We start from the raw sequence: 52,150 nt of genomic DNA on the forward strand, positions 1-52,150 counted from the left end.
ACAGCTGCCATTTCCATTGGCTGTCAACGTTAATGTTGCTGTTCCATTTGTAATATCTGTGGCTCCTGGGGTATAAACCGGCTCCAAAATACTTGTATCATCAAAAGTTCCATCTCCTGAGCTACTCCACGAAAGACTGCTGAAATTACTCGCACTTACTGTTCCTGATACTGATAAATTCAACACATCGCCTGCACATACTGATAAATCATCTCCAGCCTCGGCTATCGCAGCCTCATAAACATTAACCGTAACATCTTCTTCATCCGGAGTACAAGAACCAGCAGTAACAGTATATTTAAAGGTAAAAACACCTTCTGTAGCCCCACTAAAATCAACTGCTCCGGTGGATGTATTTAAAGTTCCTCCAGTTCCTGTTGACTGAGACCATGTTCCACCAGAATCCTGACCAGTTAGTAAACTAAATAAATCAAATACATCAGTAGTACAAGCTTCACCAGCAGTACCGACATACGATCCAGCATCGGGTCCCTCATTAACAACAATTCCTGTTAAATCAAAAGTACAACCATTATCATCTGTCACCAGTACATCGTAACTTCCTGCTGCTACATCTGTAACATCCTGAGTAGTTTGTCCACTACTCCATAAATAAGTATAAGGGGAAGTTCCTCCTGCCACATCAATATCAATGGTTCCTGAACCTAAATTGTCACAGTCGTCAGTTACCGCTACTACAGAAGCTACTAATTCATCTGGTTCATTTATAACCAAACCAGTTATGAGTCGAGAATTAAAACCCGCATCATCTGAAGTAACTCTTACCCTATATGTTGTATTACCTAAAAAAGCTACTAAATCGGGATTATCATTAGCTTTTATGCCAAAACCAGGGAAGGGAGGCGTATAACTGACTGATCCATCGGTAGTGTTAATATTATCACTTAATACAATCACATTATCTGTTGTGTTTGTGATTGTTGCAATAGGTATCTCGCTCCCATCCCATAAGAAAAACTCTACTGTAAAAGGAGCTGTACCAGAAATGATATTCAAGGTAATTTCACCATCCCCACCGTTAAAGCAACTAACATTTTGAGTTACTGAAGCATTAATATTTAGTTGAGCAAACACATTTGCTCCTCCAAATAAAATAAAGCTTAAAACTAAAGGAAGAGTATAAAAAAGTCTTTTGTAATATTTTCCCATATAATTATAATTTTAAGCCTGAGATTTGCCTTGTTTTACACAATTTTTCAGAAGCTGAAAACTCCACAACAAGTTTGTATATGTCATCTTTCTCTATAGAGTTAAAAGTAAGATTTGTATTCCCTTTTCCTGATTTTCTTTGTACTTCAACATAAACACCATTTAGTACTTTAAATAAAGTAGCTTCAAAGTTTTCAGATGTTGCGATTTTAAACACAAAACTATTATCCATGCTTGATAAGCGGGTAATTTCATTTCCGCATTGCAGTGGAAATGCCCCATCTTTAGCACTTAATTTGACTGCAGCTATTATAACTAATGTAATAATTATGCAATATATCTTCTTCATAGGTCAAAAATAATTCATTTTTAATTCAATAAAATGCAAATCTAAAGGGTTTTAGTACATTTAAGATTATTTCATCGAAAGCTTTACTATTTTACCGGAATTTAGCTACAAAAGACCGTATTCAAGTCGCCTAATTACCATAATCCATTCAAATATAAGTGATTCAATATTCTAAACAATAAAAAACAAGTAAAACTTTAAGTATACAATGATAAAACACTAAAAAACAAATAGTTATATCAATCAAATTAACTTAAGAACCCTGGGATTTATAGCATAAAAACACTTAGGAAAAAAAATCTGCTTTTCGTATCTTTGCCTGCATTATAAGCGTTCATTAAATTTAAAGAGTAATTATATGGCATTTGATTTAGACATGATTAAGGCAGTTTATGCCGGCATGAGTGAAAAAATAGAGGCTGCAAGGAAAGTGGTGAACAAACCTCTCACCTTGTCAGAGAAAATTTTATATTCTCACCTATGGAATGGAAAGGCTACAAAAGCGTTTGTTAGAGGAAAATCTTACGTGGACTTTGCACCGGACAGAGTAGCAATGCAAGACGCCACAGCCCAAATGGCACTACTTCAGTTCATGCAAGCAGGAAAAGACAAAGCAGCCGTTCCTTCAACAGTACATTGCGATCACTTAATATTAGCTAAAGAAGGTGCTAAAGAGGATTTAAGAAGTTCTCTTACAGCAAGCGGAGAAGTATTTAACTTCCTTGAATCAGTATCCAATAAATATGGCATCGGATTCTGGAAGCCGGGTGCTGGTATCATACACCAGGTAGTACTAGAAAATTATGCCTTCCCTGGTGGAATGATGATAGGTACTGACTCCCACACGGTAAATGCGGGTGGCTTAGGAATGGTGGCTATTGGCGTAGGGGGTGCTGATGCTGTAGACGTGATGGCGGGCATGGCATGGGAGTTAAAATTCCCTAAACTAATCGGTGTAAAATTAACAGGTAAATTAAATGGCTGGACTTCTGCTAAAGATGTTATTCTTAAAGTAGCAGGCATTTTAACCGTGAAAGGCGGTACAGGTTGTATAGTTGAATATTTTGGCCCCGGAGCACAATCTTTATCTGCAACAGGTAAAGGCACCATTTGCAACATGGGTGCTGAAATCGGTGCAACTACCTCTACTTTCGGTTACGATGAAGCAATGGAAAGATATCTGCGCTCAACTGACAGAAATGAAATAGCTGATGAAGCTAATAAAATAAAAGCACACCTCACAGGTGATGATGAGGTTTACGCTAACCCTGAGCAGTATTTTGATCAGGTCATAGAAATTGACCTCTCTACATTAGAACCCCATGTTAATGGACCATTCACTCCTGATAAAGCAACTCCAATTTCACAATTGCGAGCAGAAGCTGAAAAAAATGGATGGCCTACAAAAGTAGAATGGGGATTGATAGGATCTTGCACAAACTCATCTTATGAAGATTTGTCAAGAGCTTCTTCAATTGCTAAGCAAGCAGTTGAAAAAGGATTGAAAACCAAATCTGATTTTGGCATTAATCCAGGCTCTGAGCAAGTGAGATATACAGCAGACAGAGATGGCTTACTCCAAATTTTTGAAGACCTGGATGCCACAATATTCACAAATGCCTGTGGACCTTGCATTGGTCAGTGGTCACGAACAGGAGCTGACAAAGGTGAAAAGAACACTATTGTCCACTCATTTAACAGAAACTTCTCTAAACGTGCTGACGGAAATCCTAATACCCATGCATTTGTAACCTCTCCTGAGATGGTTGCTGCAATTGCAATTAGTGGTGATTTAGGTTTCAACCCTCTTACCGACACCCTTACTAATGAAAAAGGGGAACAGGTTAAATTAGACCCACCATTTGGAGCTGAGTTACCTGACAAAGGTTTTGCTGTAGAGGACAATGGTTATCAGGCCCCGGCAACCGATGGAAAGCAAGTAGATGTAAAAGTTGCCCCTGACTCCAAAAGACTTCAATTATTAGAACCTTTTGATGCCTGGGATGGAAAAAACATTGTAAATGCGCAAATCCTCATAAAAGCACAAGGAAAATGTACAACTGACCACATTTCTATGGCTGGCCCTTGGTTGAGATTTAGAGGTCACTTAGATAACATCTCTGACAACTGCTTAATTGGAGCAGTAAATGCATTTAATGGCGAGACCAATAAAGTAAAAAATCAATTAACCGGTGAATATGGTCCTGTACCCGCAACTCAAAGAGCTTATAAAGCTAAAGGTATTCCAACCATTGTAGTAGGCGATCATAATTACGGGGAAGGTTCTTCCCGGGAGCATGCAGCTATGGAGCCGAGGCATTTAGGAGTTAAGGCAGTTCTAGTGAAGTCATTTGCCAGAATTCACGAAACAAACCTGAAAAAGCAAGGAATGTTAGCACTTACTTTCGCTAACGAAGCTGATTATGATAAAGTACAGGAAAATGATAAGATCAATTTCCTTGATTTAGATCAGTTTGCTCCTGAGAAACCTTTAAAGCTGGAATTTGTGCACGAAGATGGAAGCAAAGACATTATTGTAGCTAACCATACTTATAACGATGCACAAATCGGATGGTACAAAGCTGGTTCTGCATTGAATAAAATTAAAGAACTTGAAGCTCAAGGTTAAGATCAATATATTATTTTCCGATCATTTATTGGTCTAGAAAAAATTTTGAAATCATTTTAAAAGCTCTTGCGGACTGTAAGAGCTTTTTTATTAACTAATTTTACTTAAAAAAAGCTTCTTTATACCCAATCTATATTTGGAGCTGATCTAATTTCATATTAATAAATTACTACAACATCTACTCCTAAAATGAGTATATTAGAATACGAAAATTTTTAAATCAATGAAAAACGTAATTACTTCAAAAAGATCCCTTACAGAAGAAACCGAGAAGATGCTTAATCAACAGATAGTAATGGAAGGCAAATCTTCTGCCTATTACTTATCAATGGCCTCATGGTGCGAAACGAAAGGTTATATAAATTCCTCAAAGTTTCTTTATGAGCATGCAACAGAAGAAAGAGATCACATGCTAAAACTTTTCAGCTATATTAATGAGGCTGGTGGTCATGCACTACAGCCTGCTATTTCCGAAATTCGCCATGACTTTAATAGCTTAAGAGAAGTTTTTGAGCTAATCCTGGAGCACGAAATTAAAGTAACTCAATCAATACATTCACTGGTTGACCACTGTTTTAGCACAAAAGATTTTACCACTTTTAATTTCCTTCAGTGGTTTGTTACAGAACAACGCGAAGAAGAAACAATGGCAAGAAGAGCACTTGAAATATTCGATATTATAGGTGAAGATGGAATGGGCTTATGGTATATTGATATTGAATTAGGAAAATTGCATGGACTTGACCCAAAAAATACTGATGCAACTGCACTTTAAAATTCAACAATACATAAAAAAAGCAGTGAAATTCACTGCTTTTTTTATGCTCTAAAACTCAAGTGGATCGTAATGTCTGAAATGGCCATTCATCTTTATCAATTCTTTACTTTTCTGAATATCTCTCAACTGCGGCAATATTACCTTTAAGTGATCTAACAAAAACCTTTGTCGCTGTCTTTCTTCTCTTAATTGCAAAAGATCATATTCAGCATCTTTGGAAAGCCCAATTTGATGTGCGATATCAAACACCCTAAAATCTGTATTTAGAGGTACTTTCTGTATTTCTACAAGTTTATAAAGCTCTGTTAATGATTCAAATAACGCTTCTTTTAATATAATGTCTCCATTATCAACATTAGTCAGTATCTCCACGTCTCCGGCAGCGTATAATTTCTCCTTATAAGGATTTTGCATATTAAGTACGTGAAGCACATTAATTGCTTTTGTCTCAATATCAAAACGACCATCACTATATTCTTTAGCAATATTTACTAATTTCATTTCTGTACCGTATTCAATCTTATTTTTAACATAAGATGGAATAGCAAAATTACTCTCATTGGCTACACAATCTCTCACCAATTCCTTATAACGAGGTTCAAATACATGTAAATTCAACTCCTGCCCAGGAAAAGCCACCAGATTGAGAGGAAAAAAAGGCAAAATAGTTTTCATATCCTATCAAAAGATTTGTTTAACGATCATGTTTCATTTTCCATAAAAAAAAGCCCACATTCTTTGTGGACTTTAATTTATTATTCGAAAATTTAAATTCTATTAAAACAACTTCCGCTTAGAGATATTTAATTAATTTGTTGAAGCCTTAATAGAAGCCAATATCTCGTTCAACGTTTTACTAGGTCTCATTGCTTTATTTACTAAATCCTCGTTAGGCTTAAAGTAACCTCCTATTTCAATTCGCTTACCTTGCGCATTAATCAGCTCTTCATTAATCACACCTTCCTTTATTGACATGCTTTCTACAACCCTCTGGAAGATTTTCTTTAGATCTGCATCTTTAGATTGGTTTGCTAAGGCTTCAGCCCAATACATGGCAAGGTAAAAATGACTCCCTCTGGTATCAATTTCATTAACCTTTCTTGAAGGAGACTTATCATTTTCCAGAAACTTACCCGTTGCCAAATCCAATGCCTCTCCTAAAACAATCGCCTTCTCATTATCAAAAGTCTTACCCAAGTGGTCAAGAGACACTGCTAATGCAAGGAATTCACCTAAAGAATCCCATCTCAAATGGCCTTCTTCAATAAACTGTTCTACATGTTTAGGAGCTGAGCCACCTGCACCTGTTTCAAACAAGCCTCCACCATTCATTAAAGGTACAATGGAAAGCATTTTTGCACTTGTTCCCACTTCCAAAATTGGAAATAAATCTGTTAGATAATCCCTTAATACGTTTCCAGTAACGGAAATTGTATCTTTTCCAGCCTTAATTTTTTTACAAGAGAAGATCGTAGCCTCCTCAGGTGCCATTATCATAATTTCAAGTCCTGCAGTATCGTAATCTTTCAGATAAGTGTTAACCTTCTTAATTAATTCGCTGTCATGCGCTCTGTTGGCATCAAGCCAAAAAACAGTAGGGACTTTAGTATCTTTAGCTCTGTTAACAGCTAATTTTACCCAGTCCTGAATAGGCGCGTCCTTCACCTGGCACATTCTCCATATATCCCCTTCCTCCACTTTATGAGATAATAATGTATTTCCTTCAGCATCTATAATACTCACTTCTCCCGATGAAGGAATTTCAAAAGTTTTATCATGGGAACCATATTCCTCAGCCTTCTGAGCCATTAAACCTACATTGGAAACGCTTCCCATTGTGGCAGGGTCGAAAGCTCCATTTTCCTTACAGAAATTGATGGTTGCCTGATATACTCCAGCATAAGATCTGTCTGGAATAACAGCAATGGCATCTTGAAGTTTATTGTTTTTGTTCCACATTTGGCCTGATGTACGGATCATGGCAGGCATAGAAGCATCAATAATCACATCACTTGGCACATGAAGATTGGTGATGCCTTTATCGGAATTTACCATCGCTAAATCCGGCCCTTCATTGTAACAAGCTTCAATGTCTTTCTCTATCTCTTTTCTCTTTTCTTCAGGTAATTCTTTAAGCTGAGATATAAGGTCAGCGAACCCATTGTTCGGATCAACACCTATCTCCTCAAGTGTTTTTTGGTGCTTCTCAAATACAGGCGCAAAATATACTTTTACTGCATGACCAAAAATGATAGGGTCTGAAACCTTCATCATGGTGGCTTTCAGATGAATGGAAAAGAGTATCCCTTGCTTTTTAGCTTCCTCTTTTTGTACTTCTAAAAATTTACGCAAAGCATTTCTACTAAGTACAGCTGCGTCAATAATTTCACCTTTTTGCAGCTTTAATCCGGATTTCAATACCTTGGTTGAGCCATCATTACTCTTTAATTCAATTTTCACCTCAGTAGCCTCTTCCACAGTGAGCGATTTCTCACTTCCATAAAAGTCTCCTTCCTGCATACTTGCCACATGCGTTTTAGAATCGGACGACCACTTGCCCATGGAATGCGGATGCTTTTGCGCATAATCTTTTACCGCTTTAGGTGCCCTTCTGTCGGAATTTCCTTCTCTTAAAACCGGATTTACAGCACTTCCTTTTACTGAATCATATTTGGCTCTTATCTGCTTTTCCTCCTCTGTTGAAGGTTCGTCCGGATAGTTAGGTAAGTCATAACCCAAAGCCTGCAATTCCTTTATAGCTCCTTTCAATTGAGGAATTGAAGCGCTGATATTAGGCAATTTCACTATGTTGGCCTCTGGTGTTTTAGCTATTTCTCCTAATTCTGCCAAATCATCTTTCATTTGCTGCTCAGGCTTTAACCTGTCCGAAAAAACGGCAATAATTCGTCCGGCCAATGAAATATCTCTTGTTTCTACCACCACTCCAGCAGAGTCAGTATAAGCTTTTACAATTGGGAGAAAAGAATAGGTAGCTAAAGCCGGAGCCTCATCTGTTTTAGTATATAATATCTTTTGGGAATTAGTTGCCATAGTTTTTAAGTTGATTTTGTGACTTATATTTATAAATGATAAAACGATTTTAACTTACCCTACAAGCTTTGCTCTTTATATGGCAGAGACTTTGGTGATAGCTAAAGTCGCATGCGAATTTAATAAAAAACGGTATGGGAGAAAGCTTGTTTAGCAATTATCTGATTTAAGGGAAGTATTTTTTATTTAATAAAATCAATACAGTTGCACTTTTATTATTATCAATCATTATGTTGAAAACATTACCTCCTACCAATTGTTATTTAATCTTAAATGGAGCTACTATGGAATTTGTAATTGCAGGGGGTACCATCGCCATTGCTATATTGATTGTAAGAACAGTGATGAAAAGAGTATTTAAAGATTAACTACCTTTGTTCTTCTTTAGATAATTGAGTGATGAAAGCCTCGGATAAAATAAAAAATAAAAGTTTTGAGCCTGAGATGGATTTCTCCGCCACAAAAAGCAGTGGACCAGGAGGGCAAAATGTTAATAAGGTCAATACCAGGATTGCACTTCGTTTTAATATCCCGGAATCAGCATTACTCTCTGATGAAGAGAAAGCACTGTTGATGAAAAAATTAAAATCGAAAATAACACAGGAAGGAGTTCTAATTATTGAAGCACAGGAAAAGAGGTCACAACTTCAGAACAAAACAATTGCCATTCAGAAATTTTACGAACTCCTGACTAAAGCATTTACTAAAAAGAAGAAAAGAATAGCAACAAAACCTTCCAAAACTGCTGACAAAAAAAGGCTGGAAAGCAAAAAACAGCATGCTGAGAAAAAAGCAAATCGTAAAAAACTACTTTAGATTTATAGATTTGCCGGTATCCAACAGCTGTTCAATTTAGAAAATGATCAATTTGTCCCTCCACTTTTAAAGAGGCTCATCATCAGTAGCTTTCTTCTTCATTGGGGAAATCAGTGCTCTTTACATCCTGGACATATTTACCAATTGCATCAGTTATTATTCCATCCAGTTTGGCATAGTGCCTCAAGAAACGAGGTTTAAATTCAGTCGTGATGCCCAGTAAATCGTGAATTACGAGTACCTGACCATCCACATCCGGACCTGCACCTATTCCTATTATGGGAATGCTTACTTCTTCTGCAACTCTTTTAGCCAGTTTAGCAGGAATCTTCTCCAACACAATACTAAAACATCCACACTCTTCCAAAACCTTAGCATCACTAATTAATTTTTCTGCCTCCGCTTCTTCCTTAGCCCTCACTGTATAAGTGCCAAACTTATAGATAGATTGTGGTGTTAGACCTAAATGCCCCATCACAGGAATACCGGCACTTAGTATTCTTATAATGGATTCTTTAATTTCCGCTCCACCTTCAAGCTTTACAGCATGCCCGCCTGACTCCTTCATTATTCTTATAGAAGACCGAAGAGCTTCAGATGAATTACCCTGATAGGATCCGAAAGGAATATCCACTACTACTAAAGCTCTTTGAACCGCCCTTACCACTGAAGAGGCATGATAAATCATTTGATCAAGTGTGATTGGCAATGTGGTCTCATGTCCCGCCATAACATTAGAAGCGGAATCACCCACTAAAATCACATCTACACCAGCAGCGTCCACGAGCTTAGCCATTGAAAAATCGTAAGCAGTTAGCATAGAGATTTTCTCTCCACGAGTTTTCATTTCCTGTAATTGATGTGTAGTGATTTTTTTAATTGACTTCTTGTGCACTGACATAAAAAATTCTCTTTTATTTAAGTTTTACTGATCGTTCGGAACTGTAACTGTAAATGTAGTACCTTTTCTTTCTTCAGACTCAACTTTTATGTCTGCATTTAACTTTTTAATCACATTTTTTACAATATACATTCCCAAACCACTTCCTTCACTGTTTTCAGAGGCACGATAAAACATATCAAAAATTTTCTCAAGTTTATCCTGAGAAATCCCTTCTCCGTTGTCTTCAATTATGATTTTCGCCTCTTCTTCTGTGGTTGTAACGTAAATATTAATAAAAGATATTAATCCTTCAGAAGTCTTTCTGTACTTAATCGCATTTGAAATTAAGTTATTTAGAATAATCCTTATTTTTGTGAGATCAGAGTAGAATGGTTCCTTTTGAAGAATTTTTACTCTAATTTCTAAATTTTTGGTTGTATAAACATGATGAAAATTTGTAACACTATTGTTAATTTCCACCATAAAATTTATTGGTACTGTAGGTTCAGTTAGCCTGTTATTTCGCGACATAGCCAATAAGTCCACCACAAATTTATCAAGGCGGTTTACACTGCCCGATATCATTTCAATAATTTTTCTAATCTCGGCAGGATTTCTCTCTGTCTTCAAAATTTCTATTAACCCCATCATGGATCTGAGAGGAGATCTAATATCGTGAGAGGCATGATAAACAAAATTATCTAACTCAAAATTTAAGCGTTGCAACTCCAGCAAGTTCTCTTTAAATTCAGAAATATCACGAAAGGTGATATCCAGAAAGTTTCCAAGCTCAGTATCATTTACAATAGCCGAAAGTGAAATCCATGTCTCTGATTCATCCCACCGGCTTACCTTTACTTCGAACTCTTCAATTGAACCCTGATATTTAAGCATTTCCTTTAAATCATGAATCTGATCTATATCAACAAAAACATCACTTAGCATAAGATGCTCTTGGGAATTAGGAAAAGCCAGAATTTGAAGCCCTTTTTGATTGATCTCTACGATATCAAGGTTCTCACTATTGACTCTCATTATACCTACCAGAGAATTGTCAAACAAATGTTTATATTTTTTTTCACTCGTTTTTAATCTTTCTGCCGATTCTTTTTTATCTGAAATATCAGTGTGTGAGCCCGAAATAAAAATGGGGTTTCCTTTAGAATCTCTTGTAACTCTGGCCTTGGAGCTAATCCAAATATATTTCCCACTTTTAGCACGTAACCTAAATTCAACTTTGTATTCAGGTATTTCACCCTTGAGATAACTGATAAAGTTGGAAATGGTCCTTTCTTTGTCTTCAGGATGGATTAAGCTCTCCCAAACACCTAATTTCTCCACTTCGTCTACTTTGTAGCCTAACATATTGGCCCACGGGGGAGATATAAAAATTTCATCTGTCAGCAAATTCCTCTCCCATAATCCCTCGCTAGCACCCTCAGATGCATTTTCATATTGCAAAAGCCTACGTTCAACTTTTGCTAATTTATCTAACAACTGTCGATTTTGAAGTTTTTCTTGCGCCAGTTCAAGCTTTAGTTCTTCGGATATATCTTTTAATTTCTTGTCCATAGAGGGGAGTAAAATTCTTTCAAAAATTTACTATGAAGTGGAGTTCTTGCTGTATATATCATCTTTGCTAATACGATAATCCTCTGAAATAAAGGATAAGTTGGCAAAAACCATTTTAAGCTACAACTCTTTTTAAATTAACTCGACCAACCAGAAGAATCTTTCGAGAAAAAAGGCAACCTTTTAAATAATTGTTTTTATTTAATCATTCTAAAGGTTTTCAATATATTTCAGAAACAGCGAACGTTTAGTAGAAATGAAGCTCTGATTAGAATACTTATTTTGAAAAAGGTTTAGAAAAAAAGGTATCAATTCTTGTAAAAGTATAGAACAACTTTATAAATAGGTATGGGTTAAGGCTTCTTAAAACTATTGCTTTAAGGTATCTACTTTTTCTCTTCTGTTTTTAAAATAAATATTGGAGATAACACCTGTTAAAATTAGTGCAATTCCGCTATAAACCCAAACATTAAAAGTTTCCCCAAAAAACACATAGCCAAAGCTAAGCGCATAGATTATGCTGAGATAATTAAGGCTCGCCACTTTAGAAAGATTCTCAGACTGATAAGACTTAGTCATAAAATATTGAGCAATTTGAGTTAAAACACCAATCAGAATTAAGACATACCACTCATTTCCTTGAGGCATTACCCAATTAAACACCGAATAAACACCTGCTAAGGGTAAAGTAATGAGTGGAAAGTAAAATATAATAACAAGAGGATGCTCTCTATCATTTATTTTCCTGATTATGTTGTATGCTAAACCTGCAAAAGCAGCCGAAGTAATACCTATTAAAAACATTTCGAAAGATATGCGAGGATCAAAACCCTGAATGATTAAAATGCCTCCAAAAGCCATTAAATAAAATATCCATTGAATGGGCTTTACTTTTTCCTTTACAATATAAATTCCTAATACAGAAGTAAAAATAGGTGAAAGAAACTGCATGGTTACGGCACTAGCAAGTGGAATATTTTGAAGTGTATAAAAAAACATACTCAAAGCAATGGCTCCTGCAAGCCCCCTGGCTATCAACAATTTCCTGTTACTCCCAAAAACGGAAACCCTTACAGACTTTAAGTATACATAGCTCATGATAAAGGAAATTAAAGAGCGGAAAAAGACAATTTCAACAGCAGGTATGTTGGGCAATAACTTTACCAGCACATTCATGACAGCAAAAAACAAGCCTGCAATTAGCATATACAAAACGCCTCTATTCATTCGGATAACTACTTAAGGTGTGTAAATCATTGCAAAGCTAGAGTGGTTTTTTTTTAAAAATCAGGAATTAACTAAATAAAAATCTACTATTCTCCAATTTCTACTAGTATCATCAGAGAGACATGCTATTTTTATAATACTAGAGATAGCTTTTATGCTAACTTTTCCCTCTTTAACTGGTCTGTAGAATTTTTTTGCTGCGAAAGCGGAATACTTAATACTACATTAATTCCCTTACCTGGTTTGGAATTAACATATACAGCTCCTTTAACAGCATTCATACGCGCATAGATACTACGTAGTCCCATTCCTGAATCGGCAAACTGCTGGGGATCAAAACCTATACCGTTGTCTTCATAGAACACGTTAATCTCATCATCCACACAGCTGATTTGTACCATTAAATGGCTTGCTTGCGCGTGCTTTAAAGTGTTATTAATCAACTCCAGTGCCACGTGATAAATATTTCTCTCAATTTCCAGAGGCAATCTTTCCTGCATTCCGTAGCTTTCAAAATCTGCCTGAATTTGTCCGGCATCATTGATACTCCTTACTATATCCTTAATAGCTGTATCAATTCCAAACCGAGTTAACATGTCCGTAGAAAGGTTATGAGAGATTTCCCTTGTTTCTTTTATAGCCTCATTAATAGAGTCTAGTACTTTGAGTTTCATTTCCTGGGAATCATCACTTTGAAAAAGCAATTTTATAGAAGAAAGCCTGGCTCCCAGCCTGTCATGCAAATCACTTGCAATCCTGTTTCGCTCTTCTTCCTGACCATGCATCATCGCATTCAGCTCCTTGAGTTCCTGCTCTGTTTTCATTGTCGCTATTTCTTCATTTTTCAACTTTTTAACATACTCCTGTTTTTGCAGAAAAAAGAAAATAGTGCTGAGCATTAAAATGACCAGTAAAATTGAAAGACCTAAAAAAATATTACTCTGAAAAGTTTTTTCGCGAATGGCCATCTCCTGTCGTCTGATTTCCTCCTCTTTCCTTTCTGTTTCATATTTAGTCTCCAGGTCCTTTATCTCCTGCATTTTTTCCTTATCGAAAAGAGAATCTCTCAATTGATTATACTTTAAGAATAGAGCGGAAGCCTCCTCTACTTTTCCTACACCCATTTTAGCCTTTACTAAGTTGGAGAGAACATGGAGGTCATGGTTTGGGTCACCAACATACTCTTTTAGTGCTAAGCTTTTTTCGTAAAATTCGATGCTCTTTTCAAAGTTCTCCAATTTTAAATAAGCATTCCCTACGTTTAAATAAGATACGGCTAAACCATTGCTATCTGCAATTGCTACTTTAGTTTCAATTGATTTATAGTAGCTAGTTAATGCGGCTTTAAGATTATTGTTTTTCTCATATAGAAATCCTAAATTATTGTATAAAAAAGATATAGATAAAGAATCTCTTAGTTCTTTAGACAATTCCAATGATTTAAGATTATATATAATAGCTGAATCATAATTTGTTAAACCACTATCTTTATAAGAAAACAATATGGCTAAATTCAATTGGATACTCATTAACTTCTTTTTGTCAGAGGTATCTTCTAAAATCTGCTCAGCCAATTTATAATATTCATATGCTAGTTGATAGGAACTTTCAACACTATAATAATTAGCCAAATTATTATAATTGGCAACTAATCCATCAAAATTATTTAATACTTTATTTATTCTTATAGATTCGTAGAATGATTGTAGAGCTTTTCTCTTTTGATTATTTCTTCTATAAGTTGTGCCTAAAAGATTATATGTATTGGCAATATTAAAAGAATCATCTTCATCTATATAATATGACAAAGCCAATTCGAATAAATTCAAAGCCTCATCAATTTTACTTTCATTTCTCAACTGTCTTCCTGCAGCAATTAGAGAATCACTCCTATCATTACCATATATATTGATATAATTGAGAAAAAACAGAGTTAAAAACAAAAAAAAATGCCTCATCATTTGTTAAAGATACAAAAGATGAGACATTTTACTAAATAGTATGAAATTTTCAGTCTATATCAGAATGCTGTGGCTGGCTGCTCCCTGTTTCAGTATCAAAATCAGGCTCCTCAACTAGCTCACAAGCGGAGAATGAGAAAATAGCTACTACTAATAATGCGTACTTTAATGTTTTAAGAGTTTTCATAACTTTATATTTATTTAAAATAGTTTTTTCCTTTATTAATATGGTACAATATTAGGGAGTTGCTAAAAGATAGAAAATACCCAAAACAGTAGATTTAAAACTATTTACAGTAGTAATACTCAACCACAACTAGTAATAAAAAACCGATAAATTAGTATTTTTTGCGCATTACAGTAATTATTGCTCCTATTTTCGCAAATGATTAATACACTAATTAAAATAGTGGGCAACTTGTCCAAATCATGCTTTCATACCATTTAAATGCATATTTCGCCAATAGTAAGCAGGGAGGCTATACGAAAATCCGCATCTCATGCAATACCTACTTTTAGGTATTATTTTACTAGTCTCTTAGCAAAAACTTACTAGTTCCTCGGTGAAAACACCCTAAAAAAAGTTTTTTTCTTACTGTTTTAGGTAATTTTTTTTCAAAACCTTTATCCTAATTTTGAATCATCGCATAGAGAAATGTCGGAAGCGGCATCAACCAAGACTTTAGTTATATAATGCGATGTCACCCGTAGGGCCGGGATGTAATAATGAGTATTAATAGATCCCCTATACTGTTAATCATCATTTTCCCGTCCCGAAGGGTTTTTTTTAATTAAAAAATTTAAGGGGATACTTATTTTATAACTTTTTGTGAAAGAATATATCCAGAATATAAAAAATGAATCTCCCAGTTCGATATAGCCAAAATGACTTTAAGCCGCTGCATGCTTTAATGCACAGCTTATATGATAATGTACTGGCGCTAAGTACCGGGTTATGCGAAAGCAAAATGTCATTTATTATTTTTTGGGATGATGAATTTCATGCAGTGCATCATTACTCTCATGGAATTAAAAACTTTCATTCAACTGATTTCGCACTTTATAAAGAGCGATTTGGGAAATTAAAAGCTTCATGCTTTTATGCACCTAATACTAAGTATCACACTTTATTTCAAGATCTCTACTTTTTTAAACATTACGAACAATACGCCAAAACCTTAATTTTCCCTATTCTTGATGATAAAAATCAAGTTTGCGGTTTAATAGGTGTACTACACCCGGAGAACCCTTCTGCAATTGAACAGAATAAGCATGCTTTAAAACAATTGAGTCAGCACGTAGGTAAACTGCATTCTGAACATAAAATTAAACGAAGAAACAACCAACCAAAACCTATACTTTTACAATCCCTAAACCAGTTGCCCGGAGCGCATTATGAGTTCATCATAAGCCCTGAAGGGCAACTGGGTTTTCCTAATGTAAGCGATGAGTTAATCAATCTGCATCCTCACTTTTGGAGTATTCCACACCTATCATGTCCTGACAGCATCTTTAGATTATTACATAGAATGGATTTTCATGATTTCAGGACTTTCCTTTTAGAAAAGGAAGAGGGAAGATCTGTAGAATTTTCTTATGCATTGAAAAATGAAGGGGGCAGTACTAAATATTATATGGTAAGAATTAATACTTATCTGAATGATGCTGGGGAAACTCTCTGTTTTGGTATAGTAAAAGACATTAGTCTTCAGAAATCCTATGAGAATGTATTGGAACAAATCATTTTTGACATTTCTCATGTAATGCGAAGACCTGTAGCTACTATGCAAGGACTTACTCAGCTTATAGAACTGGATAAAATGAATCGTGAAACGGTGAAAGAAGTAGCTTATAAGCTTCAACTAGTTTCCAACGAAATGGATTCCTTTATTAAAAAGCTTTATAATAATTACCAGCAGCGTTGGGAAGAGTTAGAGGAAAGTGAGAAAAAGTGAATTTAAATACAACCTTAGAAAAGAAGAAAATGACTTTAATCTATTGATAAAGAAATTTTCAACTGCAAGAAATACCATTAGCTGGAAAATTACTATCAAAAGGGGCTTTATAGCTCATAAAGAAACTTAATCATTTCCTGTTATACCATATTTCGAAAATAGTAGCTTTAGCCTGTTCTATAGACTTATAACCATCATTATAAATAAGTCCTGCTTTTAAAGCTTTAAAGAAAGATTCAGCTGCGGATTTATCACAACAATTGTTTTCCAATGACAGATCGTGTTATCAAAGGTTGGGTCTGAATATAAGTAATGTAGCTGACTCAAGCTTTATTTAACCTGCTGGGGGGGGGGTAAAGTTTCTGCCTGAGTAAATTTCTGTAGACCGGATATTTATGATTTGAAGCTTTTTTTTCTTTAAATCTCATTTTGTTTTGCGCTTACTGACTCAATTGACCGCTTTCATAATTTTAGCCACCCTAAATCTTTATATTATATATAAAGTAGTATTTACGTTTTAGCTGTTCTGCTAGTAGTGTATGGCCACCACTGTTTACTTAGATCTAATTCCTTTTTTATTAAAGCTGTAAGCAGGCTATGTTTCCGTACCCATTTGGAATGACCAGTGATGTATCATCTATAAAAGCTGACTCTACTTATTTTAGAAACCTTGCAAATCCCCTCAATCGGATAAAAATGTTTAAGACTGGCTGTAAATCCCCTGGGATTCCATGCCCGGTTCGTCTGATAATTCTTTTGCTCCCCCGCTGATAACTTAAACGAACTGCCTGCTCCTTTAATAAGGGACTGTAAACTGTAATAGTATTTTTATGTTTCCAAAATAGTTGTTTGGTAACAAACTGTCTTGAATTCTCTCCACGAATAAAAATAGCAACTTCAAACCTCAACTTGTTTTAAATTAGAAGCAAGTTTCAATAGGACTATTAAAACTGAATAAATTTACTTTTTCTTGTAAAAATGGTAAAAAGTAAGATATTTACGGTTTATGGGCACCGCCAAAAGGGTATAATATAGCCCGAAGCTTGCCCAGAGGTTCTTGATTAATTGTTAAAAATTGGAAGATTATATAGTTGGTATTGGTAAACGTATTCGAGAAATCAGAAAAGAGAAAGGACTTACAATAAGTACTGTGGCCAAGAATGCTGAAGTAAGTAATGGATTGATTTCCAGAATAGAAAATGGAAGAACGATACCTTCGTTACCTGTGCTCTTAAATATTATCAGTGCTATAGAAACCGAAGTAGCTTCTTTTTTTAACAGTCTTCCCCAGCAGGGAAAAACGGCATTTATTGTATCCCGTAAGGCTGAATATTCTGTCATTCAAAAAGAGGTTGATGCTAAAGGCTTTCAGTATAAATCCATTTTTGGTAAATCCTTATCATCTATTGCTTTTGAAGCTGTTTTACTTGAAATCCAGCCAGGATCTGAGCGCGGTAAAGTAGAAACCGATGCTTATGAATTTAAATATATACTTAGTGGAAGCTGTATTTATAATATTAGAGATGAAGAAGTGACTTTAAACGAAGGAGATTCCATATTCTTTGACGGAAGGATACCTCACGTGCCAATTAATCGGGCAGATGTGCCTACATGTATGCTGGTGATCTATTTTTTCTTAAAAGATGCCGACAACCTTTAAAAGCTATCAGCATCTTGTGTAAAGAATTAGTCAATCAAAATATCTTCCAATTCGGTTATCACATTTAAAATATAATCAGGTTTGGTAGCTTCAAGCTGGTTTCGGGTTTGAGCTCCGCTAAGCACACCAACAGTTATGCCGCAATTTGCATTTTTACCTTCTATGATGTCAATTTCAGAGTCGCCTGCCTTTAAAACCTTTGCAACATCGGTTATATTAAAGTGTTGCATTGCTTTGTAGATCATATTGGGGGCAGGCCTTCCTTTGGTAACATCATCTGCTGTAATAAGCAGATCTATCTCTTTACCGATTTTCCAGTCTAATTTGGCCAATAATTTAGTTGCTATTTCAGCATTGTACCCTGTATTTAAAACAATATAGATTTCATTTTCTCTAAGCTTTTTAAAGAAAGACAACATCCCGTCAAAAGTACTTATTTCTAACTTATCGTAAGCTTCCCGCAAGGCATGCTTAAAGGCTTCAAAGGCAGTTTCCGCTTCTCTGGGGACGCTGACGGAGTTAGTGCAATTAATCAAAACATCTGTAATGGCCTGGTATTTCTCTTTCCCAGCCCCGAATTTCAATACGTTCTCCAAACTTACCTGGTAGCCCAGATCGTTAATTACCTTTTGTACAGTTTTATAAACGATATTATTTTCATTAATGGTGGTTCCTGCCATATCAAAAATGGCAAGTTTGATCATGCTCATATGGTATTAATTTAATATTGAATTTATATTTTCTTTGGAAAATCCAGCACTGCCAGTCATTCCTTTTCCGCCAATTCCGGTGGCAATATGAATGCGTTGCCCAATTTGTTCTAAAAAGATATCTCCTGTTTTGAATTGTGAATAAATACCAAACCATCGATCCTGTATTTCATAAGTAGGAAGATTGAAAATTTTTCTGGCTTCTTTAATCATAAAATTGTCAATGTCCATATTAAGACCATAACCTAAATCATCAATGGCTGAAGCTTCGGCATATTCATGAGAATCACCCAGGATAACAGAACCATCAGCAGCTTGTTTAAATAAAATGTGTACACCCCATTTTTTTTCTAAACTGTCCTGTTTTTCTTTCGCTTTAATTGTTTCAAAAGAAGGACATTCATAAAAAGCTTCATAACGCCTAATGGTCCATCCCGTTAAAATAGAGCCCTGCAGCTTGTAGTTTTGTTGTGGTTTGGTTTGCATCATCTGTAATTTAGAGAGTTGCAAATCGCTCTTCGCAAACAAGTCGGGATATAGAGTTTTAAAATCGCTCCCATTGCATATTAAAACTTTATCAGCCTTCCAGATTTCTCCATTAGCCGTGATAATGCTTGCTTCTGCACTGTTTTCGTAAATCTGGATTACTTTGGTATTGGTAAATAACTGAAGTTTTTTTTGTTCTATCAGATACTGCTGTAATCTAAGAATCATTGTGCGTGGCTCCACCGTCACTTCTTCCGGAAAGAACAAGCCGGCTTTGACATAATCTGCCCTTAAGCCCGGATATTTGGCAAGGCATTCTGCTTTCGTAAGTAATGATGAAGAATAATTATTCTTTTTATTTATTGCAGCGAGTTCTTCAATAAGCTGTATTTCCTCCTCATTGGAAGCCAAATATACCGATCCGTTCTGTCGAATTGTAATATCAAAAGTTTTTTGGATTTCCTTATAAATACCCAGGCTTTCCCTACCGTAATTTTGCCATTTTGTATTCATCCCAGAAGGAACAACCTGACCAAAATTACGCGTAGTAGCTCCTTGCGGCATTTTAGTTTGTTCAAAAATGGCGACTTTTAGTCCTCGTTGTAGTGCGTGATAGGCGTGAAATGTTCCTAAAATACCACCGCCTACAATAACGAGATCATATTTAGTTATCATAAAGTATTAATTTTAGTACGATCGTGCTTTTTTTTAAGATTGAAAAATGAAATAATAACACTAAGTATCCCCAATATCGAAAGCAGATAAGCACCGTTGATAAAAAACTGCAACCAGGATATTTTATGTATTCCAAAGTTTTTGTAGAGCAACACCCCCATACTTCCCAGATATCCGAATGCATCTGCCACGTAAATGAGAAAACCCGCATTACCTTTAATACGAAATGCGGCTATAAACCTGTCAAAAAATAACGCGTTGAAGGGAACGTAACAGATATATAACCCAAAACCGGAAATGACCATCCAGGAGAAGGGATCAATAATTTGGGTTTGCAATAAAAAAGTGGCAATACCTATGGAAAATGTACCAATAAGTAGAATTCCGTGGTAGGTAAGTAAAGCTTTTAGATTATCTTTAATTTTATAGACCAAAGCCAGGATTAGCAAAACCAGGAGGGCTACCGCAATTTCAGAAGTACTGTATACAAAAATATCATCTGCATACCCTAAACCATCCCAAATTTCCCTTGCGTAATTATCCCGCAGATCCCTAAATGAAGTTAAAACTATATAAAACGAAATAAGAATAAACAGTGGAAGGGCAAATTGCTTCAATACTTTTCTACGTTCTTTTCTTCGCATTGGTACCCGCTCTATTCGCAATTCCCTGTCTGCCTGATCTGGAGGCGGAATGGTTTCCAGGAGTTTAGCGAAAAAAATTAACGGAAGAATAAATAAGGCTCCGGTAACAGCAGGCATCCAAAATTGAGAAACGCCCCAGGAAATCATTATCCATAATCCAACAGACTTTACCACTCCGCTTGAAATAATAAAACTTGTAGAAAGAATAACTCCAAGGATCTCAGTATATTTCCGTCCTTCCAGATAAGAGAAGACAATACCCCAGATCATTCCAAGTGGCAGGCCATTAAAAAATATGCAGAGTATATGATAAGGTGTGGTAACTAAACCAAAAAATAGTAAAGCAATTTCAGAGATTCCTATTAGCCCTAATAGATACAAGAGGCGCTGTTTTGGCTTTAATTCAGAGATCACCTTTATACCTATAAATTTTGAGATCATATACCCCAAAACCTGACTAATAATAAGTAGTATTTTATAATCAACTCCAAAAGCCTGAATCCCTTCAAAAGTGGCAACAGAAAAAGGCTTTCTAAAAGCATACATACAGAAATATGCCCCAAAAGCTGCTAAAGAGGCTTTGCTAATAAATAAAAGGTCCTTTTTTTTGATATCCATAATAAATCCTTGATTAACAGATAAAATAGCACATGCTTTGCGACCGGAGTTTAAAATTTATAAAAGCAGCTCAAAAATAGAAAAAGTTCACATATAGTAAAATAATTAAACTTTTATATTTCTAAATTTTAACAAAAGTAAATTAATGTAAAATCTTTTTAATTTTAGATACAATTTGTGTTGGATACAATTGTTCATTTCTCTTCACCTCACCTAAGTTTTCGGCTGTATTGCCCAGAACAATCATCCAGGTTTGATCTGCGCCAGAAATGTTGCTTCCGTGACCTCTCCAGGTATCCAAAGGCTCTGTACCGCGCCCATGATCTGTGGTAATGATAAGGGTAGTCTGGTCTTTATAAAAGGGATCTGTCTGTACATAGTTCCACAATTCCCGGATCATCGCGTCTGTGTTGTGCGCAGCCGTTAAATAGGCATCGTATTCGCCTTCATGGGCAAAATCATCGGTTTCTCCATAGGCGATATACACCAGGCTGGGATGCTTTCTTTTTAGATACTCCAGGGCATAATTGTGGGTAAATGCGTCAAGACGTACACTTCCCCATGGGCTGGGAATTTCCTGTTGTAATTTATTTAAGAAGCGTTCTTTTTCGGTGATAGCGTCACCGGTAGCAGGATCAAAAGCTGCATTTACCGGGATACCGCTGCGCTTGTCGTTTATGATGTAGGGAAAAACATCCCAACTGGTAAAAGCAGCAACCTGACCTTTATATTTTGGAATGTTATTGATTTCTTCTAAAATGCTAACATTAGGGTTGTAGATTTTGGCATTACTGGTGATGTTTTTATCATCGGATTTTCCGGTCAGGATTTCATTATAGCCGGGATACGAAAACCACATGGTATTGGTCAGGTTTACCTTGCTGCCTGCTTCCCGGTTTCCGTGAATTTCCCCCAGATCACGCACCTCATTCCAGATAAAAGGCAATAAAGCTTCGCGGCGTTCTGTGGGAGTATCCCGCCAGAACTTAGATTTCAAGCCGGTAGTGTCATCAACGTATTGGGTATTGCTGATGAGTTTAGAATCGGCACCGGTAAAAAGCTCTTGCCAGCGAAAACCATCTAAGGTAATCAAGATGACTTTAGGGTCTTCCTGATCTTGAGCCTCAAGGTTACAAAAGCTCAAACTGGCCAAGAGTACTGTGAACGTAAGGGTTTTAATCTGCATAAGGTATGGTTATTTTGTTGTAAAAGAGGTGGTTTTTGACCAGTCGCTCCATCCCAGGTATTGATCCCGGTAGCGTACCCGCCAGTAATAGGTAGTCTCTGGTTGTAAACGGGCGATTGACTCATCGGTGAGGTCATCGTCTTTTTGCCTGTTTTCTTTGTAATACCAGTTTTCGTCCTGTTTCCAGCTGTCAAGGATGGGCTTTTCAAATTCAGGGGAAGTAGCAACCTGCCAGTGTGAAGCCGCGTGTCTGCTTGAAGGTCTTCCCCCTTCAAAAGGAGTGGCTTTCAATACAATATCGGTTATTGCAATCGTTTCATTTTTAGGGGAAAGCGCAACAGGAGCATCGGGCCTTTGATTTATTTTATACACCGTAATACTGTCTGTAACTTCATTGTCGCGTTTTTGAAGGGTATTGCCACGACTGATGCGTTTAATACTGATTTTAGGATCTGCAGGGTTGGGGTCTACATTGACCATAACAAAGCCATACTCGTCCTGGGTTACGGTAAACTCGTCATAGTCCCGGCCTTCAAACTCCCCCCAATTGTCAATCGCACCTCCTGCAGAGGCTACATTGATCCACAGGTGATTGTGGTCACGCGACTGCCCGCGCGAATACCCGTGGGTATGGCCAAAAAAATGAATGCTGGGTTTTCCGGTTTTGTCTGAAAAAGCTTCAAGCATTTTAACCACTTTTCCTGTGGTTTCCTCTTCTCCCGGAATCCATAATTCTGATTTAAAAGGATGGTGCAGTTGCGCAAAAACAAAATCAATATCTTCAGCTTTTTCGGTATCTTTTAATACCTGTTCAAGCCATTCGTATTGCTGTCTCATATCGCGATAGCCTTTATTGGAGTCGAGCCCAATGATGCGTACGTTGCCATAATCTTTATACCACCAGTGTTCTGCGTATGCAGCATCTCCATTTTCGGGAAGGCTGAAGTATTTGAAGAAAAACTGGGAGTTTTGCTCGTGATTCCCGGGAACGGGATACACGGGAACTTGAGCAAAAAGTTTTTCTGAAGGGCTAAAGAAATCGGTTTGCCACTGCTCATAATCACTTCCTTGGGCCACGAGATCACCGGGGATCAACACCAGGGCCAGGTTATCGGGCACCTTGCCTTCAAACTCCTGGTCTAAATACGCCAGGATCCCCTCATTGACCACTTCGTTAAATTTATTGGGTTGGCTACGGTCAATCTGCATATCGCTCATAGCGATGAGGTTAAACGGTTCTTCCTCGCCTGAAAAGGGAGGGGTTTTAAACTGAAAAATATCAGAGGTCAGCTTACCGGTTTTGACCCGGTAGTAATATTCGGTAAACCGCTTGAGGCCGTTGAGTTTTACCTCGTGCAGGCGGGAAGGCCCAAAAGTTACCTTAAAGGATGATCCGCTGGTTTTTTTGCCCAGTTTGGGAGTGGTTCCCCATTCTACGATGCTCTCTCCGGCTTGTGCGGTTTCCCACATGATTTTAATGGAATTGGGTTCGGCATCTTGTAAATACGGTCGTACCAGAAAGCTGTTTTCTTGGGCAATAACCACATTTAAAAATCCTGAAAAGACCGTAAAAAAGACTAGTATCGTTTTCATAACTTCTGAGTTTTTATAATTTTTTGAAAAGCCTGGGCCAGGATGCTTAGGGCCTGGCGAAGTTCTGCAGCTGTTATGGTAAGGGCCGGGCAGAGTTGCAACACATTCCCTTTAGAAACTTTAAAGCTGAGTCCGTTTCTAAGGCATTCATACATGATAGCTTCAGCTTCTTCATCTGCCTTTTCTTTAAAAACAGGATCTTTTACAAGTTCAAGGCCCCATAACAGACCCAGGCCTCGAATGTCGCCAATAATCGAAAATTGGTCTTGCAAGACATGCAGTTCGGCCCTCATAATTTTTTCCAGTTGCAGTACATGATCCAAAATATGTTCTTCCTCAAGTACTTGTAGGGTCGTCAACGCTGCGACAGCTCCCATGGGACTTTTTTCAAAGGTGTAGTGGCCCAGGGAGATGTGGTTAAAGCGGTCGTAACCGCTTTTGGTCACAATGGCTGCCTGCGAGATAATGCCACCACCAAGTCCTTTCCCCAAACAGAGTATATCGGGGATAATATCAAAATGCTCATAGGCAAAAAGCTTTCCGGTGCGGCCAAGAGCTATGGGGATTTCATCAAGAATGAGCAAAATGCCATACCGGTCACAGAGTTCCCGTGCCGCTTTCCAGAATTTTTTAGACGGAATTTGCGCATCGGTATTGCGTACGGTTTCGGCCAAGAAAGCCCCTATTTGATTGTCTTTTTCTAAAACGTATTCTAAATACTCTATCGCTTTATCTTCGTTACCTTCATAGATACCGCGGTAGGTAATGGGTGGAGGAATGCGCTCCACGCCGGGCATCATAGGCCCCATATGTTCCCTAAAAACCGATTCCCCGCTTACGCTCACCACATCCAGGGATGCCCCGTGAAACGAATCCCAAAACGACAGGACTTTGTACTTTCCGGTTACCGCGCGGGCCAGTTTGAGGGCAATCCCTACTGCAGAGCTGCCGTTAGGGGTCATTAATATTTTATCTAAACCCGGAGTAAGGCTGGTGAGTTTTTCGGCAAAATCAATTGCAGGTTCATTGGTATATCTGCGCGTAGAAAAGGTAAGGCTATCTAACTGTTTTTTTAAAGCTTCAACAAGTTTGGGATGTGCAAACCCCAGTTGATGTACATTGTTGCCGTGGAAGTCAAAATACGTTTTTCCGTTTCGATTAGTGATATAAGGGCCTTGGGCATTAGTGAGCACATCAAGACAAGGTGTGGACAGCGCCTGATGCAAAAAGTAACGGGCGTCTTTTTCCAAAAGCATTTGGGTATGGGCATCAACGTCTTCTGCCAGCCATTTTTTTCGACCTTCAGAGCGGTTGATATCCCCCTCTACGATACGTTCATTTTTAGAAAGTTGCGGTTTCATAATCACTATTCCTTAAGGCTGAATCAATTTATTTGCGGGGATGATTTGTTTGCCTAATCCGGGACCTTGGTATTTGGCATCCAGATAATAGCCTCCACCACCGTTAAAATATTCAATTTTAAGCGTATGTGAGCCTTTTTTTAGATTTATACGGCCACTGCGTTCCTGAACCCCGTGATCTCCGTCATTATCTACTACCAGTTGTTCATCTACAAAAAGTTTGCTGCCATCATCACTGTTGGTATAGAAGGTATAGTCTCCGGGGGCATCTATTTTTAAGGGAGCAGTATATACAATCCCGGTATTTTCAGAAGCATCAAGGCTGTCAAGAATACTCGTGTTGATTTCCATCATTTTCCCGGTTTGCGTTGCTGGTAAAGCACTAAAATCAGGGAGTGTATGTGGTGCTTCAAGGCTATAGATGCGGTATAAAACGGCCGGTTTTTTTGTCGCGGAAATCAGGCGGTAGCTACCTGCTGCACTGGTACTGGGCTCATTTTGACCTGCTATAACAACAGCACGAACGAGCGTGGTGCTGTCTACTGTGAACGGAGCGGTATATTCCCGGCCATTTGCTGCGGAAGGATCAGAGCCGTCAAGCGTATACATAATGGTCCCTGAAGTGTTGGGATTGGTGATCGTAACTTGTGTATTTTCGGCTGTAAACAATCCGCCTGCAGGTGCATAGGGGCCGTTGTCCGGAAGCAAAACTGGCGCAATCAGCTGTTGTTGTTTTTTATAGGTCAAAACCGGTTTTTCATACCCGATGAACGCACTTTTAACGGGTCTTCCTATCCAAGCCTGGGGTGTTTTTAAACCGGCAGCAAATGCCACTGTGGCCGCATTGTCGTATTGATAAACGCTTTCTTCAATCGTATAGCCTTTTTTGATTCCGGCACCATAAAGTATAAAAGGGATCTGCACTTCTGCCAGGGATTCCCCTCCATGCCCTTTTCCCAGGCCGCCATGATCTGAAGCGATTATAAAAAGGCTTTGGTCAAACATTCCGGCTTCCCGGGTTGCTTCTATGATCGTGCCGATGAGGCTATCTGCTTTTTCTACAGATTTATAGTAAGCCGGAGTGCCGTGCCCTGCACTATGCCCCGCATGATCTACGTGATCCAGATGGATAAACATAAAATCGGGTTTGTACTCTTTAAGGTAGGCAATCGCATCCCGGGTAGTCCCATCTTCGTGGTCCCCATTGATATCAAAGTCTACGTCTTCGGGATTATAGAGCCGGCCAAAGCCATCCCAATCGTAAACGGTACCCACCAATGCATCGGGTTTTTGATCGTGAAAAAGCGTAAAAATACTCGGAAACCGGCTGTCATTTCCTGAAACCACTGCCGGAAGCGTATAATTGTTAGGCTCCCATCCGTTTGAGGTGATACCGTGTTGCTCGGTATCTGCACCCATAATCATACTGGCCCAGTTAGAGCTGGAGCTAGATGGGAGTACTGCGCGTGCTTCAAATGTGGCGGCACCGTTTTTTACCAGACTGTCCAGTACAGGAGTCTTGGCATGTGTGATTCCATTTGGGCTCATGCCGTCAACACCAATAACCACAATGTGCTCAATGCCGGGCTTTGGTTGTTCATCATGCGAGCACGAGCAGAAAAATACTACAGGTGCTATAAGACTGAATAGGCTTTTAAAAAAAGCGTTGAATTGATTTTTCATAGTAAAAAGTGTAACTAGTTGAGGTTGCTCATTACTGAGCAACCTCAGTTGGTTTAGTATTAGTAACGATTGCCGGTTTCCCACCATCCTTTTACATTGATGTTGTCGCCTCCCATGGCATCCACAGCAGCCTTATAATTATTGGTGTTAAGGGTTTGCTCTGAAGATGGATATAAAAAGCGTACAGGATACAACGAGCCGTTAAGCGTATTTGGGCCCGGTTTTAAAGCCGGTAGACCTGTTCTTCTGTAATTGAACCATCCCTGATAATCAACATTCCAGAGTGCGATGGTCTTTTGAGTTAACAATAACTCCAGTGAGCCGTCATAGGCAACTTCAGGCTGCGCCAAGTACGTATCTATGTCTGTGTCAGCAACGCCCCAATAGGATAAACTGGCACGTATTCCTGCATTGTAGTAGGTTGCTGCATCTCCGGCAATAATGCCACGTTCTGCAGCTTCAGCAAGAATAAACTGTACTTCAGAGTTTTTTATAATGTAAGCTTGGGCATCAGTAGCAGAATAGTAAAACAGGTTTACATCCAGGCGACTTGGGCTATTTGCATCATCATACGCACGTGCGCTATCCTGATTTAAACCGATAGGAATCCCTTCCCATTTACCATCACTGTTGCGATCAAACCAAACATCAAGACGCGGATCGTTAAAGGTGCTAAAATATCCTAAGGCTGTGGTGCATAAACTTTTTTCGTCAAAACCTCCTATACGTCCAGTACTTTCTGGCCAAGAATCGGTGTTAGATGTTCCGCTGTAGATGAGTACCGCATTATCTGCATTTGTTTGTATGAAGTTACCGGCACTTAGTACTGCCTGCATTTCTGCAGAAACATCGCGTTGTTTTGAAATGCGCAACAGGTAACGCAGGCGTAAGGAATTTGCAAGTTTTCTCCATTGCTCAGGATTTCCGTCATAGATTACATCTCCGGTAACACCCGTTATATTCATACCTTTTGCTAAGGCTGCATCTGCATCAGCCAAGTCCTGAAGTACCCCATTGTAAATCAACTCCTGATCATCATAAACCGGGGTGAATATGCCTTCCGCTTTTCCTGCTAATGCTTCTGAATACGGAACATTTCCGTATAAATCTGTGAGATTTGCAAAACACAGCGCCCGCATTGTAAGTGCTATTCCTTCGTAGGTGCTGTTTTTGGTTTCTTCAGCACGGGAAATCTCAAGAATATCACTTATTTCGGGCAGGATTCCGTAGAAGAAATTCCACATTCCCTGATCGCCCCAGTCAAACTGACCAAAACCCGGAAAGTTATTTTTTGCCATAAGCTGGGTGATTGTGTTTCCATCACTATATCCCTCATAGGTAAGTTTACGTGTAATTTCTGAAGTTACTGTAGAGGTCAGTAGATTTGCACTAACCGCTTCTGGAGCATTCGGGTTTGTATTAATCTCTTCAAAATTGTCTGTGCAACTTGTAAGAAGCAGACCTATAATTACAAGACTCTGAATTATATTAATTTTTTTCATCGTTTTTATTCTTAGAATTCTAGATTAAGATTTACACCAAAACTACGTGTGCTGGGGAGTGCCATATCTTCTACACCTGGAATAACAGTCCCGCCGGAGAAAGAGATAGTTTCAGGATCAACGTGATTATTTTCGGTCCATAATGCCAGATTTCTTCCTACAATGGAAAGTGTTGCAGCATTAAAAGAAACATTTTTAAACCATTTTGGAGGTAAGTTGTAGCCAAGTTTTAACTCCCGTAGTTTTACATAAGTAGCGCTAAACATAGAGCTCTCTTCGTTACTGCGTTTGTACACATGGGAGTAGTAATTGGAAGCCGCTACACTTTTTGTGTTTTCTTTATATGAGCCGTCTGCATTTGCTATAACTCCTGCAGCAACTATACCGGTTTCACGACCCGGTACGGTAAAATCCAGCATTCCGGTTGTGCCACCAATGGCAACGGTACGTGAATGAAACTCCCCGCCCTGTCTCCAATCAAATAAGAAACTGAAGTTGAAATTTCTATATTGAAAACTATTCTGAAAGCCTACCATAAAATCAGGGGTGTAGTTGCCTAATTTTCTAAGCGTGTTGTCTACGATAGGAAGACCAGAATCCGGGTCGATGATCCACTCCCCATAATGCGGACTGCTGGCATCTTCCACCTTTTGAAAACCGGTACCGTATAAGTCTCCAATGCGTCCACCTACCTTAGCACCTACGGTGAGGTAATTGCTTTTAATGGTATAAAAATCAAGCCCATCTGTAAGCTCTTTTACGGTTCCCCGCGAGGTGGTAAAGTTAACCGTAGAATTCCATTGAAAATTTTCAGTGCGTATCGGAGTGGCATTAAGAGTGATTTCTAAACCTCTGTTTTGAATCTCCCCTGCATTAATAACCCTGGAGCTGTAGCCGGAAGTATTAGATACTGGAAGGGCTATAATCTGGTTTTTGGTTACCGACTGATAAACTGCAAGGTCTATACCCAGTCGGTTTCCGAAGAAGCGCACATCTGCACCAAGTTCTATAGAGTTGGTTTTTTCAGGTTTCAGATTTGAATTTTTCAATTCTGAAGGCGAATACACTCTTGAAAAACCGTTAAATGTATCTCCAAACCCATAAGTTGCTACCAGATTATAAGGATTTGTATCGTTTCCTACAACAGCATACCCAGCTCTAAATTTAGCAAAGCTAATGACTTGAGACATCTCAAACATATCAGATAAGATCGCACTCAAACCTGCAGAAGGGTAGAAGTAGCTGTTGTTGTTTTCTGGTAATGTAGAAGACCAGTCGTTTCTGGCAGTAAGGTCGAGAAACAGATAGTTTTTATAAGCTATATTTCCAAAGGCATAAGCACTGTTTACTCTGAATTCACTGTCGTAATCGCTCGTAGTAAGCGGTTGTGCTGCGTTACCAAAGTTATAGATTCCAGGGATCGAGAGCGAGTTTGCACTGATTCGCTGGTAACGGTTTTTAGTAACTCTATTGTTTGCCCCGACCGAAATACCAAAATCGAGATCTTCGTTAAGATTTTTAGTATAGGCCAGAAGAAAATCAGTGTTTTGCTCTTGAGCAAAGGTGTAGTCTTCACGATACTGTCCATTTGGGAAACGTTGTGTAGAATAGGCTCGTTTTCGTTTATCCAGTTCGTTTGAATAATCTAAACCGGTACGAATCATAAGATCAAGCCCTTGTGCCAGGTTCATATCTAAACGCATATTAGTAATTACCCGATCGCGGTTGAATGCGTTTGTATTTTCATATACATTAAAATAAGGGTTGTCGTGATAGTTGTAGTTATAATTAAACTGTTGCACATTTTCTAAACCTGGCTGCCAGTAGTTTCTAAGCGAATTCATATCAATATGCCGTCCAAACCACACCCAGAGATACATAATATTTTCAGTACCATAGGAGTTAACAGGACGGTTGTCTGAATTCGAGTTGATGTAATTCATAGAAGCACTAACCTTAAGCCGATCTGTAAGATTATAAGCACCGTTAAGAGCATAGGTTCTTCTCTTAAAATTGGAGTTGGGTACAATACTCTCACTGTTAAGATCTGTAAATGAAACTCTGAAGTTTCCATCCTTGTTTGCACCGGTGAGAGCTACGTTATTGCTTATAGTATACCCCGTTTTAAAAAAGTCTTCTATATTATCAGGATGGGCTATAAATGGGGTTGCTATAATTTCATCTGCAAAACTACCGTCTGCATTACGTGGGCGTAAGTTTACATCGCCAGCTCTAAACCCACTTGTAGTAGGGCTGTCGTGCTGGGGGATTAACTGTCCGTTAAGTGCAGGCCCCCAGCTTTCATCTACGTGATCGTTTATCCCACCAGTCACCGATCGGTTTTGACCTCCATCGTTAAATGCAAATTGTCCGTTAGAGCCTTGCCCGTATTCGTTTTGATATTTTGGAAGGGTAAGCAAAGTTTCAAAAGTACTGCTGTGATTTATAGAAACTCCAATACCTTTAGTTCCTTTTCCTGATTTAGTAGTAATCAAAACAACACCATTGGCACCTCTTGAACCGTAGAGTGCTGTTGCGTTAGGCCCTTTAAGAACCGTCATGGTTTCTACATCATCAGGATTGATATCCATAGCTCCGTTACCAAAGTCTACTGCCATATTTCCTTCGTTACCTACACTATTTATATTGTTGTTGATGATGATCCCATCTACCACAAAAAGTGGAGAATTTGCATTAGGACTGGGGTTCAGAGAGTTCTCACCTCTAATAATGATCTGAGAACTAGATCCTACTCCACTATTACCCCCTGTAACCTGTACCCCGGCCATTTTACCAGAAAGTGAGTTTACCACGTTAGTCTCCTTTGCCTCTGAGAGTTCTTCCCCAGAAACCTCCTGTACTGCATAAGCCAGTTTTTTGGTTTCCCTTTTAATACCTAAAGCAGTCACAACCACTTCATCCAACCACTGTGTGTCTTCCTGGAGTTTTATGTTCACATTGAATTTACCAGTCACATCTATTGCCTGGGATTTAAATCCTATAAAAGTAATTTCAATTATATTCTGCTCATTTTCAGGAATAGTAATTGCGAAATTTCCCTCAATATCTGTGACTGTTCCAATAGTAGTATTTTTAACCCTAATGGTGGCCCCTGGTAAGGGTACATCGTTGGCATCTGTTACTGTACCCTTAACTACCCTATCCTGAGCAAACAAGGAAGTAGTTACAAGCAGCAGTAAAATTTGTGTTAGATAAACTGTTTTTTTCATGGAGCGTTTTATTAATATTAGTAAATAATGAGCCAAATTTGAATATAAATTTACTATTAGTAAACTTTTTGAGTTTATGAAATCTTTAACAGATAGTAAATTCTAAGTTTTCTAATTCCTTAAAATCTAGAATTGCCTGCCTTTTTAGGGAAAGAGTCTATGGTATGTTATGGAATAATTAATTCTCTTTGATGATTGGTATTTATTCCGATTCGGGTATAATTCTATTGTATTACTTGCTTTAGCATATATAAAGCAGGATTTCCTTATTTTTTTCTTTAATAGATTTAGTGGTGTAGTGATTTAATTGTAAAGGATTAGCTTTGTAGTCTTCTGTTTTTACGCTAACCAAAAGTGAGAAGACTTTGAACTTGTTTACAAATTCTAAAAAGGGAGACCCAAACTTCTTTCCAAGGAATCGCTCATATTTTTCTTTAATATCATCCTGACGTTTTATGCTGGAAATAAAAAATATTAGCCTTCAGAAATCCTACGAGAATGTATTGGAACAAATCATTTTCGACATTTCTCATGTAATGCGAAGACCTGTAGCTACTATGCAAGGACTTACTCAGCTTATAGAACTGGATAAAATGAATCTTGAAACGGTGAAAGGAGAAGCTTATAAGCTTCAACTAGTTTCCCATGAAATGGATTCCTTTATTAAAAAGCTTTATAATAATTACCAGCAGAGATGGGAAGAGCTGGAGGAGAGCGAGAAGTAATGAAATTTAAATAAAGCATCCGGAATATCTCCGGACGCTTATTTGATTAAGTAGTATAACCTTACTTTTTTAATTTAGTGTAAATTCAGTAGATATTTCTGTATTCAAAAGCTTAGAAATAGGACAATTTTTCTCAGCTTTCTTTACCAACTCCTCAAATTTACTTTCTTCTATATTTTTTACTGAAGCCTTTAAAGTCAAATGAGACTGAGTAATTGAGCCATCTTTCAATGTTATATCACATTTAGTATTAAGCTCCTCCGGCTCAAATCCCTCTTCGGTTAAAAAAGCGCTAAGCTGCATAGTAAAGCAACCAGAATGCGCTGCAGCTATTAATTCTTCAGGATTAGTACCTGTACCTTCTTCAAACCTGCTTTTAAAAGAATATTGAGTGTCTTTCAAAGTTCCACTTTGGGTTGAAAGCTTCCCTTTTCCTTCTTTTACACTTCCTTGCCATACGGCTGTTGCATTTCTTTTCATAGAGTTAGTTTTTTTTATTAGTAATATATTTGATAATTAATTAAGAATTTATTTCTGCAATAAAAAGGACTTCACTCAATCTGAACGGCTCCAGATTACACTCTTATGGATGGAAAGAGTAGATTACTTCAGCACATATTCAGCAAGAACTCTTTGTACATCATAAACATTTACTGATTTATTAAATTTCTTGATGATACTTGGCTGCAGCTCGCTTGAAATCCAAATTTTCAGTTCAGCATCCAAGTCAAAAGTACCAGCTGTTTCCACACTAAACCTTGATATACTTTTATAAGAAACAGACATATATTCTGTCTTTTTACCCGTTAAGCCCTGCTTGTCAATTAAAATCAATCGTTTATCTGTAAAAATGAAAGTGTCTCTAAACAGTTTAAAACCTATCTGAATTTCTTCTGCCTCTATTAAAAGCTTATGATAGTCTTTTAACAATTTTTCTTGCTCCACTACTCCTGAATTCCCTAACAATGCTGAAAAAATCCCCATACAATTTTATTCTTGATACATTAATTCTTACGAACAAAATAGCATTAAGATTTTAAAAGAGTTATTTACTTTTAAAGCAAAACCCAAAGAGTAATAAAAACAAAAGCCCGAACTTATTTGTCCGGGCTTTTGGAGTAATCAGAAACTTGCTAACTTAAATATCTTACATGGAATCTAAAATTAGATTAAACAATGGAAAACCATTTGTTACTGACTTTCAAATACATATCATTGATTCTCGTGTAATTGCCTAATAGGCTCTATTTAAGATCTTCTTTTTGACTTATGCCATGGTTTCTTCTTGTTGGAGGGTATTTTTTGCTTTGGTAATATTTTCTTTTCTAATTCATTTGCATCAACAGGATAAGGATGACCTTCCACTACAGGTATTTTTAAACCTATTACTTTTTCTATGTCTTTTAACTCTTTTCTCTCTTCAATTGAACAAAATGCCATCGCTATACCATCATTTCCAGCCCTGCCAGTCCTGCCAATTCTATGAACATACGTTTCCGGTACATTCGGCAAATCAAAATTAAAAACATGGGTTAATTCATCAATATCTATGCCTCTGGCTGCAATATCAGTAGCTACTAAAACCTTAATAGTACCATTTTTAAAATCATTTAAAGCATTTTGCCTGGCATTCTGACTTTTATTCCCATGAATAGCTGCCGCTTTTATTCCGGATCTGTAAAGAAATTTAACAACCTTGTCTGCGCCATGTTTAGTTCTTGTAAAAACCAATGCTGTAGAAATGGATTGTTCTTCCATCAGATGTAGTAAAAGCTTAGGTTTATCAGCTTTACTCACATAATACAGGCTTTGCTTAATTTTATCAACTGTTGAGGAAGGAGGAGTCACCTCTATTTTAGCAGGCTTATGAAGTAATGAGTCTGCTAAACTCTGGATTTCAGTAGGCATAGTTGCAGAAAAGAACAGGGTCTGCCGTTTGGCCGGTAACTTAGCAATAATTTTCTTCACATCGTTGATGAAGCCCATATCCAACATTCTATCAGCTTCATCCAAAACAAAAACACTGAGGTTTCTCAGGTCAATAAATCCCTGATTCATTAAATCAAGCAATCTACCTGGTGTGGCAACTAAAATTTCCACTCCTTTTTTAAGGGCAGTTGTTTGCCTTAATTGAGTTACTCCACCAAATATAACAGTGTGTGTGGAGCGTGTAAATTTTCCATAAGCAGCTATACTTTCATCTATTTGAATGGCTAACTCTCTGGTAGGTGTTAAAATCAGCACCTGAATTCCTTTTCTGACTTCTTTCTGCTTATAAAGTAATTGTAAAATAGGAATAGAAAACGCTGCGGTTTTACCTGTTCCTGTCTGAGCACAGCCCAATACATCTTTACCTTGTAAAATAAAGGGGATGGCTTGTTGTTGAATGGGCGTAGGACTTGTATATCCTTCTGCATCTAACGCACGTTGGATAGGCTCTATTAATTCTAAATCTTTAAATGACATTTATAAAATATTGTAATTTGATATTGCCGGAAAGCACAATTAATTCACTTTCAGCTTTGGATTTTTTATTCTGCACCGCATAAAACTGCCGTGTCTACTAAGTGGAGAAGAGTACAAAGATAACTCTTTTTTTAATGGCTTTATGTATTATTTTAAACTCTCTTTACTATCGGTGTTTGCAACCCCATTATAAAGAAAAATAGTAGAAAGAAATGTAGCCAGCTGTCGTTTTATGCTTCTGGTACGCTAAACTCACTAACCAAGATAGCCTCTTTCAAAAGCTACTTTAATTAAATGCGAAACATTTTTCGCTTCAAATTTTTGCAGTAACATCTTCCTGTAAGACATCACACTATGTGTACTTGTTTCTAATTTAACAGCAATTTCATCCGAAGTATCTCCTTCACTTATGAACTGAAGGATTTTTCTTTCCACATCTGAAAGTTTAACTCCTCCCTCAGTTTCACCATACACCCTCATTTTATTGGCCATTTTCTCCATTACATCCTGAGAAAAGTAGGTTTTCCCATTCATGATCCGATAAATAGCTGAATCTATCTCCTTTTCATTTACATTTTTAAGCACATACCCATCTACACCTACATCTAATGCGTTTTGGATATAACCCTCTCTGTCAAACATAGACAAAATCAGTACCTTAGTTTCAGGAAATTTATCTTTGATTTCTATCGTGGTTTCTATTCCATTAAGCTTGGGCATATTCATATCCAATATTACCAGATCAACAGGCTGTTGTTTTAACATATCCAGTACTTCCCTCCCATTAGTAGCGGTACCGCAAATTTTAAATTCAGGATTTTTACCTAGCATTGAAGCTATGCCATTAGCTAATATTTCGTGGTCATCTGCAATGATGAGCTTTATTGGATAATTAATTTCTGCCATTACTAAAACTTAAGCACTTTATTTGCAAAACCAGAAAAATGGATAAAATTATTTTCAAAAGATAAACTACAGATTACTATTTGGTGAAATTTTTTGAAACTCTAAATTACAGGATTTAATTAACATATATAAAATAAAATCACTAAGAAGTTATAGGTAATTAAACAGGTGATGAAGCAACCCTTGTCACATTATTATTTACTTCATCAGTTTCTACTAATCCATCCCTCATTCTTATAACTCTATGAGCATATTGTGCGATATCATCTTCATGAGTTACCATCACTATAGTATTTCCATCATCGTGCAACCTCTGAAACAACTCCATAATTTCGTAGGATGTTTTGGTATCAAGGTTTCCTGTAGGCTCATCCGCTAAAATAATGCTGGGATTATTTACCAAAGCCCTTGCAATTGCTACTCTTTGACGTTGACCACCTGAAAGCTCATTGGGTTTATGGTAAGCTCGTTCGCCCAAACCAACGCTTTCCAAAACCTGCAATGCTCTCTCTTGTCTTTCCGATTTTCCAAAGCCCGCATAAATCAACGGTAAAGCCACATTTTCCAAAGAGGATTGTCTTGGTAATAAGTTAAATGTTTGAAACACGAACCCAATTTCTTTGTTCCTTATTTCTGCAAGCTCATTTTCTGACATATCACTCACACTGTGTCCTCCTAATTGGTAAAGACCATTTGTGGGCGTATCCAGGCAGCCAATGATGTTCATTAGTGTAGACTTACCGGATCCTGATGGCCCCATAAATGCCACATACTCTCCGCGATTAATATTAATACTTACCGATTTCAGTGCCTCCACTGTTTCGGATCCCATTCTATATACTTTAGAAATATTTTCGGTATGTATGACAGATTGCTTCATTTAAATAGGCTTATAAGAGAGTATAATATTAACAGCATAAATTGAAAGATAATAAGTTATTCCATTCCAGACAAATAATTTGTGACAAACGGAATCACCAAGCTTCCGGAGTATTATTTATTTTAATTTCTTCATACACTTTTTCAAATCTCTCGAATTCCTCATCAGTCAATAACAAGCGCAACTCTTCCAATGATTCAGAAGCATAGCTGCCTAAATTCATTCTCAGCGCCTGCAAAGTATATTCCTTCAAAATCAAAGTATTATTTACATTCAATCGGGCAGCTTCTACTAAAAAATTATACGCTTTTTCCTGCTCCCCTTTACTTCTGAAATACTCAGATGCAATAATAACACCATTTTCAAAAAATACGTTTTCGTCTCCGAGGCGCCACATCAACTTATCCGCTGCTAAGGAATCATTGTTCAATTTGGCTAAATATGCCTCAAACAACAGCTTATAATTTTTAGGATACACTGCTAAATCCCCGTGCTTTACCTGATCAGTTTCAGCTTTTCTGTCCGACATTACTACTAACAACGCTGTTAGGTTATTTTTCAATTCAATAAGCCCTTTCTCCGTTTCAGCAATTTGAATGGAATTTAGGATGTCCCAGGCTTTACTTAGCTCCTTATTATCTATCTTTTCCTCTACCCTATTCAACTGATACAGTTTTAAAAATGGTGACCTTTCCAGTTCAGAAATAAGAGAATCTTTTTCAACTTCTTGTAATGATTTATTTGTACTCAACCACAAATAAAGAAAGCTTTCAGGAAGCTGAGCAGTGTTGCCTTGCAAAAACTGAAAGAGAGGATCTTGTTCCAGCATTGCTGCATCCACCACATTTCCCTCAAATTGATTTTGATAATATTTGGCCGCTTCATACAATCTCCCTGCTCTTATTAAATTGATCACTCGTAAAGTAGAGGCTCCTGAAACCTTCAGACGTTCGGCTTCCTGAAACTTTTCTTCTGCTAATTCATATGCGCCTTGTTCATAAAGCCACAAACCATGTGTGAAATAGTAAAATCCGGCATCAGATATCTCCGAATTTTCCAACTCATAAATTTTTGAAAAAGCTTCTTTTTGATTTCCTGCATAATTTTGCCTTACAGCTGCTGCATAATTAATAGATTTATAGAAATCTTCATTCTCACTTCTTTTAGCTAACCACAAGATCGTATCTTCCTCAAAAGGCTTGTGGGTTAAAGATTTATTCAGTGTATAATTAAACAGCATTGAAAAATCATTGTAACCCAGGTTAGGTGAGATTGTGGTTGGATCAAGTCTGAAATGATCTAGTGATACTCTTTTCTGATTGGCCAGAGCAATGTAATTAGCCTGATAAGGCACTGATTTCTCTCCTAAATCAATGTCTGATGACACTTCTTCGTTTACCTTATTTTTTGCCAAAAGAGCCAGCTTATTTGCATCAGCGATTTCCTGATCTAATTGACCGCCAGCTGCTCTGGAGGCTGCATCGAAATAAATATAAGAAGAGTCTGTTTGGTTCAGTTGCTCATAAATAAGGCCAGTAGTGTTTAACACATAAACATTATCAGGAAAGTCTTTTTGCGCATCATTCATCGTGAAAAGTGCTTCAAAATAAAGGCCTGCATTTAGCTGTGCCTGAGCTCTGTTAACATATGCCTGTACAGTTGGCTTTTTCCAACCTGCCTGCTTAAAGTAAGAAGATGCTTCTGCCCATTTTTTTTCTTCATACTCCATCTGACCAATGGCAAAATTCGATTTATGATTGGTAAAAGCATATTGTCTTGCTATTTTATATGTTGTTTTAGCTGCATCTCGGTTTCCACTATGCGCATAATAATCAGCCAGGCTATTGTAATAACCTGATACGGCCTGATAATAAGGTAAGTAGGAAGACTGCAATATTAAGATTATTACTATCGCAAATCCGACAAGCCTCACTAAATAGTAAGGAATATTTACGGGCTTAAAAACCACAGGATAGATGCCTACACCCTCTTTAAGTAAACCCACAAAATTGTAGATAACATAAATCAAGAAGAATGAACCAAAGCCCAGATGTGAAAAAATAATAATATCTTCAAAAGTTTCAACCAAGGGATCATTGCCATTTGCGAAAATCCATGCTATTGTGCTGAAAGTGATAACTCCTAAGAGAAGGTAAAGGTACCCTCCTAAAGGACGGAAAGGCAGCTGCTTAGCAAATAATTCACTTCTCTTCCGAAAGCCCCAGATTCCTAATACAGCGGAAATAGCCAGCAAAACAAATTCATCAAGGTAAACGATGTCCCATTGGACTATAAGTTTGTTTCTGGCAAAAGTGAGACTCACGTACACTAAATAAAGCAAACTTAAGATTACAAAATGCCATAGATTTGAACTTCCATCCTGATTTCTTTTACCTGCCAACACATACAAAATATGCAAGATTATTTCGTAGGATACATTAAATATAAAAATAAAAGATAGAAGCACGGGAACTATAATGCTATGGTGCGTCAGAAAAATGACAGGGTCTGCAACAGGAGATTTCCAGTAAACCAGTACCAGTAAAATGGAAAGTACGAAACCAAAGGAAAACCACCTAAAAAGTAAAGAAACTCCAGTTTTAAAAGCATGAAACACATAACCTATTATAAGAAGCAAACCTATTATGAGAAAGGTAAACAACTGACTATCAACTCCAAATAATTTCAAATATTGCAGTTTCATTGTAATTACCCATACCACAAAAACAGATTGAAAAATAATAAACCATAATCTGCTGAAGTATGTAGAAGCAGCTAACAATAAAGAAAAACTAAGAAATATTATTGTCAGAAAAATGTAGGAGATGTTATCATTAAAGCCTGAGCTAAGCGACAGAAATCCTTGAAAAATTATATAGTTCCTGGTTGGAACATCGAGCTCAAAAACAAAATCATAAATATTATGAATTGAAAGATCAATACTTTGAGTTTTCCTTACCTCTTCTAAAGGATAAGCTAAATCAGCACTGCTAAATTGAGAATAGAAACTACACAACAAAGACAAAATAAATACGCAGAGCAGTAAAAAATACGCACTTCTGTAATTCTTATGCCACTGTTTCCAAAAATTTATGTGAGACATTCAGAGTCTATTTAAAGGTTTTCCTTTTAATTAAGAAGTTTGAAACCATTCATTCTATTACCTTAGGAACTCTGAAATAATCAGAATCCTTTTTAGGAGCGTTTTTAAGGCCTCTTTCATGGCTAAGGTGTTCACCTTGCTTATCTTCTCTCAGCTGATTAATCTCGAAAGACATACTTTGGAGCGGCTCTACATTTTCAGTATTAACTTCCTGTAGCTTTTCTACAAACTGAAGGATATTATTCATGTCCTTCAACATCTTCTCTTCTGATTTGGCATCAAACTCTAAGCGAGCGAGATGTGCTATTTTTTCTAGTGTTTCCTTATTAATACTCATTCTTTCGGATAGTATTTATGGATTTCCTCATCGATAATGGAAAAAACCCTTTCCTTTAACGCTGGTACATCTTGCATATTGAGTCCTTCTGTTGATATAGGGTCATGAAAAATCATCCTCATCTTTTTGCGCTTTATCAACGGACTTTTAACATCTGGTAAAATTATCCAATTATCTGGAAGAGTCACAGGTACTAATGGAATTTGTTTTTCAATAGCTGCCCTAAATGCTCCATCTTTAAAATGAACCATTCGTGGCATATCCTTACTATAAATACCTCCTTCCGGATACATCACAAGACTTCTCTTATTTCCCATTTTTTCAATTGCCGTCTGGAGTGCCTGATACCGATTTCTAATATTCTCCCTATCTACTGTAACATGAAGCTTTCTAAACATAAGTCCAAACAAAGGAATTTTAGCAAGAGATTTTTTACCTACATACAAAACCGGGTTTGGTGCAAAACCAAAGCTTAGTATATCCAGCAATGAAAAATGGTTTGAACAATAAACATATTGTTCGCTTCGCTTAATTTTTTCCCTCCCAGTAATTTCGGTTGGAATTGCCACTAACATTAAAGCAGATTTTGCCCAAATTCTATTAAAGTAATAACTCAAATGATGCCATTTCTTTAAAGGAATAAGAAGAAGATAAAAAGGAAATAGAAAAAGAAAAATACCTACAAAAACCAAGGCACACCAAATTGTATAAAGAAGCTGGAATAGTTTATTCATAATTACAGCTTCAAAAATAGTAATTGGAAGCAAACTAAAAAATGAAGCTCTACTTTAACCTTATATATTTGTGTTTTATAGAACTCCTTCATTTTTTTTTTTTAATATGGTAATAATTGAAAATGAGCACTTAGGGTGAAAACTCAACTGACAATTTGGCAGCACGGTTTTTAAAGCGTACAAATAAGATAACTGCAGTAATACTTAATCCGATTAAAAGCCCATACCATACTCCTTCCTCACCAAACTCCAGATTAAAAGCCAGAAAATATCCTGCTGGCAAACCTATTGCCCAATAAGCAAGAAAGGTAACAAGTGTGGGTAATTTAACATCTCCCATTCCTCGCAAAGCCCCTAAACCAACCACCTGAATTCCATCTGAGAGTTGAAACAAAGCAGCAATAATTAATAATGTACCAGCAATTCCAATTACCTCTTGGTCAGAGGTATACAAGGAAGGTAAAAATTCATTCAATAGCATAAATATAACACCTGTAAAAGCCATGAATAGTATAGCCATGAAAAAACAAGTGTAGCCTGCAATTTTCATAGTATGAATATCTCGCTGACCCAGTTGATTTCCAACCCTAACTGTTGCTGCTGCAGAAATTCCTGTTGCCATCATATAACTAATAGATGCTAAATTTATGGCAACCTGATGAGCAGCAAGCGGAATGGCTCCCATCCAGCCTATCATCACTGCAGCCGTAGCAAATGCACCTACTTCAAATATGTATTGAAAACCAGTAGGTATTCCCAAATTAAGAAGTTTCTTGAAGGATGTTGCATTCCAGACAGTGACTTTAAAATACTGCCAATAAATTTTGAACCTCCTATATTTTTGAACAAACATAACCATAACAACTGCCATTATTATCCTGGAAATGAGAGTAGCCCAGCCAGCACCTTCCAGCCCCATTGGTTCAAAACCTAATTTACCAAAGATCAAAACATAGTTTAAACCCACATTAACAACATTTGCACTAATTGTAATATACATTGCTTGTTTTGTCATTGACAAGCCTTCGGCAAATTGCTTAGCTGTTTGAAAAATCATGAAAGGAACCATGGAAAATCCAATTATAGCAAGGTAAGGCTTAGCCAGCTTAACCACTTCCGTAGGCTGATCCAGTAAATCCAGGATATAGCCCCCAAATAGCAACAATACAAATAATAATGAACCACAAACTAAATTGATTACAAAACTGTGTTTCAGGAATCGCATGCCCGCTCGCTGATTATTTTCCCCGTCAGATTGGGCTATAAGTGGAGTCAATCCAAAAGAGACGCCTATTCCAAACATCATCATTACACTGAATACAGCATTAGCCACTGAAGCTGCTGCCAGCTCATTAGTACCTACTCTACCTACCATCATAGAATCCGCTGTACCTACCAGTACATGCCCGAGCTGGCTAAGCACAACCGGATATGCGAGTAAATAATTACGTTTAAAATGTTCCTTAAAATCAGTTGAAAGCATGCCCAAAATTTAAAGGGGCAAAATTAACTTTATAAATCTACAATAACAGGAATAAGTGCTTTAGTTTTTTGGACAAAAAAAGTTCAACTTAAAATTAAATCGGTAGAAAAAATTGACCAACAAAATAAAAATTCCATAAATAAACATTATCTTTATTTGAGATTAATTTGTATTAAAATAATTACAATGGACGTTAGGAGCTACTTTTCGAGAGTTTTCACTTTTACATTATGTATATTTTGCTTAAATGCTACTCAAATATTTAGTCAGAATGTTAAAAAATATAATAAATATATTGAAAAGGCTGAAAAAAAGTTTGACAAGAATAAGTTTGAAAAAGCAATCAAGTTTGCTCACAAACTGGAAGAAAAAAGCAGGGAAAAATTAGGGGAAGGTAATCAGTTTATTGCAGTAGCTAAATTGAAAGAGGCTAAATATAATTGGGCTCTAGGTAAATTCGACAACTTCTATGCTTTAATAAATGAATCTGTTTCTATAAGTGAGAAAAGTAACGGTGCCACTTCCCTAAGCCATGCAATTAATTTGCAAAATGCAGCTGAAAACATGATGCACTATGGCAACTATGCAAAGGCAAATAATTACCTCACAGCTTCGCTTGAAATATTTACTGATTCGGAAGAGGCTGATAATGCATACATCAATAACCTGATGCTTTTAAAGGCGGAAATTTTGACAGCACTGGGAAATTACAATGAAGCACTTCAAATACTTAATAGCCTCGAAGGTTTCTATCTCCAAAGAGCACTCATCAATAAAGGTAAAAAATTAAGCAGCGATGAAAAGCAATCGAGAAATGAAGATGTTGCTCGATTGATCACTTTGCGTAGTAACGTGCTTCGCCACAAAGGTGAATTTTTAAGATCTGATTCTGGCTTTGTATATGGTGAAAACTGGATTAAAGACAAACTTGGTAAAAAAAGCGCGGCTTTCACCAATCATTTATTCTATTTTGCTCAAATGCTGGAGGAGAATGGCACTAACGAACTTCCTGCCTCTTATTTTAAAGATGCTTATATCTATTCTATTTCTGCCTTGGGAGAAACCCATCCTTATACATTAAGAAACCTGGAAAACTTAGCTATTAATTCAATAAAAGAAACAGATGCTAATAAAACCTCGGCATACTATAAAACGCTGGAAAAAACAATTAAAAAGAACTTCTCTAAAAATAGTACTCACTTCACAAGGCTTGCTACCATTTCTTTCGAAGCTGATTTAAGAAAAGGTAAGCCGGAAAAAATAGAAAATTCACTCATGAAGTTAATGAGTGATACTAAACTTTTACCAAAAGACCATCCTGTAAACATCCAGCTATACGATATCTTGGTGAGGGCTGCAGGTGCTAAGAATCAGTATGCGAATATAGAAAACTACTTAAAAGAGATAATTAATATAAAAGCGCAGCTATACGGTGATTCAAGTATTGAGACAGGCCTTAGCAGATTAGACTTAGCACATTATTGGGTTGATTATACAGATAAGTTTGATCAGGCAGAACAAATATATGAAACAGTTTTTTTTGGCAAAATTGACCGGGAAATCACTAAAGGACATGTAAAGTATGTTAACTTATTGAATCATTTAGCTACTTCTTATCAGTATAATGATGAATATTCCAAAGCCTCTAAACTACTTGATGAAGCACTGTTACTCACCCGAACTAAATATGACAACAAGGATATTGATTTTGGGAAAGAACTCACCCTCATTGCTGATTTACAAATAAAAATTGGAGAGTATGAAAAGGCCGATGAAAATTTGAAAGAAGCTTTATCAATCCTTGAAAATTTCGACAATGACTTAAATGTTATTTATTATATAAAAGCATTGGAAGCTAATGCAAAATTACTTTCAATAAAAGGCTTTTTTGATGAAGCGGAAAATGCTTTGGAGCTCTCTCAAAAGCTATTTAAAAGCGCCATCCCTAATTCCGAATATAATCCTGAAACTGCCAAGCAGGAATTAGCTACTGTTTATCTAAAAATAGGAAATTACAGAGAAGCAGAGGAAATTCTGACAAAAACTTTAAAACAAAGCAGCAGGCAATACGGGGAAAAAAGTCAAAAGTTAATTAGCCCCCTGGTAGATTTTGGAAAGCTATCCCTCATTAATGGGGATTACCCTAAAGCCGAAGAATATGCATTAAAAGCTTTAGCGATTTCGGAAGCTACTTTTAGTAAATACTCCACTAAAAATACTGCTGCAACCCTTCTTCTGGCTGAACTGAATACTGCTTTAGGGGATTATAATAAAGCAGAGGAGTTTTACACGCAAGCCATCACCATTCTTGAAAATCAATTTGGAAGATCGCATGTAGACGTTGCTTCAGCTATTTCAAGTTTGGCTTTGGTAAAGTTTTATAATAATTCTGCCTCTGCAGCCAAAATTGAAGAAATGCTATTTGAAGCAAAAGATATTATAGGCAAGCGTTTCACTACTAAAAGCCCTTTATACGCTGATTTACTCAAGAATATGGCTACTTTCTTTATTTCTCAAGATAAATTAGAGGATGCTTTCAGCTTTTTAGAGCAATCAGAAAATATTTGGAAAGATAAAGCAGGAAGAAGAAATAATATTAAAGCTGCGGACATACATATACTAAGAGGCGATATCTTCTATAAACAAAAGAAGTATGGGGATGCTGAAAAACAGTATAAAACCAGTCAAAAATTGAATGAGAAGTTTTTTAATAATAAGCATCCGGAATATGTAAAAGCTACCTCACGACTGAGCAAAGTTTATTACATGGATGGTAATAAACGCAAAGCCAAAGCTACTATTGAGGAAGTAATTAAAAATTACGACACTTTTATAGAAGAATACTTCCCTGCTTTGAGCGAAAGAGAAAAAACAAAGTATTGGAATACCATTAAAGATGATTATGATTTTTACAATACAATGGCTTTAACGCTTCATGAAAGCTATCCTGAAATGATTGAACAGGTGTACAATCATGCACTCAAAACAAAAGGCTTACTTTTAAGTAACTCCATTAAAATGAGGCAAAGGATTCTTAATACAACTGACAGTGTATTAAGAGAAAGATATTTCGAATGGATAGATAAGAAAGAACAATTAGTAAAAGCAATATCAATGAGTGAAGGCCAGCTTCAGGAAGCAGGAATTAGCCTTTCTAACCTGGCCAAAGATGTAGAAAGCATTGAAAAAGAACTAAGCAAAAAATCGCAGGTCTTCAGTCAGAGTTTCGAGAAGCAGACCTATACATGGAACCAGGTAAAAAGTACTTTGCAACCTAATGAGGCAGCTATAGAAATGGTTCGGTTCAGACATTTCAATCACTTTCTCACTGATTCGGTTGTTTACATGGTACTAATCCTCAGAAATGATAAAAAAAGCACGCCTTCTTTTGTTGTATTGGAAAATGGTAAAGATCTGGAATCCAAGTATTTTAACTACTATAGAAATAGCATTAAGTATAAAATAAAAGACCAATATTCGTACCGAAATTACTGGGAGCCAATTGAAAAAGTAATTGGAAGAAATACCACAGTTTACTTTTCTCCTGATGGTGTTTATAATCAAATTAATCTTGAAACTATTCCTATAGAAGATAACAAATACCTGATTGATCAATCTAATATTATACTAGTTAGCAACACTAAAGATCTGTTCATCAATAAAGTGAGTACAAAGCAATATCAGGAAGAAAAAACAGCACTGCTCTTTGGTGATCCTAAATTTTATTTAGCCTCCAAATCCGACTATAAAGATGAATTCAGATCAGGAACTACCCAAATAAACGATCTTCCAGGTACTAAAAAAGAAATACTGGCATTAACAAAACTATTAAAAGACAATGGTTGGACCACAAACGATTACCTCGATTTAAACGCCTCGGAAGTTACGATAAAGGATATTAACAGCCCTAAAGTTTTTCACATTGCTACTCACGGCTTCTTTGATGAAAGCGAAGCCCCGGAAATGGAGGAATACAAGCAGGATTTAAGCAAAAATCCATTACTAAAATCTGGTTTAATGCTAAAAGGGGCGGGTGATTTGTTAGTAAAAACTAAGTATAATTTCAATATAGAGCCTGGAATACTTACTGCCTATGAAGCCATGAATCTAAATCTTGATAAAACTGATCTGGTAGTTCTATCAGCTTGCGAAACAGGTGTGGGTGAAATCCATGAAGGAGAAGGTGTATATGGTTTGCAAAGATCTTTTCTGGTAGCAGGAGCAAAAACTTTAATTATGAGCCTTTTCAAAGTCTCAGATGAGGCCACAGAAAAGTTAATGGTATTATTTTACACCAAATGGCTTGAAACAGGCAATAAAAGGCAAGCATTTATTGATGCTAAGAAAGAAATCAGAAACGAATATAAAGACCCTATTTACTGGGGAGCTTTCGTAATGATGGGGTTGGATTAATCTCTCCTGTTACTATTGGTTTTCCAATCTCTGATAAAATTTGTCCACGTTATTGGATTAAGGAAATTATTAGGGGGTACTATGCCTGTCATGTCATAAATTTGAGCATAACGCCATTGTTCATAATAAGGCTTATCCCTCTGATATTCCTGCTCTAATATCTGATTAAGCTCATTTTTAAAATTGCTGATCTGCGATCTTTGCTGATTAGTTAATTTTTGTTTCAAAATTGTTTCAGCAAAAGCTTCCATTTCAGGCAACGGGCTTACTAAGACTTCATCTAAAATTAAGTTCTCTCTCACCATCAGCTCAATCATAGAATAAGAGTTCCCATCTAATATATCAGGAATAATAAAATCTCTGCTTTGATAGCCTACACTTCTAAAAGTAATAGTATCACCAGGGAAGGCTAAAAATGAGAAATATCCTTGATTATCAGCTACTGTACCTCTTTTTCCACTATCCATTAAAACAGAAACAAAAGGGAGAGGATCAAGATTTTCAGCATCCAGAATAACACCTGTCATATGAATAGGTTTTTCTCCTTGCTCTTGAGCAATGGTGTTAAAAGCAGTCAAAAACAATAGCGATATTAACAGAATATTTCTCATCTTAAATTTTTAGTGATTCCAGTTATGCTTATCCAGGCTTTCCAGGCAAGCATTTAGTAGTAGAACGGAATCAGCGATATCTTGTTTATGTGCCATCTCAATTACCTGGTGTAAATGCCGGGTAGGTATTGAAATTGCACCTGCAATTGCTCCATTTTTACCCATTCTTTGTAAACCAGCAGTATCAGTACCACCAGCAGTAAGAATTTCCGGCTGCCACTTGATTTTATTATTATCAGCTGTTTGCTTCATAAAATCCACCATTCTGTAATCGCAGATAGTCATGGCGTCAAGCACTTTTATAGCAACACCTTTGCCCAATGATGTAACCTTTTCATGGGCCTGAGCACCCGGAAGATCAAAAGCTATAGTTGTATCTAAAGCAATTCCAAAATCAGGATTAACTTTATGAGAAGCCACATTGGCACCGCGTATACCTACTTCTTCCTGTACAGTAAAAACACCATATACATCATACGGAACTTCCTTTAAGCTTCGTAAAGCCTCAATTAGCACATATACTGATACTCTATTGTCTATTGATTTGCAATTCACACAATCGCCCATTTCTATAAGTCCTCTTTCTCTGGTAACCGTATCACCTACTGAAATAACTTTCTCCACCTGGTCTTTAGACATGCCTAAGTCGATAAAATAATCTGTTAGTTTTGGCACCTTGTTTCTTTCATCCTGCGTCATTACATGAATAGGCTTTGAGCCCATTACTCCTATAACATCCTGTTTTCCATGCACAATAACTCTTTGTGCTGTAAGTGTTTTAGGATCAAAGCCTCCCAAAGTAGTAAATCTCAAAAAGCCATTATCGTCAATATGTGTAACCATGAAACCAATTTCATCCATGTGTGCAGCTACCATTACTTTCTTGGCTTCAGCATTATTTTTAGCTTTTTTAAGGGCATAAACATTCCCTAAATTGTCAACACTTACCTCATCAACTAATGGTTCTACCTCTTTAATAATTAAATCTCTGATTCTCTTTTCGTATCCGGGTGCACCGGGTGTTTCACATATTTTGGATAATAAATCAATATCTACATTCATATTTTACTCAATTTTTAAATCAAAATTAATTTTTTAATACTAATTAGCAATGCGGATGCTAAACTAGTAACATTCAATCTGGTCTAAAATAATTAGACTGATGTTTTAGACCAGCCTTATTCTTTTACAAGGATTTATAAACTAAAGAATCTGAAACCTTAATCAAAAAAAAAGCTGATTGCAAACAATCAGCTTTCACTTCAGAATCTATAAATTATTTAAAATTATACTCTTCTGACATTCACAGCATTTAAGCCTTTCTTGCCTTCTGTGGTTTCGAAAGAAACTTTATCGTTTTTTTCGATATCCTCTTCAAGGCCACTTGCATGAACAAAAATTTCATTCTGGGTTTCATCTTCAATGATAAAGCCAAAGCCTTTTTCATCATTGTAGAATTTTACGGTTCCGGTATTCATAATAAAATAAACATTAATAATTAATAACTTATAGCAATATACGGCATTTGTTACATTCGGATGAAATATTTTGTAAATTATTTTTAATCAATCATTTACAACTATCTCTAACAAATGAAAAAACAGTATCAAGCTCATAATATCAAAAGATATGTTGAAAGGTCACCAACTAAAAAGTTTATTTAACCTCGAATGCCTTCTTTGTTTCATTTTTACCATCAGAAAGAATCACTTCATATTTACCTTTTTTAATAAATTGATTCTCCTTAATTAAACCATTCCATTTCAGGCTTTGATATCCATTGATGGAGATCGGTTTCATAGTTTTTATAATATCACCAGCTTCATCTTTAATTTGTATACGTAGTTCACTCTCTTTTTTAATATTGTTTACAAAGAAAGGAATCTCAATTTCAGGGTAGTAAGTCTTTAAATAAGGTGTCCTTTTTTTACCCCAGCTTTCACTAAACCTAATGTCACCAATTTCAAAAATCAGAAAATTGTTATCATTGTAATTCTCTGCAATTGCCTGAAGCGGCTTTGCATCAACTACATAAATACTTCTACCATGCGTACCTATTACCAACTCAAGCTCTCTTGGGTGAACTATCATATCATAATTGGCTACATTGGGCAAGGCTCCTAAATGCTGCCAGTTTTTACCATCATTAAAAGAGACATAGGTTCCGTGATCCGTACCCAGATATAGCAGACTAGCTACTTCGGGATCCTGATAAATGACATTCACAGATTCCTGAGGTAAATCTCCACTGATCGGTACCCAATTATTACCAAAGTCTGTACTCTTATAGATATAGTTTTTAAAATTATCATTTCTGTAACCCGTCATGGAAACATATACTGTTCCAATTTCATGATTAGATGCATGAATACTACTCATCCATAATCCCTGAGGTAATTTGCCATTTAATTGAGTCCAGCTTTCTCCATTTTTTAGCCTCCATATATTTCCGTCATCCGTACCAACATATAGTAAGCCAAACTTAAGAGGTGACTCTGCAATCTCAGTGATTGTTCCGAAAGGTACATTTCCCTTTTTACCTCCTTTAGTTAAGTCACTGCTTATAGCTTCCCAACTTTTACCTTGGTTCAATGATCGATGTAGTTTCTGTGAACCTAAGTATAAAATATCAGCATTATGGGAGCTCATTAAAACAGGAGTTCTCCAATTAAACCTCAATATGTCTTCACCTATATCGTGGGCAGGAGTAATGTATTCTCTTTCACCGGTAGCACGATTGATTCTGTAGTAATTACCGAATTGAAAACCAACATAAACAATATTTCTATCTCTGGGATCGGCACTCACATACATTCCATCTCCTCCAAATAAATCTTCCCACTGACCTCTTTCGTTAGGAACGGTCTTAGAGCTACCTACCATAGTTCCATTATCCTGCAATCCACCATATATATTGTAAGGTTGAGCCATGTCTACATTTACTGTGTAGAACTGCCCCACCGCCATACTATTTTTATGATCCCAGGTTGCTCCCGCATCATAAGAGATGTATAGCCCACCATCATTTCCTAAAATAATATGATCAGAATCATCAGGATTAATCCACATAGCTTGATGATCGGCATGTACATTTCCTATCGTATCAGTTCTTAAAAAAGTTTTTCCACCGTCTCTGGAAACTACAAGAGGAACTCCCAATACGTAAATATCATCAGGTTTCTCAGTGGAGACACGAATTTCTCCAAAGTAATAGCCGTATGTATAATAAACAGCTCCCAAATCATAATCATGAGTTTTAACCCATGTTTTTCCTTGGTCTGTGGATTTGTAAACTATAGAGCCTGCTACGGAAGTTTCAAATAAATCATTATTTGCATCCCCACTGTATTCTGCCAATGCCTTAGGCTTGTAAATTCCTTCTTTAACTTCCTTCTTTACTGTAACAGCGCTATACTTTTTAGGAAAACCATTATCCTTTAAAAAGTTATCTAAATCTTCGTTTGCCAATTCTAAAAATGCTTTGACGGACATATCGGTAAAGTCGGCAGGAATCAATTTATCTTTATCACTTCTTTCCTTTTTAGTTTTGGTTTCCTTTTGATAATCAAGTAATGCATACATTATATCCGGATTAGAAAGCGAAATATCCAACCCTATTCTACCAGTATACTTATCATCAGGAATACCTGACATATTCAATTTCCAATTCTCCCCTCCATCAACACTTTTATAAATACCTGATCCTTCTCCATTCCCTACAAAATCCCATGCATAACGTTTTCTCTCCCACATGCTTGCAAAAAGAATATCAGGATTTTCAGGATGAATGATTAAATCGATAGCACCTGTTCTATCATCTGTGTACAATACCTTTTCCCATGATTTCCCACCGTCTTTACTTTTAAAAACTCCTCTTTCCTCATTTTCAGAATACAAAGCACCCATAGAGGCTACCCAAACTACATCTGGATTTTCCGGATGCACTACAATTCTACCTATATGCTGACTTCCCTCTAAACCGATATGCTCCCAACTTTTACCTTTATCTACAGATTTATATATACCTGAGCCTGCATAGCTACTTCTACTGCTATTATTTTCTCCTGTACCAACATATATGATATTCTCATTATTAGGAGCTAGCGCTATATCGCCAATTGTCAATGCTCCTTCATTGTCAAATATTGGGTCAAAGCTTATTCCGTTATTCTTAGTGTGAAATAGACCTCCAGATGCATAAGCTATATAAAACTCTTTGATATTATTCTGATTTACAGCTATATCAACAATTCTGGCACCCTGGATTACAGGCCCTACATTTCTTGCAGGAAAAGACTTAAGCAAAGATTTTTCCGCAAGTTTTTGTCTGGCCTTAATCCCCTCCTGAATAACTTTAGGATTTGAAGGCTCAACCTGCGCACTAACTTTGGCAATGGGAATTAGCAATAAAATAAAAGCTAAAAAACTAAGTAGGTTTGATTTCATAGAATTCAATTTTAATTATGAATTCAATTTGCAAAAAATATACTGAATAGAAAGAGATAACTTTATAATCGGATAAAAACAGGGAGGAAAAAGAAAATCAGTCAGAATAATAGTAGATAAAACAAATAACAAAAGAATCACAATAAGAACCTCAACTGATCAATTGTAAACCCTCGGGTGCATAAAAAAAGCCTTAGCAGTGTTAGTACTAAGGCTTATTTAATAAAAGGCTGGCAACGACTTACTCTCCCACCTGTTACGGCAGTACCATCAGCGCTGGTGGGCTTAACTTCTCTGTTCGGAATGG

Annotated in this window: 40 protein-coding genes and 1 rRNA gene; 8 read left to right on the forward strand and 33 right to left on the reverse strand. The window is 36.8% G+C overall.

Features of this window, described 5'->3' with window-relative positions; genetic code table 11:
- Together IEV85_RS20245 and IEV85_RS20250 are read right to left on the reverse strand one after the other, a co-directional pair.
- On the reverse strand, positions 1–1,170 hold a 1,170-nt coding region (locus IEV85_RS20245), incomplete at its 3' end, for a SprB repeat-containing protein (RefSeq protein WP_188466971.1).
- 4 nt (positions 1,171–1,174) lie between these two features.
- Positions 1,175–1,519: a hypothetical protein gene (locus tag IEV85_RS20250; RefSeq protein ID WP_188466973.1), complete on the reverse strand. Its 345-nt coding sequence runs from the start codon at positions 1,517–1,519 to the stop codon at positions 1,175–1,177.
- Positions 1,520–1,877: 358 nt separating this feature from the next.
- Between IEV85_RS20250 and IEV85_RS20255 the strand changes: the two genes are divergently transcribed.
- Both IEV85_RS20255 and IEV85_RS20260 read left to right on the forward strand, forming a co-directional pair.
- Entirely contained in the window at positions 1,878–4,148 is a 2,271-nt protein-coding gene (locus IEV85_RS20255; RefSeq protein WP_188466975.1) for an aconitate hydratase, read from the forward strand.
- A 223-nt stretch (positions 4,149–4,371) separates the two neighbouring features.
- Positions 4,372–4,923 (forward strand): ferritin, encoded by a 552-nt coding sequence (locus tag IEV85_RS20260; protein WP_188466976.1) that lies wholly within the window; start codon positions 4,372–4,374, stop codon positions 4,921–4,923.
- A 51-nt stretch (positions 4,924–4,974) separates the two neighbouring features.
- Here IEV85_RS20260 and IEV85_RS20265 read toward each other — a convergent pair whose 3' ends face one another.
- Entirely contained in the window at positions 4,975–5,601 is a 627-nt protein-coding gene (locus IEV85_RS20265) for an LON peptidase substrate-binding domain-containing protein (RefSeq protein ID WP_188466979.1), read from the reverse strand.
- Between the two features lie 132 nt (positions 5,602–5,733).
- Complete coding sequence (locus IEV85_RS20270) at positions 5,734–7,977, reverse strand: NADP-dependent isocitrate dehydrogenase (RefSeq protein ID WP_188466981.1); 2,244 nt, start codon at positions 7,975–7,977, stop codon at positions 5,734–5,736.
- 230 nt (positions 7,978–8,207) lie between these two features.
- On the opposite strand from IEV85_RS20270, the gene IEV85_RS20275 reads away from it, so the two are divergent.
- A complete protein-coding gene (locus IEV85_RS20275) occupies positions 8,208–8,345 on the forward strand; it encodes a hypothetical protein (RefSeq protein ID WP_188466982.1) in 138 nt (45 codons plus the stop codon).
- Positions 8,346–8,376: 31 nt separating this feature from the next.
- The gene (arfB, locus tag IEV85_RS20280) at positions 8,377–8,793 is read left to right on the forward strand and encodes an alternative ribosome rescue aminoacyl-tRNA hydrolase ArfB (protein WP_188466984.1); all 417 of its coding nucleotides are present in this window, start codon (positions 8,377–8,379) and stop codon (positions 8,791–8,793) included.
- 82 nt (positions 8,794–8,875) lie between these two features.
- On the opposite strand, the gene panB is transcribed toward arfB, so the two are convergent.
- The 5 genes from panB to IEV85_RS20305 form a co-directional block, all read right to left on the reverse strand.
- The gene (gene panB / locus IEV85_RS20285; protein WP_188466987.1) at positions 8,876–9,694 is read right to left on the reverse strand and encodes a 3-methyl-2-oxobutanoate hydroxymethyltransferase; all 819 of its coding nucleotides are present in this window, start codon (positions 9,692–9,694) and stop codon (positions 8,876–8,878) included.
- Positions 9,695–9,718: 24 nt separating this feature from the next.
- Entirely contained in the window at positions 9,719–11,248 is a 1,530-nt protein-coding gene (locus IEV85_RS20290; RefSeq protein ID WP_188466988.1) for a PAS domain-containing sensor histidine kinase, read from the reverse strand.
- A gap of 369 nt (positions 11,249–11,617) precedes the next feature.
- Positions 11,618–12,475 carry a DMT family transporter gene (locus IEV85_RS20295; protein ID WP_229712672.1) on the reverse strand — a complete coding sequence of 286 codons (858 nt, stop codon included), beginning with the start codon at positions 12,473–12,475 and terminating at the stop codon, positions 11,618–11,620.
- Positions 12,476–12,627: 152 nt separating this feature from the next.
- The gene (locus IEV85_RS20300; protein WP_188466990.1) at positions 12,628–14,436 is read right to left on the reverse strand and encodes a tetratricopeptide repeat protein; all 1,809 of its coding nucleotides are present in this window, start codon (positions 14,434–14,436) and stop codon (positions 12,628–12,630) included.
- Positions 14,437–14,485: 49 nt separating this feature from the next.
- Positions 14,486–14,623, reverse strand: coding sequence for a hypothetical protein (locus IEV85_RS20305; protein ID WP_188466992.1), 138 nt, complete (start codon positions 14,621–14,623; stop codon positions 14,486–14,488).
- Between the two features lie 670 nt (positions 14,624–15,293).
- Here IEV85_RS20305 and IEV85_RS20310 point away from each other — a divergent pair.
- Entirely contained in the window at positions 15,294–16,391 is a 1,098-nt protein-coding gene (locus IEV85_RS20310; protein WP_188466994.1) for a hypothetical protein, read from the forward strand.
- Positions 16,392–16,521: 130 nt separating this feature from the next.
- On the opposite strand, the gene IEV85_RS20315 is transcribed toward IEV85_RS20310, so the two are convergent.
- Positions 16,522–16,662: an IS3 family transposase gene (locus tag IEV85_RS20315; RefSeq protein ID WP_188466996.1), complete on the reverse strand. Its 141-nt coding sequence runs from the start codon at positions 16,660–16,662 to the stop codon at positions 16,522–16,524.
- Positions 16,663–17,466: 804 nt separating this feature from the next.
- Between IEV85_RS20315 and IEV85_RS20320 the strand changes: the two genes are divergently transcribed.
- Positions 17,467–18,051 carry a helix-turn-helix domain-containing protein gene (locus IEV85_RS20320; RefSeq protein ID WP_188466998.1) on the forward strand — a complete coding sequence of 195 codons (585 nt, stop codon included), beginning with the start codon at positions 17,467–17,469 and terminating at the stop codon, positions 18,049–18,051.
- Between the two features lie 26 nt (positions 18,052–18,077).
- On the opposite strand, the gene IEV85_RS20325 is transcribed toward IEV85_RS20320, so the two are convergent.
- From IEV85_RS20325 to IEV85_RS20365, 9 genes are all read right to left on the reverse strand, one after another.
- A complete protein-coding gene (locus tag IEV85_RS20325) occupies positions 18,078–18,761 on the reverse strand; it encodes a phosphonatase-like hydrolase (protein ID WP_188466999.1) in 684 nt (227 codons plus the stop codon).
- 6 nt (positions 18,762–18,767) lie between these two features.
- Positions 18,768–19,922 carry a TIGR03364 family FAD-dependent oxidoreductase gene (locus IEV85_RS20330; protein ID WP_188467001.1) on the reverse strand — a complete coding sequence of 385 codons (1,155 nt, stop codon included), beginning with the start codon at positions 19,920–19,922 and terminating at the stop codon, positions 18,768–18,770.
- Positions 19,919–21,184 carry a DUF5690 family protein gene (locus IEV85_RS20335; RefSeq protein WP_188467003.1) on the reverse strand — a complete coding sequence of 422 codons (1,266 nt, stop codon included), beginning with the start codon at positions 21,182–21,184 and terminating at the stop codon, positions 19,919–19,921. Before IEV85_RS20335 ends, IEV85_RS20330 begins: the two co-directional genes overlap by 4 nt.
- Positions 21,185–21,326: 142 nt before the next feature.
- Entirely contained in the window at positions 21,327–22,370 is a 1,044-nt protein-coding gene (locus IEV85_RS20340) for an alkaline phosphatase family protein (protein WP_188467005.1), read from the reverse strand.
- 9 nt (positions 22,371–22,379) lie between these two features.
- On the reverse strand, positions 22,380–23,963 hold the full coding sequence (locus tag IEV85_RS20345; protein ID WP_188467007.1) for a fibronectin type III domain-containing protein: 1,584 nt from the start codon (positions 23,961–23,963) through the stop codon (positions 22,380–22,382).
- Positions 23,960–25,324 carry a (R)-1-hydroxy-2-aminoethylphosphonate ammonia-lyase gene (pbfA, locus tag IEV85_RS20350; protein WP_188467010.1) on the reverse strand — a complete coding sequence of 455 codons (1,365 nt, stop codon included), beginning with the start codon at positions 25,322–25,324 and terminating at the stop codon, positions 23,960–23,962. Before pbfA ends, IEV85_RS20345 begins: the two co-directional genes overlap by 4 nt.
- Before the next feature lie 12 nt (positions 25,325–25,336).
- Entirely contained in the window at positions 25,337–27,007 is a 1,671-nt protein-coding gene (locus IEV85_RS20355) for an alkaline phosphatase family protein (RefSeq protein WP_188467011.1), read from the reverse strand.
- Between the two features lie 59 nt (positions 27,008–27,066).
- Positions 27,067–28,509 carry a SusD/RagB family nutrient-binding outer membrane lipoprotein gene (locus tag IEV85_RS20360; protein WP_188467013.1) on the reverse strand — a complete coding sequence of 481 codons (1,443 nt, stop codon included), beginning with the start codon at positions 28,507–28,509 and terminating at the stop codon, positions 27,067–27,069.
- A gap of 11 nt (positions 28,510–28,520) precedes the next feature.
- Complete coding sequence (locus tag IEV85_RS20365) at positions 28,521–31,739, reverse strand: SusC/RagA family TonB-linked outer membrane protein (protein WP_188467015.1); 3,219 nt, start codon at positions 31,737–31,739, stop codon at positions 28,521–28,523.
- Positions 31,740–32,194: 455 nt separating this feature from the next.
- On the opposite strand from IEV85_RS20365, the gene IEV85_RS20370 reads away from it, so the two are divergent.
- The gene (locus tag IEV85_RS20370) at positions 32,195–32,464 is read left to right on the forward strand and encodes a hypothetical protein (protein WP_188467017.1); all 270 of its coding nucleotides are present in this window, start codon (positions 32,195–32,197) and stop codon (positions 32,462–32,464) included.
- A gap of 69 nt (positions 32,465–32,533) precedes the next feature.
- Here IEV85_RS20370 and IEV85_RS20375 read toward each other — a convergent pair whose 3' ends face one another.
- The 9 genes from IEV85_RS20375 to IEV85_RS20415 all read right to left on the reverse strand — a co-directional run bounded on the left by IEV85_RS20375 (position 32,534) and on the right by IEV85_RS20415 (position 42,373).
- Positions 32,534–32,944, reverse strand: coding sequence for an OsmC family protein (locus IEV85_RS20375; RefSeq protein WP_188467019.1), 411 nt, complete (start codon positions 32,942–32,944; stop codon positions 32,534–32,536).
- Between the two features lie 123 nt (positions 32,945–33,067).
- Complete coding sequence (locus IEV85_RS20380) at positions 33,068–33,448, reverse strand: PH domain-containing protein (protein WP_188467021.1); 381 nt, start codon at positions 33,446–33,448, stop codon at positions 33,068–33,070.
- A 264-nt stretch (positions 33,449–33,712) separates the two neighbouring features.
- Entirely contained in the window at positions 33,713–34,930 is a 1,218-nt protein-coding gene (locus IEV85_RS20385) for a DEAD/DEAH box helicase (RefSeq protein WP_188467023.1), read from the reverse strand.
- 255 nt (positions 34,931–35,185) lie between these two features.
- A complete protein-coding gene (locus tag IEV85_RS20390; protein ID WP_188467025.1) occupies positions 35,186–35,836 on the reverse strand; it encodes a response regulator transcription factor in 651 nt (216 codons plus the stop codon).
- Between the two features lie 160 nt (positions 35,837–35,996).
- Positions 35,997–36,716, reverse strand: a complete 720-nt coding sequence (locus IEV85_RS20395) for an ABC transporter ATP-binding protein (protein WP_188467027.1) — start codon at positions 36,714–36,716, stop codon at positions 35,997–35,999.
- A gap of 94 nt (positions 36,717–36,810) precedes the next feature.
- Entirely contained in the window at positions 36,811–39,819 is a 3,009-nt protein-coding gene (locus IEV85_RS20400; RefSeq protein WP_188467029.1) for a hypothetical protein, read from the reverse strand.
- A gap of 49 nt (positions 39,820–39,868) precedes the next feature.
- A complete protein-coding gene (gene gatC / locus IEV85_RS20405) occupies positions 39,869–40,156 on the reverse strand; it encodes an Asp-tRNA(Asn)/Glu-tRNA(Gln) amidotransferase subunit GatC (RefSeq protein ID WP_188467032.1) in 288 nt (95 codons plus the stop codon).
- On the reverse strand, positions 40,153–40,890 hold the full coding sequence (locus IEV85_RS20410) for a 1-acyl-sn-glycerol-3-phosphate acyltransferase (RefSeq protein WP_188467034.1): 738 nt from the start codon (positions 40,888–40,890) through the stop codon (positions 40,153–40,155). Before IEV85_RS20410 ends, gatC begins: the two co-directional genes overlap by 4 nt.
- A gap of 130 nt (positions 40,891–41,020) precedes the next feature.
- Positions 41,021–42,373, reverse strand: coding sequence for an MATE family efflux transporter (locus IEV85_RS20415; protein ID WP_188467036.1), 1,353 nt, complete (start codon positions 42,371–42,373; stop codon positions 41,021–41,023).
- 186 nt (positions 42,374–42,559) lie between these two features.
- Here IEV85_RS20415 and IEV85_RS20420 point away from each other — a divergent pair, with 186 nt between their 5' ends.
- Positions 42,560–46,786 (forward strand): CHAT domain-containing protein, encoded by a 4,227-nt coding sequence (locus tag IEV85_RS20420; protein ID WP_188467038.1) that lies wholly within the window; start codon positions 42,560–42,562, stop codon positions 46,784–46,786.
- On the opposite strand, the gene IEV85_RS20425 is transcribed toward IEV85_RS20420, so the two are convergent.
- The 5 genes from IEV85_RS20425 to rrf all read right to left on the reverse strand — a co-directional run.
- Positions 46,783–47,397, reverse strand: a complete 615-nt coding sequence (locus IEV85_RS20425) for a carboxypeptidase-like regulatory domain-containing protein (protein WP_188467040.1) — start codon at positions 47,395–47,397, stop codon at positions 46,783–46,785. The two genes, IEV85_RS20420 and IEV85_RS20425, sit on opposite strands and share 4 nt — an antisense overlap.
- A 9-nt stretch (positions 47,398–47,406) precedes the next feature.
- On the reverse strand, positions 47,407–48,459 hold the full coding sequence (locus IEV85_RS20430) for a M42 family metallopeptidase (RefSeq protein WP_188467042.1): 1,053 nt from the start codon (positions 48,457–48,459) through the stop codon (positions 47,407–47,409).
- Positions 48,460–48,683: 224 nt separating this feature from the next.
- Positions 48,684–48,875, reverse strand: a complete 192-nt coding sequence (locus tag IEV85_RS20435) for a cold-shock protein (RefSeq protein ID WP_188467044.1) — start codon at positions 48,873–48,875, stop codon at positions 48,684–48,686.
- A gap of 178 nt (positions 48,876–49,053) precedes the next feature.
- Positions 49,054–51,843, reverse strand: a complete 2,790-nt coding sequence (locus IEV85_RS20440) for a WD40/YVTN/BNR-like repeat-containing protein (protein WP_188467046.1) — start codon at positions 51,841–51,843, stop codon at positions 49,054–49,056.
- Positions 51,844–52,071: 228 nt separating this feature from the next.
- Positions 52,072–52,150: ribosomal RNA gene (gene rrf / locus IEV85_RS25245) — 5S ribosomal RNA — on the reverse strand; the annotation flags it as partial.

It is taken from the genome of Marivirga lumbricoides, from assembly GCF_014636295.1.
Lineage (GTDB): Bacteria > Bacteroidota > Bacteroidia > Cytophagales > Cyclobacteriaceae > Marivirga > Marivirga lumbricoides.

Bases quoted from the DNA above. Each gene is read 5' to 3' on its own strand.
- IEV85_RS20250 (WP_188466973.1), bottom strand. From the start codon at position 1,519: ATGAAGAAGATATATTGCATAATTATTACATTAGTTATAATAGCTGCA.
- IEV85_RS20255 (WP_188466975.1), top strand. From the start codon at position 1,878: ATGGCATTTGATTTAGACATGATTAAGGCAGTTTATGCCGGCATGAGT.
- IEV85_RS20260 (WP_188466976.1), top strand. From the start codon at position 4,372: ATGAAAAACGTAATTACTTCAAAAAGATCCCTTACAGAAGAAACCGAG.
- IEV85_RS20265 (WP_188466979.1), bottom strand. From the start codon at position 5,601: ATGAAAACTATTTTGCCTTTTTTTCCTCTCAATCTGGTGGCTTTTCCT.
- IEV85_RS20270 (WP_188466981.1), bottom strand. From the start codon at position 7,977: ATGGCAACTAATTCCCAAAAGATATTATATACTAAAACAGATGAGGCT.
- IEV85_RS20275 (WP_188466982.1), top strand. From the start codon at position 8,208: ATGTTGAAAACATTACCTCCTACCAATTGTTATTTAATCTTAAATGGA.
- arfB (WP_188466984.1), top strand. From the start codon at position 8,377: ATGAAAGCCTCGGATAAAATAAAAAATAAAAGTTTTGAGCCTGAGATG.
- panB (WP_188466987.1), bottom strand. From the start codon at position 9,694: ATGTCAGTGCACAAGAAGTCAATTAAAAAAATCACTACACATCAATTA.
- IEV85_RS20290 (WP_188466988.1), bottom strand. From the start codon at position 11,248: ATGGACAAGAAATTAAAAGATATATCCGAAGAACTAAAGCTTGAACTG.
- IEV85_RS20295 (WP_229712672.1), bottom strand. From the start codon at position 12,475: ATGAATAGAGGCGTTTTGTATATGCTAATTGCAGGCTTGTTTTTTGCT.
- IEV85_RS20300 (WP_188466990.1), bottom strand. From the start codon at position 14,436: ATGATGAGGCATTTTTTTTTGTTTTTAACTCTGTTTTTTCTCAATTAT.
- IEV85_RS20305 (WP_188466992.1), bottom strand. From the start codon at position 14,623: ATGAAAACTCTTAAAACATTAAAGTACGCATTATTAGTAGTAGCTATT.
- IEV85_RS20310 (WP_188466994.1), top strand. From the start codon at position 15,294: ATGAATCTCCCAGTTCGATATAGCCAAAATGACTTTAAGCCGCTGCAT.
- IEV85_RS20325 (WP_188466999.1), bottom strand. From the start codon at position 18,761: ATGAGCATGATCAAACTTGCCATTTTTGATATGGCAGGAACCACCATT.
- IEV85_RS20330 (WP_188467001.1), bottom strand. From the start codon at position 19,922: ATGATAACTAAATATGATCTCGTTATTGTAGGCGGTGGTATTTTAGGA.
- IEV85_RS20335 (WP_188467003.1), bottom strand. From the start codon at position 21,184: ATGGATATCAAAAAAAAGGACCTTTTATTTATTAGCAAAGCCTCTTTA.
- IEV85_RS20340 (WP_188467005.1), bottom strand. From the start codon at position 22,370: ATGCAGATTAAAACCCTTACGTTCACAGTACTCTTGGCCAGTTTGAGC.
- IEV85_RS20345 (WP_188467007.1), bottom strand. From the start codon at position 23,963: ATGAAAACGATACTAGTCTTTTTTACGGTCTTTTCAGGATTTTTAAAT.
- pbfA (WP_188467010.1), bottom strand. From the start codon at position 25,324: ATGAAACCGCAACTTTCTAAAAATGAACGTATCGTAGAGGGGGATATC.
- IEV85_RS20355 (WP_188467011.1), bottom strand. From the start codon at position 27,007: ATGAAAAATCAATTCAACGCTTTTTTTAAAAGCCTATTCAGTCTTATA.
- IEV85_RS20360 (WP_188467013.1), bottom strand. From the start codon at position 28,509: ATGAAAAAAATTAATATAATTCAGAGTCTTGTAATTATAGGTCTGCTT.
- IEV85_RS20365 (WP_188467015.1), bottom strand. From the start codon at position 31,739: ATGAAAAAAACAGTTTATCTAACACAAATTTTACTGCTGCTTGTAACT.
- IEV85_RS20370 (WP_188467017.1), top strand. From the start codon at position 32,195: ATGCTGGAAATAAAAAATATTAGCCTTCAGAAATCCTACGAGAATGTA.
- IEV85_RS20375 (WP_188467019.1), bottom strand. From the start codon at position 32,944: ATGAAAAGAAATGCAACAGCCGTATGGCAAGGAAGTGTAAAAGAAGGA.
- IEV85_RS20380 (WP_188467021.1), bottom strand. From the start codon at position 33,448: ATGGGGATTTTTTCAGCATTGTTAGGGAATTCAGGAGTAGTGGAGCAA.
- IEV85_RS20385 (WP_188467023.1), bottom strand. From the start codon at position 34,930: ATGTCATTTAAAGATTTAGAATTAATAGAGCCTATCCAACGTGCGTTA.
- IEV85_RS20390 (WP_188467025.1), bottom strand. From the start codon at position 35,836: ATGGCAGAAATTAATTATCCAATAAAGCTCATCATTGCAGATGACCAC.
- IEV85_RS20395 (WP_188467027.1), bottom strand. From the start codon at position 36,716: ATGAAGCAATCTGTCATACATACCGAAAATATTTCTAAAGTATATAGA.
- IEV85_RS20400 (WP_188467029.1), bottom strand. From the start codon at position 39,819: ATGTCTCACATAAATTTTTGGAAACAGTGGCATAAGAATTACAGAAGT.
- gatC (WP_188467032.1), bottom strand. From the start codon at position 40,156: ATGAGTATTAATAAGGAAACACTAGAAAAAATAGCACATCTCGCTCGC.
- IEV85_RS20410 (WP_188467034.1), bottom strand. From the start codon at position 40,890: ATGAATAAACTATTCCAGCTTCTTTATACAATTTGGTGTGCCTTGGTT.
- IEV85_RS20415 (WP_188467036.1), bottom strand. From the start codon at position 42,373: ATGCTTTCAACTGATTTTAAGGAACATTTTAAACGTAATTATTTACTC.
- IEV85_RS20420 (WP_188467038.1), top strand. From the start codon at position 42,560: ATGGACGTTAGGAGCTACTTTTCGAGAGTTTTCACTTTTACATTATGT.
- IEV85_RS20425 (WP_188467040.1), bottom strand. From the start codon at position 47,397: ATGAGAAATATTCTGTTAATATCGCTATTGTTTTTGACTGCTTTTAAC.
- IEV85_RS20430 (WP_188467042.1), bottom strand. From the start codon at position 48,459: ATGAATGTAGATATTGATTTATTATCCAAAATATGTGAAACACCCGGT.
- IEV85_RS20435 (WP_188467044.1), bottom strand. From the start codon at position 48,875: ATGAATACCGGAACCGTAAAATTCTACAATGATGAAAAAGGCTTTGGC.
- IEV85_RS20440 (WP_188467046.1), bottom strand. From the start codon at position 51,843: ATGAAATCAAACCTACTTAGTTTTTTAGCTTTTATTTTATTGCTAATT.